The sequence below is a fragment of the Mycobacterium sp. NGS15 genome (genome assembly GCF_059813245.1).
In genome coordinates this window covers 114290-171150 of the sequence record NZ_JCALEF010000006.1, presented here as the reverse complement: position 1 = coordinate 171150, position 56861 = coordinate 114290, and the positions used below count along the sequence as shown (strand labels likewise).

Below are 56861 nucleotides of genomic sequence, written 5' to 3'. Positions count from 1 at the left end.
GGGCTATCGGGGGAGTAGCCAAAGCTGATGTTCTCGAATTCGACACCCGGGGACCCGGCGGGGACCGTGGTCGGCGCTAGTGGATCGGGCGATTCCTCGGACGCATCCAGCAGCTCGAAAACCCTTTCGGCACTGGCGAGTCCGGATTGCAGGGTGTTGTACATCGCGGCCACCTGCGTCAGCGGCTGATTGAACTGCCGCACGTACTGCGTGAATGCCTGGATGCTGCCAAGCGTCAGATCGCCGGAGGCCACCTTCAGGCCGCCCACCACCGCCACCGCCACATAGCTCAGATTTCCGATGAACGCCGTAGCGGGAGATACCAATCCGGAGAAGAACTGCGCACCAAAGGCGCTGCTGTACACCTGGGCGTTCCGATCGGCGAAGATCGCCTCTGCCTCAGCGCGGTGTCCGTACGTCTTGACGATGGTGAAACCGCTGTAGGTCTCCTCGATATGTGCGTTGAGCTTCCCGGTGTTAGACCACTGCGCCACGAAAAGCCGTTGCGAGCGGCGGGCGATCGCGCGCGTCACCCACAGCGACATAGGCACTGTCGCGAGTGTGATCACTGCCAGCAGCGGCGAAATGCTGAGCATCATCGAGAACACGGCGAGCAACGTCAATGCCGAGCTCAGCAGTTGATTGATGCTCATCTGCAGAGACGTCTGGATGTTGTCGACATCGTTGGTTACGCGGCTGAGGATTTCCCCGCGCTGTCGGGAATCGAAGTACGACAAGGGAAGTCGATGTATCTTGTCTTCCACATCGGCACGCAGTGCCACTACCGTGTGTTGCACGGTGACGTTGAGAAGCCGTGCCTGTACCCAGGCCAGTACCCCGGCGGCCAGATACATTCCCAAAGCCACGGCCAACGTCGTCCCCACCGCGTGAAAGTCGACGCCTACCCCGGGGGTGACGTTCATGCCGGAAAGCATCTGTGCGAACTGGCCATCCCCGCGGGCCCGGGCCGCCTCGATGGCCTGTTCCTTACTGAGTCCGGCGGGCAGCTGCCGTCCAATCACCCCGTTGAACAACAGATCGGTGGCATGCCCCAGGATTCGGGGCCCGACCACTCCGATCGCGATACCGGTCATGGACAGAGTGATGACCATGGCCGTCAGAAAACGGTGCGGAGCAAGACGCTTCACCATCCGCACCGCGGTGCCGCGAAAATCCCGGGAACGCTCTGCCGGGCCTTGCTGCACGCCCCTAAAACCAATCGCCCGAGTCATACCGGCAACACCGCCTGCGAATCGCAGATCTCCCGGTACATGGCACAACAGTCCGCTAGCTCGGCGTGGGTGCCCACCGCGGCCACGTGGCCGTCCTCCAGCACCACGATCTGGTCGGCATCGACCACCGTCGAGATCCGCTGCGCCACCACAATCACCGTGGCGTGCGTGGCGACCGCACGCAGCGCCTCCCGCAACCGTGCATCGGTATGCACATCCAGCGCCGAGAACGCGTCATCGAACAGGTAGACGCCCGGGCGGCGAATCACCGCGCGCGCGATCGCGATGCGCTGACGTTGCCCACCCGAAAAGTTGATGCCGCCCTGTGACACCGGCATCTGCAGCCCCGCAGCATGCGCGTGGACAAAATCCGCCGCCTGCGCGATCCGCAACGCTTCCCACATCTCGTCATCGGAGGCATCCGACTTGCCGTAGCGCAGGTTGCTTGCCACCGTTCCGGAGAACAAGTAGCCCCGCTGCGGAACCAAACCCATCACGGTCCAAAGGTTCTCAGGGTCGTATCGGCGAACATCGTTACCGCCCACACGTACCGAACCCGCGGTCACGTCGTGCAACCGGGGGATCAAAGACAGCAGCGTGCTCTTACCGCATCCCGTCGCGCCGACCACGGCTGTGACCGTCCCGGGTCGTGCCGTGAACGAAACCCCTTCCAGCACCGCACTCTCGGCACCGGGATAGCGAAACCCGGCACCGGTGAACTCGACAGTAGGATCCAATGCATCCACGCGCACCGGATCGGGTGGTGCCGTAATGGATCCCACGGTTTCGAACACCTCGGTGATCCGTTCGGCACATGCCGAGGCGCGCGGCACCATGACGGCCAACATGGTGAGCATCATCATCGACATGAGGATCTGCAAGAAGTAGGACAAGAAGGCCACCAGCGAGCCCACCTGCATCTGTCCCTGATCGATCCGCAGCCCACCAAACCAGATCAGCGCCACACTGGAGGTGTTGATGACCAATGAGGTGGTGGGCAGCATCAGGGCCTGCCATCGACCGGCGGCCAGCGCTGATTCGGACACCGCGGCAACCGCCACACCAAACCGTTTGCGCTCCACTGCTTCGCGCGTGAATGCGCGGATAACCCGAATGCCGGACAATTGCTCCCGCAACACCCGGTTGATGCCGTCGATGAGTCCTTGCATGCGGCGGAAGATCGGCAACATCGACCGCACGATGTACCAGTTGGTCACCGCGAGCGCAGGCATGCTCACGATGAGCAACCAGGACAGGCCCGCATCCTGATGGACCGCCATGGCGATTCCGCCGACGCACATGATCGGCGCTGTCACCAGCATCGTGCAGGTGATCTGGACCAGCAGCTGTAGTTGCTGAACATCGTTGGTGGTGCGCGTCAGCAAGGTCGGCGCCCCGAACCGCGCCGACTCTTCGGCGGAGAACCCGGTGATGTGATGGAACAGTGCCGACCGCATATCGCGGCCGAATCCCATGCCCGTTCTGGAACCGAAGTAGACCGCGCCGATTGAACAGGCGATCTGCACCAGCGTCACGGCGAGCATCACCATGCCGAGCCGCATGATCGCGCGGGTATCGCCTTGTGCCACCCCGTCGTCGATGATCGCCGCGTTGACAGTCGGCAGATACAGGGAAGCCAGTGTGCTGATGATCTGCAGCGTGACGACCACTGCGACCAGGCTGCGGTACGGGCGGACGTAACGTCCCAGAAGGGCCCGCAACTGACCCTGAGGCATGGGCACCACTGTCGCACACGGGGATATCCAGGCTTCGCGGATGCTGGGGCACCTCCCGCTTGCGGGGAACTCATCGCCGCCCGCAACAAACGCGCAGCTCAGTGGTTGACTCCGGTTTGTGCCGCTACAGTGCACATGTGAGGTTGGGCTTGGGTTCACGCAACGTGTGGGGCAAGTGTGCTGTCGCGCTGGCGATGGTCGCACTTGTGTTGGCTGGCTGTTCGGGCGGTGATAAGTCCGATGAGCCCAATGGTGGTGCACCGAATGCGACGGCGCCGGCACAGACCAAGTCCAAGGGTGTCGAAGGGCCGATGTTCACGGAGTGCGGTGGCGTCAGTGATCAGGCGATGATGCAGATGACCAAGGTCGTGGGCCTGGTGGGCACCGCCAAGAACTCCGTCGGTTGTGTCTGGCTTCGCGGTGGAAGCATCGTGGGGCCGCACTTCTCCTTCAACTGGTACCGCGGTAGCCCCATTGGCCGCGAGCGCGCGACGGAAGAGCGGACGCGCCCGAGTGTCGAGGATGTCGAGATCGCCGGGTACAAGGGATTCATCGCCACCAACGGCTACCCGGGCACCGTGACCACGCTGTGTGAGATCGGCATGGACTTCGGAAACGACTTCATCGAGTGGTCCATCAACTTCGAGCCCGGATCAGGCGCTCCCGACTCCTGTGACGTGGCCAAGCAGCTGACCGAGACGTCCATCAAGGCGGCCAAGAAATGACGCATCGGAAAACGAAGTCGCTGTTCGCGGCGGCCTGCATCGCACTCGTCGCATTCGGATCTGCCGGTTGCGGCGGGACGGTCGACGGCGAGGCGGTCATGCCCGGCAAGGGCGATCTGGGCGACGGTACTCCTGCCGAGCAGAAGTACCCCAACCTGCTCAAGGAGTGCGACGTCCTCACCACCGACGTACTCGCCAAGGCCGTCGATGCCGACCCGAGGGACATTCAGAGCACCTTTGTGGGCGCGCTATGCCGGTGGCAGGCGATGAGTAAGAGCGGTGGCCTTGTCGACATCACCCGGTTCTGGTTCGAGACCGGCAGCCTCGACGCCGAAAAGGCCACAGCGAACAGTCTGAAATACAACGTGCAGGAACGGGCGATCCAGGGTATTCCGTCGATCGTGATGAAGCCGCCGGACCAGCCGGGCGCCTGTGGAGTTGCCAGTGACGCCGCAGGTGTTGTTGGATGGTGGGTCAACCCGCAGGGCCAAGGCGGAGACTCATGCACGCAGGCAATCAAATTGATGGAGATGACGCTGTCAGTGAACATCTGACAGGTCGTGTTCGCTCGTCCCGTATCGCCGGGATCCTCCTGTGTCTTGTGCTGGCCTCGGCGATCCTGTTCAGCTCCGGATGTTCTGGCCACCACCGTGAACTCATGGGGCACGACGTACCGGCCGGGCATGACGTTCGAGTCGGCCCCGTGTACTCCGAATGCGGCAGCCTCACCACCCCCGATATCGCGGCCGTTGTGCACAGGGCTGACCTCAAGCTGATTGCAAAGACCCCGGCCGGATGCACGTGGTCGCCGAACGGGTCCTGGAGTGCGCTCCCGAACGTCACCCTCTCCTGGTACCGGGGTAGCCCGATCGGCCGCGAGCGGGAGGGAGAGGAACGGACGCGTGACGAGGTCAAGGACTTCTCGGCCGGCGGTAAGAGCGGTTTCATCAGTTCGACGTACGGGATGTGCGTCACCGCGCTGGAGTATGGGAACGACCAATTCTTCGAATTGGCGGTCACGCTGCTCGGCGCAGGGCACGGCACGTCGTCGGATGCGTGCCATTGCGCGATGAAGCTGTCCACCCAGGTGGCGGAGAAGGTCTAAGACAGCCCCCGGCGCTAGCGCGGCACGTGAAACTTGCTCAGCGATCCGCCGCCCAGCTCGAGCCGTGACCACGGCGATCGAGTCGTCAGCACCGCAATCGCCGAGGTGGGAAACTTGGTGGAGATCCGGTGCGCGGCCTCCGCGTTGCTGGTACCGGTGTTGGCGAGCGCCAGGGCCAGCTGCGATGTGGTGGGCTCATGTCCAACGACGAGCACGGTGATCGCGGAATCCGGTACCGCGTTGATCTCACCGAGGGTGATTCCCACGGTCGAGTCGTAGAGCTTGTCGCTGAATCTGACCAGTTGGCTGTGGACACCGGTCTGCGTCAGTGTCGCGCGGGTCCGGGTGGCGGTCGAACACAGCACCGCGTCGATCCGATTGAAGTTGTCTTGCAGCCAAGTGCCAGCCTGGGTGGCTTGTCGGGTACCGCGCAGGTTCAGCGGACGCTCGTGATCGTCGACTCCGGGCGGATACGCCGACTTTGCATGTCGCATCAGGATCAGGGTGCGCTTGGCGTCCTCCGACATGATTCGTACGGTAGCCGGGGTGCGCGATGAGCGCCGGGCAAATGCCAGACCTGTGGATAAGTGATCCGGCCGGGCCCACGGAATCGGGCGCGGCCTCCCGGAGGTTGTCGGTGGGCGGCCATAGACTTCGGCATGTGAAGTTCCTGCACACCGCTGATTGGCAGCTCGGCATGACGCGGCATTTCCTTGCCGGTGAGGCCCAGCCGCAATACTCAGCCGCGCGTCGGGAGGCCATCGCGTCTCTCGGCGAGGTTGCTGTGGCGCAGGGCTGCGACTTCATGGTGGTCTGCGGAGACGTCTTCGAGTCCAATCAGCTGGCTCCGCGTGTGATCAGTCAGGCGCTAGAGGTGATGCGGGGCGTCGGTGTGGACATCTATCTACTTCCTGGCAACCACGATCCTTTGGACGCCGCCTCGGTGTACACCAGCGAGCTGTTCTTGGCTGAAAAGCCCGCGAACGTCCACGTTCTCGATACCGCGGGCATTCATCAGGTGGCCGCCGGTGTGGAGCTGGTGGCGGTGCCGTGGCGATCGAAGGCGCCCACGCATGATCTGGTGGCCGAACAACTGGAGGGTCTGCCCGCCGACGGCACCCGGCGCATTGTGGTGGCCCACGGCGGTGTCGACGTTCTCGACCCGGACCCGACCAAGCCTGCGCTTATCGCGTTGAAGGCCGTCGAGGACGCCCTTGCCCGTGGTGCCGTCCATTACGTGGCGCTGGGGGACAAGCACTCCCGGACCCAAGTGGGTTCCAGCGAGCGGGTCTGGTACTCGGGGGCGCCTGAGGTCACTAACTATGACGATGTCGAATCCGATCCGGGACACGCCCTCGTGGTGAGTCTGGATGAATCGGGTGCGGTGCAAGTCGACGCCCATCACGTGGGCAGGTGGCGGTTCGTGACGCTGCGACGGTCGGTGGACAACGCGCGCGATATCGCCGATCTGGGACTCAACCTCGAACTGCTGCCCGATAAGGAGCGCACGGTGGTGCGCCTGGCTCTGACCGGCACGCTCAGCGTGACCGATAACGCCGTGCTGGAAGAGTGCCTGGACAAGTACACGCGACTTTTCGCGAGTGTGCGGACATGGCAGCGGCACACTGATATTGCGGTGGTACCTGCCGATGGAGAGTTCAGTGATCTCGGTGTCGGCGGTTTCGCCGAATCGGCGATTGCCGAGCTGAAGGAGATGGCGGCCGCCGGCGGGGCATCATCAGCGGATGCTCAGGGGGCGCTGTCGTTGTTGCTGCGCCTCACATCGAGTGCTGGGCGAGGTGCTCCGGCGAAAGGCACATTGACGCGAGGGTCGGCGGCGTGAAGCTGCACCGCCTCTCGGTTACCAACTATCGCGGAATTGCCCATCGCGATATCACTTTTCCCGATCGCGGTGTTGTGGTGGTCAGCGGAGCGAACGAGATTGGCAAGACGTCCATGATCGAGGCTCTTGACCTGCTGATTGAATCCAAAGACCGCTCCACTAAGAAGGATGTCAAGCAGGTCAAGCCCACCTTCGCCGATGTCGGCTCTGAGGTGGAGGCCGAAATCAGCTGTGGAGCTTTTCGGTTCGTGTACCGCAAGCGTTTCCACAAGCGCGCCGAGACACATCTGACGGTCATTGAGCCGCGCCGCGAGCAGCTCTCCGGGGATGAAGCACATCAGCGGGTGTTGGACATGCTGGATCAGTCCATCGATATGAACTTGTGGAAGGCGCAACGGGTTTTGCAGTCGGCGGGTGCGGGCGTGCTCGACCTGTCATCGAGCGATGCGCTCACACGTGCCCTCGATCTGGCCGCCGGGCAATCGGTTGCGCTCTCGGGCAGCGAGCCCGATCTGGTGGAGCGGATCGATGCTGAATACGCGCTGTACTTCACCGCGACTGGGCGCCCCACTGGCGAGTGGGCCAAGGCTGGTGTGCGGCTGACCGCCGCCGAGGACGCTGTTGCCCTCGCCAGCGCTGCCGTCGCGGAGGTTGATCAGCAGGTTCGCGAGCATGACGAGCTGACTCGGGAGCTGGCCGCCGTCATCGCCGATCGTGCCGAGGTGGGCCGTCGCCTGGCCCCGTTGGAGCAAGCCTCTCAAGCTGTTTCGACCCTGCTGCAGCAGCGCGATAACGCGATCGTGGTCGCGGAGGCGGCGCAGGCTGCGGCGGCGGCGGCGCAGGCGAAGCGCGACGAGCGGGCGCAACTGGTTGCCGACATCCAGGCCCGTCGGGCCTTGATCGCTGGGCTCGCGGAGCAGGCATTGGCCGCGAAGGAGGCGCACGACACGGCACAGCAGCTGTCCGAGGCCGCCGAGATCGCTGCGGCTCAGGCCACTCAAACAGTCGATGGCATCCGTGCCCAATTGGAGATGGCCCGAGATACTTTGGACCGTGCGCTCGCCCGGGATGAGGTGGACGGGCTGGCGGCCAGGGTGTCGCGTATCGATCTCACGAACCGGCAGTTGACATCGGTCGGCGCGGAGCTCTCGGCATTGACCATTACCGCACAGACCCTAGGGGCGATCGAGTCCGCCGCGCGCGCCGTCGGCATGGCAGAGGTGGCTCTGGACACAGCTTCCGCGCAGGTGGAGGTCCGGGCACTCGCCGATGTCGACATCACTGTCAACGGCGAGCAGCTGCGGGTCGAGGCAGGAGAGCAGTGGGCGAGCGCGGCCACCGACACCATCGAGATCACCGCTCCCGGTGTGGCAGTCGCTCGAATCATTCCGGGGGCGAACGCGTCTCAACTGCGCGGCAATCTCGACGCCGCCCGCGCATCGCTCGCCGCGGCATTGGCCACCGCCGGCGTCGCCGATGTTGGGCAGGCGCAGAAGCAGTATGAACGGCGTGCCGAACTCAATGCCGAACGCGACCGGTTGACGGCACTGCTCGACGGGTTAATGGGTTCGGAGAGCATTGACGCGTTGCGTGAGAAGCTGAGCCGGTTGCGCGAGCTCGCACCGGAGGCCAATGGCTTATGGGATGCAGTTGATCCGGCACAGGCCCGCACCGAGGTCGCCCGGTTGGTGGCCGAGGTGGAACGCGTGCAGGCCGAAGAGGTTACGCACCGACAGGCTGTTCAGCTGGCCGGTCAGCGGCTTACTGAGAAGTCTACCGAGGCAACGGTATTGCGGGAGAAGCAAGCCGCGCGTGCCGAAGAGCTGGCAGCCGCCGAGCAGCGTCTTGCTCAGGTGCGGGCGTCGGCTTCCGACGAGCTGCTGACTGAACGCCACGACCAGGCGGTCCACGCGGCCGACCTGACCGCACGCCGTGTGACCGATCTCGTAAGTCGGTTGGCCGCGCTGGAGGCCGACCGGGTGCGCACTGAACTTGCCGAAGTGTCCGCGCGGGCACAGGAGTTGGACCACCGGCACGAGTCGTTACGGCATCGGCTGCGCGACATCGCGGTGCGGCTGGAGGTGTTCGGCCGACAGGGGCGCAAGGATCAGTTGGATGCGGCTGCCTCCGAACGTGAATATGCGGCAACGGAATTCACTCGGATCGGCGCGAAGGCCCGTGCCGTCGACACGCTGCGATCGGTGATGTTGCGGCACCGGGACGGCATGAGATTGCGTTATGTCGACCCGTTCCGTGCGGAGCTGGAGCGGTTGGGCCGGATGGTCTTCGGTCCCACTTTCGAAGTGGATGTCGACAGCGATCTGAGCATCCGCAGCCGGACGTTGGAGGGCCGCACCGTTCCCTACGAGTCGCTATCGGGCGGTGCCAAGGAACAATTGGGCATCGTTGCACGGCTGGCCAGTGCCGCGTTGGTGGCGCCACAGGATGCGGTGCCCGTGATCATCGATGATGCGCTGGGTTTCACCGACAGCGACAGGCTGGAGCGCATGGGTGAGGTGTTCGGTGCCGTGGGCACCGAGGCACAAGTGATCGTGCTGACGTGCAGCCCTGACCGTTATGACGCGGTCGCCGGGGCGCAGCGAATCAGCCTGTCGGCCTGAGTGACTCGTCTGGGTTCCTGAGAAGTCCGGTGGGAACCCTCAAAAATAGGCGTTCGCGGGAAGCGGTGTGCCGTGCAGCAGGTTCTGGCCGATAACCCGGGCCTTGTAGTGCACCGGATTGTGCAGGCTGATGGTCCGGACGTTGCGCCAATGCCGGTCCAGGTTGCGGCTGCGGCTGGAGGCGCTGGCGCCACCCAGGTCCAGCAGCTTGGTCGCGGCATCGAGTGCGACGGCATCGATGTGCACCTTGGCCTTGGCGACCGCCAGCTGTGCTTCCTCGGCCAGCTGCGCATCGGGGACGCCGTCGCGCAAGGATGCGGTGGCGGCACCAATGGCATCGGCTGCGGCAAGAACCGTGGCCTCTGCGGCGTAGGCGGTCGCGCTCAGCTCGCCGAGGGTGCGCTGCAGCAGTGGATCGTCGACCGGACGTTCGGTGAGGGCGTGGCTGAAGTTGCGTTGACGGGAGCGCAGCAGCGCCGTGCCATCGTCCACAACAGACCGCAGCACACCGGCGATTATCGCCAGAATGTACAGCTGTAGCGACGCGTACTGCGTAGTGGGCACGGGCGCCGCGTCATACGGTGTTTCGGAAAGGATTTCATCCTCGGCCACGTCGACCTGAGTGAAGATCGTGGTACCCGTCCCGGTACGTCTCTGGCCGAATCCGTCCCAGTCATCGACCAGCCGCACTCCGTCACGGTCGCCGGGGACAATCACCGATGCCACCGAGTCGCGGTCGGTGGTCGCGGTGACGGTCAGGTAGTCCGCAAACAATGTCCCCGTGCTGTAGAACTTTTCGCCATTCAACCGATATCCATGACCGGCCGGCAGCAGCCGGGTGTTGAAGACCAGACTGCCGACGGACAACACGCCCTTCTCGCTGAACGCATTGGCGAAAAGGTTGCCCTCGTTCACCTTGGTCAGCCAGGCAGCCGACGTGGGATCCGACAGCGTGCGCAGTCGTTCCTCGACGAACCAGAAGTGGGTGCGGAAGATGTGCGCGACGATGGGGTCGGCTTGTGCGATATCGATGATCGAGGAAAAGAGTTGCCGCACAGAGAGTCCCGCGCCGCCGAGTTCGAGGGGGATGCGCAGCCGTCCGATCCCTGCTTCCTTGAGTAACCGAACCTGGTCGAAGGGATTCTCGTCGGCGAGGTCACGATCCCGCGCCCCGCTTGCCACCTGGGCAAGCAAATTCCGGTAGGTCTCGGTGCCGGGCAGCGCGCGGATGTCGAGGACTGACGGGGCGGAAGTCATGTCTTCGTTCTACGCAGCATGCCCCTCGGCGGCATCGCTTTGAATCAGCCAGAACCGAAGCGGCAATATGGGTCACGATGATTCGCATAGTTCAGTCCTGGTTGTGGTGCCTGCGCCGGCTTACGCTGCTGGGTGCCGTCGCGGTCGCGTGCCTGCTGTTGTTCACACCCGGTGGCACCGTCCCGTCGGGTCCGCCGCGAGCGGACAAGGTGGTGCACGTTCTGATCTTCGCGATGCTGGCCGTGTCTTCGCGTTTTGCGGGGATCGGCGAGAAAACCACGCTGGCTTGGGTTCTGACCTTCGCGGCGTGTTCGGAGGTGATTCAGGCCCTGTGGGTGCCGCACCGTGACGGGAGCCTGCCGGATCTGCTCGCCGATGCGGTCGGACTGCTCACGGGCCTGTGGTTGTGGCAGAAGATCCGTTTTGAGTCTCGGCGGCCGGTTTCGGAATGACGGTCGTGATAGTGCCGGTGTGCGCTAGCCCGCTGGTGACCAGGTCCAACTGGCGCAGCGCGCGATTCAGGGCGGCCTGCGCGTCAGCAGCGGTGGGGTGATCGGTGTCAATCAGCATGCCGATCGTGCTGAGGATCGAGCCGGCGATGAGGTCCGCCGCGATCTCGAGGTCCTCGGTCGTGTGATGGTTCGTCGCCGGATTGCGTGCGAGCTCCACCACCACGTCGTTGGTGAGCATGCGCATTTCGTTGTTGATGGCTCGCCGCACCAGAGGCGAGCCGCCATGACGTTCACGTACCAGAAACCGGAAATTGTTCGCGTGCTCGCTCACGCGGTCGACCATGAGGCCGAGAATTTTGGCAGGGTTGTCACTGCCCACCTCGCGTCGGGCCTGACGAAAGGTGTCACGAAGCGCGCGAACGCTCTCCTCGGCCAGGACGGTACCGAGGTCCTCCATCGATTCGAAGTGCCGATAGAACGCGGTGGGAACCAAACCTGCGGATCTGGCCACCTCGCGCAGACTCACGGTCGCGAAGCCACGCACCTTGAGTAGATCCAAAGTCCCGTCGAGCAATGCGCGGCGGGTGTGCAACTTCTTTTCAGCACGACTATGGCGCATACCTGTGAGTGTACGGGCGTACTCTTATCGCTTGACCTTTTTCGTTCGAAACCGCGTTGATGTCTGGTATTGACAGGTTCATCTACGTTACGCACACTGAGCTCAGTGCACGATTGTTCACTATTTGGCCACCGAATTCGAAGGGGCAGTGCAGCATGGTGGGACCTGTTGAGCGCAACGTCAACGTCGTCCAGGAAGTCGTGGATTCGGTCGGGTCGCGTGTCGGCCGGATCATCCGCATCATCACGCGGACGGTGGGGGAAGTCGGTCGCGAGGTGAGTGGTGTGGTGGCTGACGGGTTCGAGATCGCGGAGGCCAGTAAGCGAGCGCGTGCCGATCAAGAGCGGTGGGACGCCAAAGACCTGACCGAGGACGACGAGGATCTGGCGGTTGCCGACGACGCCGATGACGATGGAACCGCCGACGACGAGATCGACGCCGTGGTGGAAGAGGTGACTTCCGGGCCAGAGGTTGACGCGACGCGCGACGGCGCCTCTGAGCAGGAACGGGTCTAATCGTGTCGGCTCCAGCGTTGCAGCCAGACCCCCTTTCCACGCTGCCATCGGCGGCGGCCGGTGAATGTCCGCTCAACCACGACCTGTACCCGGGCGGCCCGACGTTCCTGCGGTGGCATGACACCAAGGTCGGCTATCTGAAGTCGTGGCGTATGGCCCTGGGTGCGGTCTGGTCCACGTACCGGCACACCATCTCCGAGTACATCGCGGACCTGCCAGGCCAAGATGATGTCATCGTCGCCCGCGCGCCGATGCGGAAGATGGTCATCGTCCGAAACCCCGAGTTGGCGCGTCACGTCTTGGTGGCGAATCAGGACAACTACATCAAGAGCGCTGAATATGACCTGCTGGCAGTCGGTTTCGGCCGCGGTCTGGTGACCGACCTCAATGAAGGGCTGTGGAACCGGAACCGGCGGTTGGTACAGCCGATCTTCGCCAAGCGCCAGGTTGACCTGTTCGCCCCCCAGATGGCCGAGGCGTCGGCGCGCACCCTCGCGCGTTGGGACGCGCTATACGAGCAGGGTAAGGCGGTTGATGTCACCGCCGAGATGAACTACCTCACCATGGATATCGTCGCGCAGACCATGTTCGGCATCGACCTCGCCGGTGATATGGCTGAGAAGATGCGGATTAGTTTTGCGCGACTGCTCAAGCTCTTCGGCGTGGGCTTCATCGTCGGGGCCTCACCTCCGCTGCGATGGCTGGTGGACAAACTGGCCACTCATGGCCCCGATGAATTATCGGCGCACACGCCGCGTCTGGCGATCCGGGCATTGCGTATCGGGGCATCGGTCGTCGCGCCAAAGACGATGCGGGGCCTGCGCTGGGTGGAGAACACCATCGACCAGCTGATCGCCGACCACCGCAGTGGGCGGACTACCCGACAGGACAACTTGCTTGCGCTGTTGATGGCAGCCGAAGATCCCGAGACAGGGGCGAAGTACACGGACCTGGAGATTCGTGACGAGCTAATGACCTTCCTGGGCGCAGGGTTCGAAACGACGGCTGCTGCGCTCGCATGGACCTGGTATCTGTTGTCCCGCAACCCTGATGCCCGCGCCAAGCTAGGCGAGGAAGTTGACAGGGTGCTCGAGGGCCGGCTGCCGACGGCCGCTGACGTGGAGAACTTGCCGTGGACCATGGCCGTGATCAACGAGGCTATGCGGGTGTACCCGCCGATCATCGGCCTGGCGCGGTCCGCGAAGGAGGACGATGTGTTGGGTACATACCCGATACCCGCTGGGACGACTGTCGCGGTTCTCATCGAGGGCATCCACCGCAACGAGCGCGTGTGGGAGAACGTGGAGAAATTCGATCCTTCACGTTTCCTCAAGGAGAACCTACAACCCGAACAGCGCAAGGCACACATGCCCTTTGGTGCGGGCAAGCGGATGTGCATCGCGTCGGGATTCGCGAACCTGGAGGCCGTCATCGGGGTGGCCTCGCTGGCGCAGCAGTACGAACTGGAGCTGGTGCCGGGGCAGAACCCACGCCGCGAGGTGACCTTCACCGGCGGTCCTGAAGGCGAGATTCTCATGCGGCTGCGCAAACGGCATACCTGACGCGTGATGACGGTACTCACCGATGAACTGCGTTCGGATCTGTTGCGTCGATGGTCTGAGCCGCACCGCCGTCACCACGATGTCGTGCACCTGCGTGAGGTGCTCGATGCGGTGGATATGCTCGCGCGGGACGGTGCGCTCTTCGATCGCGAAACCGTTGAGCTGGCAGCGTGGTTCCACGACGCGGTGTATGAAATAGGCCGGGCAGACAACGAGCGCCAATCGGCGGAACTGGCCCGTCGGCTGTTGCCTCCCAGCATCGGTGACGAAGTGGCGCGCTTGGTAGTACTCACCGAGACGCATCGCGCCGAGCCAGATGATGCGAACGGTGCCGTGCTCAGCGATGCCGATCTCTCGGTGCTCGGCGCGTCCGCGGATCGCTACTCGCGGTACGTCGATGCGGTGCGCGAGGAGTACGCGTCGATTCCCGACGAGGTATTCCGGCTCGAGCGTGCGCGGGTGCTACGAGCACTGTTGGACAAGGCCGAGCTCTTTCATACCGCGGCGGGAAAGGCGCGTTGGGAAGCGGCCGCGCGACGCAATGTCGAGGCGGAGCTGCGCAAGCTTGTCTGACGGTGTCAGCGCCGCCGCACCGTGACGATCCCGTTGTTTTTCGGGCATGAGGCCACCCCGCGCGAGTGCCACTTTTCGTTGGGCGCCGTCGTGGTTTCAATGATGAAGTGCCGCAACACTGTCCGCAGCACGATGTCCATTTCCATATTAGCGAAGGCCGCCCCGACGCAGCGCCGGGTACCGCCGCCGTAGGGAACCCACGAATTGCCGGGCTTGGCACTGGTGAAGCGTTCGGGGTCGAAGCGCTCCGGATGAGGGAAGGCGGCCGGGTCGTCGTGCATGAGGTTGATGCTCACCACGAGGGAGTGGCCCTGTGGGATGCGGTACGGCCCGATATCGACGTATGGCGCCAGCACGTGGCGGCCCGCGAAGTCGATGACCGGACGACTGCGTTGTACCTCAAGGATTGTCGCCTGGCGGTATTCGCCGCTCTTGGTCTGCGCCTCTTCGGCAAGGCGGGACAGCACCTGTGGGTGCCGGGTGATCCGTTCGAAGGCCCACGCCAAGGTGGTGGCGGTGGTCTCGTGGCCGGCTGCCAGCAGGGTCAGTAGCTCGTCGCAGACGTCGCTGTGCGACATCGTGGTGCCGTCGTCGTAGGTGGAGCGCAACAGCAGGGCCAGGATATCGGTGCGATCCTCAAAATCCTTTGCGGCGAGGGCTTTGTCGATGAGTAGCGCGATCACTTGGTCGTAGCGCGCACGGTAGGCCTTCAACCTGCCCCACGGACTGAAACGTCCATAGTCACGTCGCGGCTGCGGCACGCGAGTCGTCAGAGAGGCCAGTACCACCCACGGCGGGATCAGTTCGCGCAGCTCGTCCAGCTCGGCTCCGTCGGCACCGAAGACCGCACGCAGGATCGCGTTGAGCGTGATCCGCATCATCGGTTCCATGGTTTCGAACTGCCGGCCCTCGGGCCATGACGCGCACTCGCGCAACGTCTCTTCCTCGATGATCTGCTCGTACTGAACCATGGCCTTGCCGTGGAACTTCGGTGCGAGCAGCTTGCGGCGGTGCCGGTGTTCGTTGCGCTCCAACGCGAAGACCGATCCGGGCCCGAGCTGCTGGCTCAGGTTGGGCTGGATATTGCCCAGAATCTCGGTACTGGTGGTGAACACCTGCCGGGTGAGATCGGGGTCGGCCACCACCACCGTGTATCCGAACTTGGGGATGTTGATCGTGTAGACCTTGCCGTACTTCTTGGCCAACCGGGTCGTGGTCCAGCGCCGTGAGGCCACGAAGGCGATGCCCTGCGCCAGCTTGGGCAGTGTCACGAGCGGGGGAGCGATGGGCTCGGGTATATCGGCTTCTCGGTCGATGGTTGAGGCCTCGGTCACGTCACCCTCCACGGCGTTGTGGTGTTAGTAGACATGTGTCTGATAACACAGCGTACATCTGTTATGTCGGTCACACCAGGGGAAATCGCGAGAGATTTGACCGGCGGGTCGACTTGACAGGGGTAACTCTGGCACCATGTACCTCGTCCGTCTCAGAAGTCACTTGGGTCGTGGAGGGCACATTGATCACTCGATGGACGACCGCGATGGTCGTCAGCGCTGTCCTCACGCTGAGCACCCCGGGGACCACGAGCGCCGAGCCCATGGCGACAGGCAAGGACTTCTCGAAGCCGGCGGTCGTCATCCTCGGATATGGGCTCAAGCCCGACGGCTCCATGCGGGACAAGCTCTATCAGCGAGTCGTGACGGGCAGGGCGATCGCCAACATGTTCCCGAATTCATTCGTCATCGTCACGGGCGGTAATCCGCAGAACGGTGTCTCCGAGGCCGAGCAGATGCGCAATATGCTTGTCGGCCTGGGATATCCGTCCGACCGGATCATCGTGGAGCCCCGGGCCAACAGCACGGTGCAGAATGCGCAGTTCTCGGTTCCGCTGGCCAAGCAGGCCGGCGCTTCCGGAATCATCCTGGTGACCAACTCGACCCACCAGCAGCGCGCAGATCGGAACTTCGCCGATGCGGGCGGCAATGTGCTGGCCACCGCGAGCTTCCCCGATGGGGACGCGCCCACCAACATCGGTCAGCTGATGCGCGACATCATCAGCCCGTTCCGCTGACGACCGCCGACAACTGTGGGACGACCACAGTTCGCCTGAAGGGAATGAACCCGGCAGAATCGGTAGTTGACCGATCAGGGCGCTCATCGATGTGCGCATCTAGCCGCATACCGCACAGGAGCCCTATTCATGACTGCCGTTGTCGATTCACGCGTGCAGCCCGGGGCGCCCGTATCTCCACGCGCTCGCCGAGGCGCGATTCTCGCACTGGCCATAGGGGGATTCGGGATCGGGACAACCGAATTCGTGGCGATGGGGCTGCTGCCCAATATCGCGCACGGCTTCCACGTCACCGAGCCTGAGGCCGGGTACGTCATCAGCGCCTATGCGCTGGGCGTTGTCGTCGGTGCACCGGTCATCGCAGCGCTCACGGCCCGGGCCTCGCGTCGGACCCTGCTCATCGCGCTCATGATCGCGTTCACGATCGGCAATGCGGCCACCGTCTTCGCGCCGGGCTATGCGGCGCTGATCGCGTCCAGGTTCGTCGCCGGGCTGCCGCACGGTGCATATTTCGGCGTGGCTGCGCTGGTGGCCGCCCACTTGGCCGGCCCCGGGGAACGGGCCAAGGCCGTGGGGCAGACGATGCTGGGTCTGTCGGTGGCCAATGTCGTGGGGGTTCCCGTGGCCACCTGGCTGGGTAACACCGTGGGCTGGCGTTGGGCCTTCGCCGTCGTCGCGGTCATCGGACTGGTCACGATCGGGGCATTGCTCAAGTTCCTGCCGGGGCTCACGGATATGAAAATCACGAATCCACTGACCGAGCTCGGCGCCTTGCGCCGCGCGCAGGTGTGGTTCACCCTGCTCATCGGCATCGTGGGCTTCGGCGGGATGTTCGCCTTCTACACCTACATCAGCACCACGCTCACCAGCGTCTCCGCACTGCCCAAGGCCGCCGTCCCGCTGGCTTTGGCGCTCTACGGAATTGGCATGGTCACGGGAAACGTGCTGGGCGGGTGGATGGCGGACCGCAGTGTGGTGCGGGCCATCGCCATCAGCCTGGTGCTGGTCGCGGCGATGCTGGTGGTTTTCGTGGTGGTATCCGGAAACATTTGGGCCGCACTGGTGCTGGTGTTCGCGGTAGGAGTTTCGGGAACGTCACTGGTGCCCGCGCTGCAGACCCGGCTGATGGATGTGGCCGATGACGCACAGACGCTGGCCGCCGCGCTGAATCACTCGGCACTCAACATGGCCAACGCCGGCGGGGCGTGGCTCGGTGGCCTGGTCATCGCCGCCGGGTATGGCTACCGCGCGCCGTCTCTCGTCGGTGCGATGTTGGCGGTCGCGGGGCTCGTCGTGCTCGCGTTGTCGCTTGTGTACGCGCGGCGCCGGCCAGTCGCCTTGCCCGCGGGCTGAGTCGATCAGACGCCGTAAATCGGATCGGCGTACGCGATCGGTGCCTTCTGGCGCACGAAGTCAATTCTCTTGGCCTAGCCTTTCGGTATGGCTGGGAGCGGCGAGGTAGGGCCTGCGGGCAAGGAGTCATTCTGGGCGAGGTGGCGCGGGCGCGTGATAGGGCTCATCGCCTTGCTGCTGGCGCTGGTTGCCGTGTATTTCGCGCTGTCGGCGTTCATCCCGCGCTGGTGGGCGCAACGCATCGCCGATATGTCCGGCCACGGCAGTTTCACCAAGGGAATCGGTAGCGGGCTCACGCTCGGGCTGCTGTGCACCGGAATACCGCTGCTGCTCGCGCTGTGGGCGTTTCTGCTGCGGGGTCGCCGCGGCGGGAAGTTCTTCGCCGGGGTGTTGACGCTACTCGCCGTCATTGTCGCGGTGCCCAATCTGATGACGCTGACGATTGTGTTCGGCACCAGCAATTCCGCGCATGCCGGTGAGCGAGTGCTCGATGTCGAAGCTCCAGGATTCCGCGGAGCGACGGCCATTGGGGCGATCGTCGCGTTGTTGGTCGTGCTGGTTGCCGCGTACTTCGTCGTGCGCAACTGGCGACGGCGCGTGAAGCTTGAGAAGCAGCAGGTCCGTGACGCTGCCGCCGTGGCGGAAGGTCCTACGGCCGAATAGATCGTGTGGACCGAATAAATCGTGTGTGCCCTCGGCAGGAATCGAACCTGCGGCCTTCTGCTCCGGAGGCAGACGCTCTATCCCCTGAGCTACGAGGGCATCAGGGCTTCGTAAGACTAGCTGTGACAGCCTAGCGCATCCCAATCAGCACCCCGAACACTGTTTCGGTCGCGTGTAAAGGATTCGGGGCCTGGATACCCCAGCCCATAGGATGATCGCCGTGACTCCCGCGGACCTCGCCGACCTGCTACGTTCCACCGCTACCACGGTGCTGGACGAGCGAGGCCTGGACACGTCGGCGCTACCGGCCACGGTGACCGTCGAACGCCCCCGTAATCCGGAGCACGGCGACTATGCCACCAACGTAGCCCTGCAGGTTGCCAAGAAGGTCGGTGTCGCCCCGCGCGACCTGGCCACCTGGCTCGTCGATGCGCTCGTCGCCAACGAGGCGATTGCCGCTGCCGAAATCGCCGGGCCCGGGTTCGTGAACCTGAGGATCGCCGCCGATGCGCAGGGCACCATCGTCACGAACATCCTCCGCGCGGGTCAGAACTACGGCAATTCCGATGCGCAGGGCACGCACACGGTCAACCTGGAATTCGTATCGGCGAACCCGACGGGCCCGATCCACATCGGCGGTACCCGTTGGGCCGCGGTCGGCGATGCACTGGGCCGGCTGCTGACCCGCCAGGGCGCCAAGGTCACCCGCGAGTACTACTTCAACGACCATGGGGCGCAGATCGACCGGTTTGTCCGCTCGCTCATCGCCGCGGCCGAGGGCAAGGAAGCCCCGGAGGACGGGTACGCCGGCGATTACATCGCCGATATTGCCAAGCAAGTGCTCACCCAGCGCCCCGATGCGCTCTCGCTGCCCGACGACGAGAAGGCCGAGGCGTTCCGTGCGGTAGGTGTGGACTTGATGTTCACCCACATCAAGGAGTCATTGCACGAGTTCGGCACGGACTTCGACGTTTTCACCCACGAGGACTCGATGCACACCTCCGGCAGGGTGCAGGAGGCCATCGCGCAGCTGCGTAAGACTGGCAACATCTATGAGAAAGATGGCGCGTCCTGGCTGCGTTCGAGCAACTTCGGCGACGACAAGGACCGGGTTGTCATCAAGAGTGACGGCAACCCCGCCTACATCGCCGGCGACATCGCCTACTACCTCGATAAGCGTGAGCGGGGCTTCGACCTGTGCATCTACATGCTCGGTGCGGATCACCACGGGTACATCGCGCGCCTGAAAGCCGTTGCCGCAGCGCTGGGTTACGACGCCGATAGCGTCGAGGTGCTCATCGGCCAGATGGTCAACCTGGTACGCGACGGCCAGCCGGTCCGGATGTCCAAGCGCGCCGGCACCGTCATCACCCTCGATGACCTGGTTGACGCCATCGGCGTCGATGCCGCCCGCTACGCGTTGATCCGGTCTTCGGTGGATACCTCTATCGACATCGACCTACAGCTGTGGGCCTCAGCATCGAGCGAGAACCCGGTCTACTACGTCCAATACGCGCACGCACGGCTCTGCGCGCTGGCGCGCAATGCCGCCGATCTGGGCCTGCAGCACTCGACCGACCATCTCGAACTGCTCACCCACGAGAAGGAGGGTGCGCTCATCCGGGGGCTCGGCGAGTTCGGCCGCATCCTGCAGAATGCCGCAGTGTTGCGTGAACCACACCGTGTCGCACGCTATTTGGAAAACATCGCCGGCGATTACCACCGGTTCTACGACTCATGTCGGGTGCTCCCTCAGGGTGACGAAACACCTGGAGATCTGCACGCGGCGCGCCTGGCGCTATGCCTTGCCACCCGGCAGGTCATCGCCAACGGCCTGGACATTCTCGGCGTGAGCGCACCGGAGCGGATGTGAGCGCACACCCGGCAGGCCCCCGCCACGCAGAAGGGGAACAGCACACCGCCATGACCAGTGCACCACCGGCCAACCCGACTGAGTTGGCGCCGAACGTATGGCCCCGCAATGCTTCTCGCGGTACCGACGGTGAGGTTACCCTCGCGGGCCTGACCGTCTCCGGGCTCGCCGAAAAGTACGGCACGCCACTGTTCGTCATCGACGAAGACGATTTCCGTTCACGCTGCCGGGATATGGCGGCAGCGTTCGGCGGCGCAGCGCGTGTGCATTATGCCTCGAAGGCGTTCCTGTGCACCGAGATCGCACGCTGGATCAAAGATGAGGGATTGGGCCTCGATGTCTGCTCGGCGGGTGAGCTTGCCATCGCGTTGCGCGCCGAGTTCCCGCCGGAGCGAGTCGCGCTGCACGGCAATAACAAATCTGAGGCGGAGCTCGCGCAGGCGGTGCAGGCCGGCGTTGGGCACATCGTCGTTGATTCGATGATCGAGATCGAACGTTTGGATGCGATCGCGGGCAGTGCCGGTGTGGTGCAGGACGTTTTGGTGCGCGTCACCGTCGGTGTCGAGGCGCATACCCATGAGTTCATCTCCACCGCGCACGAGGATCAGAAGTTCGGGTTGTCTCTCGCGGGTGGTCAGGCGCTGGAGGCCGTGCGGCGTGTCTTCGCCACCGACAACCTCCGACTGGTCGGATTGCATAGCCATATCGGCTCGCAGATCTTCGATGTCGACGGGTTCGAGGTCGCCGCGCACCGGGTGATCGGCCTGCTGCGTGATGTGGTCGCCGAGTTCGGTACCGAGAAGACCGCGCAGCTCAACATCATCGACCTCGGTGGCGGCCTCGGCATCAGTTACGTGCCCTCCGACGATCCGCCCCCCATCGGGGACCTGGCGGCCAAGCTTGGCGTGATCGTGCGCACCGAATCGGCGCTGGCCGGTCTGCCCGAGCCGCGTTTGGTGATCGAGCCGGGCCGGGCCATCGCCGGTCCGGGCACCGTCACGTTGTACCGGGTGGGCACCACCAAGGACGTGATTCTCTCGAATGGTCAGCGCCGCTACGTGAGCGTCGACGGCGGGATGAGCGACAACATCCGCACCTCGCTCTATCAGGCCGAGTACCACCCACAGCTGGTTTCCCGTGATAGCGATGTCGCGCCGGTGCTGTCCCGGGTGGTCGGAAAGCACTGTGAAAGCGGCGATATCGTGGTCAGGGACGCGTGGCTGCCGGAGGATGTGGCCCCCGGCGATCTGCTGGCGGTCGCCGCGACCGGCGCATACTGCTACTCGATGTCCAGCCGATACAACCTGCTGACCCGTCCGGCGGTCATCGCCGTCAAGGATGGCGAGGCGCGACTGATCCTGCGGCGCGAGACCGTCGAGGATTTGGTGAGTTTGGAGGTAAGTGAATGAGTGACGCGATAGGCGTAGCGATCCTGGGCCTGGGCAATGTCGGCAGCGAGGTGGCGCGCATCATCGAAAGCAGCGCGAGCGATCTCGCTGCCCGCATCGGTGCTCCGCTGGAGATCCGCGGCATCGGCGTGCGCCGTGTCGCCGACGACCGCGGAGTTCCGGTGGATCTGCTCACCGACGATATCGACGCCCTGGTAGCACGCGACGATGTCGACATCGTCGTCGAGCTCATGGGCCCGATCGAACCCGCCCGTCGCGGCATTCTGGCCGCACTCAATGCGGGCAAGTCGGTAGTCACCGCCAACAAGGCCTTGCTGGCCCAATCGGCCGGAGAGCTCGCCGAGGCCGCCGAAAGGGCAAGGGTTGATCTCTATTTCGAGGCCGCCGTGGCCGGTGCCATTCCGGTCATCCGCCCGCTGACGCAGTCCCTGGCCGGAGACTCGGTGATCCGGGTGTCCGGAATCGTCAATGGCACCACCAACTACATCCTGTCCGCGATGGACAACACCGGGGCCGGTTATGCCACGGCACTCGCCGAGGCGGGCGAGCTCGGGTATGCCGAGGCCGACCCGACCGCTGATGTCGAGGGTTATGACGCTGCGGCCAAGGCGGCCATCCTCGCGTCCATCGCCTTTCACACCAGGGTCAGCGCAGAAGATGTGTATCGCGAGGGCATCACGAATATCGGCGCTGAAGACTTCGAGTCAGCGCGGGCTTTGCAGTGCACCATCAAGCTGCTGTCCATCTGTGAGCGACTCGCTGATGCCGAGGGCCGCCAATGGGTTTCGGCCCGTGTCTATCCGGCGCTGGTGCCGCTGACCCATCCGCTGGCAAGCGTCAACGGCGCGTTCAATGCAGTCTTCGTGGAGGCAGAGGCCGCCGGGGAACTGATGTTCTACGGCCAGGGTGCCGGCGGTGCGCCGACTGCGTCCGCCGTGCTCGGCGATTTGGTCATGGCAGCGCGCAACCGGGTACAAGGGGGGCGTGGTCCGCGGGCGTCCCGATATGCGCAGCTGCCCATCGCCCCGATCGGTCTTATCCCGACCCGGTACTACGTGCGGATGCGGGTTGCCGACAAGCCCGGCGTGCTGGCCACCGTGGCCGCCGAATTCTCCAAGCGTGAGGTCAGCATCGCCACCGTTCGGCAGGAGGGCGAGGTCGACGAGACGGGCGCCCGGTTGGTTGTGCTCACCCACAAGGCGACAGATGCTGCGCTCTCGGAAACCGTTGCCGCACTTGCCGATCTCGACGTGGTGCTGGGTGTCGCGAGTGTCATCCGGCTGGAAGGAACACAAGAGTGACTGTTCACACCCCTTGGCCCGGCCTCATCGCGGCGTACCGGGATCGTCTCCCGATCGGAGAAAACTGGCAGCCCGTGACCCTGCGTGAGGGCGGTACTCCGCTGCTACCTGCGGCGCGCCTGTCCGAGCTCACCGGTTGCACGGTGCATTTGAAGGTCGAAGGCCTCAACCCCACGGGTTCGTTCAAGGACCGCGGCATGACGATGGCGGTGACCGACGCGCTGGCCCGCGGCCAGCGTGCGGTGCTGTGCGCCTCGACCGGGAACACCTCGGCCTCTGCCGCCGCCTACGCCGCCAAGGCGGGCATAACCTGTGCGGTGTTGATCCCGCAGGGCAAGATCGCGATGGGCAAGCTGGCTCAGGCCGTCATCCACGGTGCGCGGATCATCCAGGTGGATGGCAACTTTGACGACTGTCTGGAGCTGGCGCGCAAGACTACTGCCGACTATCCGACCATCGCGCTGGTGAACTCCGTGAACCCGGTGCGCATCGAGGGGCAGAAGACCGCCGCCTTCGAGATCATGGATGCCCTCGGCACCGCCCCGGATATTCATGCACTGCCGGTCGGCAACGCAGGGAACATCACCGCATATTGGCGCGGGTACAACGAGTATTACCGCGATGGTCTCTCGGATCGGCTGCCCAAGATGCTCGGTGCGCAGGCTGCGGGTGCGGCGCCTCTGGTCAACGGGGCCCCCGTTGCGAATCCGGAGACCATTGCCACCGCGATTCGAATCGGATCGCCGGCGTCGTGGTCGGGTGCTGTTGCCGCACAACAGGAGTCGGGTGGCAAGTTCCTGGCCGTCACCGACGAGGAGATTCTCAACGCTTACCGGTTGGTCGCCTCCAGTGAGGGCGTGTTCGTGGAGCCCGCGTCGGCGGCCAGCATTGCAGGCCTGCTGAAATCGGTTGCCGACGGTTGGGTTCCGAAGGGCTCCACCGTGGTTTGCACCGTGACGGGTAACGGCCTGAAAGATCCCGATAATGCCCTGAGCGGAATGCCCGAGGTGACTCCCATTCCGGTGCAGGCGAGCGCGGTCGCCGAGGCGCTGGAACTCGCGTGAACGAACTCCTGCCCGCGGGGCTGTCCACCACCGTGGTGGTGCCGGCGTCGAGCGCGAACCTGGGCCCGGGCTTCGACAGTCTTGGTATCGCACTGTCGTTATATGACGAGATCGAAGTCAACACAACCGAATCCGGTCTCAAGGTGGCCGTCGAAGGTCAGGGCGCCGGTGAGGTTCCGCTTGATGGCAGCCACCTTGTCGTGCGCGCGATCGAGCGCGGACTCGCCGCCGGAGGAGCCGCCACGCCAGGCCTGATCGTCCAGTGCCACAACAAAATTCCGCACTCGCGTGGGTTGGGTTCGTCGGCCGCGGCAGCAGTGGCCGGTCTGGCGGTCGCGAACGGACTGCTCGCCAAGGCCGGGCGCCCGGTGCTTTCCGATGAAGTGCTGGTGCAGCTGGCCTCGGAATTCGAGGGGCATCCGGACAATGCGGCGGCCAGTGTTCTCGGGGGAGCCGTGGTTTCCTGGTCGGAGACCTCGGGCGCGGCTCCTGTCTATGCGGCCGCTCGTCTCGATGTGCACCCCGATATCAGGGTTGTCGCCGCCATCCCCGAGGAACAGTCCTCCACGGCGCACACTCGTGTATTGCTGCCCGAATTTGTTACCCATGTAGATGCAAGATTCAACATTAGCCGTGCGGCGTTGCTTGCCGTCGCGTTGACTACGCGGCCGGATCTGCTCATGACAGCCACCGAGGATCGCTTGCATCAGCCGCAGCGCGCCGTCGCGATGCCGGCATCGGCGGAGGTTCTGGGATACCTGCGCAGCCAGGGGGTCGCGGCGGTACTTTCGGGTGCGGGACCTGCGGTGTTGGCGCTGACCACGGGCGATCTCCCCGATTCCGCGGTGAAATACGCTGAAGATCAAGGTTTCTCACTCGTGGCGTTATCCGTATCGGCGGGTGTGTCGGCTCGATAGCTGGCGTTATGGCTGGTGAGCGGGGGACTCGCCGGGGGGTGCTGGTTGCTTGATGCTCACCAGGGGGTTATCCTCGGTATCAGTCCCAGCAATTGCAGCTTCTGCGCACCTGCGCCGAGAACGAGGACGATCACAAATTCTCCTAGTTCTTTCCGATGTCTCCGTCGTCCTAGACAGGCGGCGATATTGCGCAAGGTCGATGGTCAGCTGTTATTTCTCCGGACCTCGTGTGGCCCTATCTGCATGGGCCCGCAGCATGAACTTCGCGGCCAGCAACCTGACTGGCCGAAGTGAGACCCCTCGCCCCATGTTTGGCGGGGGAAGGAAAGGAAATCCGTGACCGATACGGACCTCATCGCGACCGAAGCCGCCCCGGAAACTCCGGAGGCGCCCACCGCAGCCTCTTCCGACCGTTCCACCAAGGAGCGCCGGGGTGATGGACTGGGTGCGCTGTCGACGATGGTGTTGCCGGAGTTGCGTGCGCTGGCCAGCCAAGTAGGCGTCAAGGGCACCTCCGGAATGCGTAAGGGCGATTTGATCGCCGCTATTCGTGAGCATCAAGGTGCGCTCGGCGGGCCGAAGAACAACAACCAGAACACCCAGGCGCAGCAGCCTCAGGGCGCTTCGGCACCCGCCGAGGCCGCCCAGCAGGACCAGAAGGACCAGAAGGGCGAGAAGGCGCCGGCTCAAGCCGAGCCGACCCAGACCGCCCTTGAGCTGCCTGCCGAGGCGTCGAAGTCCACCCCGGAGACTGGCTCTGCCGAGGTCGCTGAGGGCAAGGGCGCCGAGAACAACGGCGCACCCCGCGAAGGCCGTGGCGAGCGGCGTCGCAACCAGAACCAGAACGCCGACGGCGAGCGCAAGCAGCAGAACAGTGGCCGCGCGAATTCCGAGAATTCCGAGAATTCGGGTCGCGATGGCGGCTCGGGGAGCCAGAACTCGGACAACCAGAACCAAGACAACAACCAGGGCAACCGCGGCGATGACGGCGAGGGTCGTGGCCGTCGTGGCCGTCGTACTCGTGAACGCCGCCGCGGTCGTGACCGCAACACCAACGAGAGCGGCGGCGGCGAGACCGAGCTGCGCGACGACGATGTCGTCCAGCCGGTGGCCGGCATTCTCGACGTGCTCGACAACTACGCGTTCGTTCGGACATCCGGTTATCTGGCCGGGCCGAACGATGTGTACGTCTCGATGAACCTGGTGCGCAAGAACGGTCTGCGACGGGGCGATGCCATCACCGGCGCGGTGCGGGTGCCCCGCGATGCGGACGCCGGGAACCAGAATCAGCGGCAGAAGTTCAACCCGCTGGTGCGCCTCGATTCCGTGAATGGCGGCCCGGTCGAGGACGCCAGGCAGCGCCCCGACTTCACCAAGCTGACCCCGCTGTACCCGAATCAGCGGCTGCGGTTGGAGACCACCACCGAGAAGTTGACGACCCGCGTGATCGACCTGATCATGCCGATCGGCAAGGGGCAGCGCGCCCTGATCGTGTCTCCGCCGAAGGCCGGTAAGACCACGATCATGCAGAACATCGCCAATGCGATCTCTGCGAACAACCCCGAATGCCATCTGATGGTGGTGCTGGTCGACGAACGACCCGAAGAGGTCACCGACATGCAGCGCTCGGTCAAGGGTGAGGTCATCGCCTCCACCTTCGATCGCCCGCCGTCAGATCACACCCAGGCTGCCGAGCTCGCCATCGAACGTGCCAAGCGCCTCGTGGAGCAGGGCAAGGACGTCGTGGTGCTGCTCGACTCCATCACCCGTCTGGGACGTGCGTACAACAACGCCTCGCCCGCGTCCGGCCGCATCCTGTCCGGTGGTGTCGACTCGACCGCGCTCTACCCGCCCAAGCGCTTCCTGGGCGCGGCGCGCAACATCGAGCACGGTGGCTCGCTGACGATCATCGCCACGGCCATGGTTGAGACCGGCTCCACCGGTGACACCGTCATCTTCGAGGAGTTCAAGGGCACCGGCAACGCCGAGCTCAAGCTCGACCGCAAGATCGCCGAGCGCCGGGTGTTCCCGGCTGTCGACGTCAACCCGTCGGGCACTCGTAAGGACGAGCTGCTGATGAGCGGCGATGAGTTCGCGATCGTGCACAAGCTGCGCCGTGTGTTGTCGGGACTGGATTCACATCAGGCCATCGACCTGCTGATGAGCCAGCTGCGCAAGACCAAGAACAACTATGAGTTCCTGCTCCAGGTCTCCAAGACCGCACCGGGTGGGATGAACGCCGACGAGCCGCAGTACAGCTAGAGCGTGGCGAGAGATCACCGGTAAAGACCGGTGATCTCTCGCAGCTTTGACAGGGTGACGGTCAGACGCGGGGTCGCTCCCGTCCACGCGACAGATTGTGGATTCGTTGACGGAATGCGGTTGGGCGCCTAGCACCTTGCCAGGGTTTGGCCTGTCAGACCGCGGATCCTCCTCCGTCGACATGCAGAGTGGAACCGGTAACGAAGCTGGAACGTGGCGAGGCCAAAAACAGGATCGCCTGCGCGATTTCATCAGGACTGGCCGTGCGTCTCAACGGCAGTGCCCGCCCCAGCTCCTCATTGGTGTCGCCCCATTCGGCGACGACACCCTCGGTGTCGGTCGGGCCCGGTGCGACACTGTTCACGCGCACGCCGTGCGGACCGAACTCGGCAGCCCATGTCCGCGTGAGTGCTTCGATGGCGGCCTTTGACGCGCTGTACGTGGAGGCGCCCGGTACCCCTTTGACGGCGACCAGACTGGTCACGTTCACGATGCTGCCGCGTCCGCGTGCAAGCATCGCGGGAGCGAGTGCAGCGACCAGAAAATATGTGCCGCGTACGTTGGTGTCGAATGTTGTCTGGAATGACCCGGTCGATTGTTCAACAGTCATCGCTCCCGGAAATGTCGCCGCGTTGTTGACCAGAATGTCCACCTCACCAGACTCTTGCGCAAGGTATTTCACGGATTCAAGGTCGCTGAGGTCGGCGCGCACGAAACGTGCGCCGACCTCAGCGGCTGCGGCTTCCCCTCTTTCGCGGTCTCGTCCGGCGATGATCACCGAGGCGCCCTCGGCCCCCAGTAGACGCGCAGAGGCTAAGCCGATTCCGGCGGTCCCTCCCGTAACAAGTGCAGTGTGGTTAGTCAGATCCATACCAACTAGACCGGATAGCCATCCGATATGTGACAAGGATCGGCCGTGCATCGAGATTAGGATTGCGGGGTGGCTGACAATGGCCGGGTACCAGCCAATCTCGCGGGTGCCGCAGAGATCTTCGCGGGAGTGCGGCCACGACTCTTCGGTGTCGCGTATCGGATGCTCGGTAGCGTCACTGACGCCGAGGACATCGTCCAGGACGTCTGGCTGCGGTGGCAGTCTGCCGACCGCGCGTCGGTGCGGGACCCCACCGCGTTTCTGGTGACGGCCACGACTCGACTGTGCATCAACGCGTTGAATTCCGCGCGTAGTCGTCGCGAAACTTACGTCGGCCCTTGGCTTCCCGAACCGGTTGATACCAGCGCCGACCCCGCGCTGGGAGCCGAGAGAGGAGAAGCGCTGCGCCTTGCCACGCTGATGCTGCTGGAGAAGCTGCCAGCACCCGAGCGCGCCGCCTACATCTTGCGGGAGGCCTTCGATTACCCGTACGAGTCGATCGGCCGGGCAATCGAGGTTTCGGACGTCAACGCCCGCCAGCTTGTGAGCCGGGCGCGCAAACACCTCATCGCGGATCGCCGGGCCCCGGCCGATGCTGCCGAGCAGCAACGTCTCCTGGCCGCATTCGTCACCGCGGCGGAGTCCGGCGATCTCGCGGGGTTGGAGGCGCTGTTGGCCGCAGATGTGGTCAGCCACACGGACGGCAACGGCGTACGGAATGCATCGCGGGTCCTGGTCGGGGGAAGGGCAAGCGTGGCGATGTTCGTACGGTCGTTCCGCGATCACTTCTGGCGGAACACCACGCTCCAATGGATCACCGCGAATGATCGGCCCGCGGTGCTCATTGCTCGGGACGGCACCCCAACGGCACTTCTCACCCTCGATGTGTCCGAGCGCGGTATCGAGCGACTGATGTGGGTGATGAATCCCGACAAACTGGGGCGCATCTCGGATGCGCCCCAGACCTTCGCGCCGAACCGCTAGCCGATCGACGCGAGCGGGATCCAGATGCCGAAGAGCCAGAATCCCCAGGTCCGGAATCCGTCATCCCAGATTGGCTGGACCCGATATCCCCAGTAGTCGAAGGCCTGGGGAGGCGGGCCCCAGCGGTCGGGGAGCGGCCCGCGCCATTCGGCACGAGGCGGCGGCGCCCAGCCCCAGGGCGGACGCTGATCGTAATGCCACGGATTGTCACGCCATTCCCGGCGATCGTCTCGCCACCTGCGGTCATCCCGCCAGCCCTGGTCGCGATCGCGCCAATTGTCGTTTCCGCGCCAGTTCCCGTTGTCATGCCGACCGTCATGCCGACCGTCGTGGTCACCCCAGTCATCGTCGTCGTCGTGCGGGCGATTCGGATGATCTTGGACGTAACCGTGCTGACCAGCGGGCTGTGCGTATGCCGGAACCGCGCCCAGTCCCATCGTGCCCATCGCCAAGGCGCCAACGATGGCACCCTGACTCACAAGACTTTTCAGATTCATGTGCGACTCCTGTCCGATTATCTCGGCGGTTCGCCCCGACTCAACCGAAAGATATTGATATCCAACAGCAGCATGGCGGTAGTTATGCCGCGGCTGCTGTTGGGGATATCGACAGGATGTCAACGCCCGTTACATGCTCGAGATCAGGTGCGCATCACGGCTGCGGGATGGACGGAATCTGAGGAATCGGTGGTGCCTGGGGAATGGGCGGTGCCCCCGGTCCCTGTGGAATCGGTGGCGCCTGGGGAATGGGCGGCGGTGTCGGGGGAGTGATGGGGTCGGCATTGGCCAGGCCCTGTGCGCCCGCGAATGTGGCTAAGCCCATCGCCGCCGCGGTTGCGCTTGTCACGATCAATCTCTTGATGTTCATGCGTATCCCTTCCGAATCGGCGTTCCTTTCCCAACGTACGCCGGGTCCCGGAATCGGGAATAGCGCGCAGGTCGGCGCCGTTTAGGTTCTACGTAACTGAGCTGGCATAATGGCCTCTCAGCCTTTTGAAGGGTTCCGGTTCACGCCCATCAAGCGACCCGGCGGCCATAACAAGCAGAGGAAAAGCAATGAAATCGGGTATCCACCCCACTTACGTCGAGACCAGCGTGGTCTGCGGCTGCGGTAACACATTCACCACCCGCAGCACCAAGGACAGCGGCCACATTGTGGTCGAGGTCTGCTCGCAGTGCCACCCCTTTTACACCGGCAAGCAGAAGATCCTGGACAGCGGCGGTCGCGTCGCCCGGTTCGAGGCCCGGTACGGCAAGCGCAAGGCCGCAGCCGACAAATAGCTTTCTTGCCGACGCCCGGATTTGCCTTTGTGCAGTCCGGGCGTCGGTTTTTTTGTATGACGACTGAGCGTATGAACATTGGGAGGAGGGCGCATGAGCGAGACGCCGCTGATCGAATCGATGCTGGCCGAGCACGCTGAGCTGGAGAAGCAACTGGCCGACCCGGCGCTGCACGCGGATGCGGGCGCGGCGCGCAAGGCCGGCCGCCGGTTCGCGATGCTCTCGCCGATCGTCGCCACCCATCGCAAGCTGGCCGCCACTCGCGATGATCTGGACACCGCCCGTGAGTTGTCCGCGGACGATCCGTCATTTGCCGATGAGGTGACCGAGCTGGAATTGTCGGTCGCCGAGCTGGAAACGCAGCTGTCGGACATGCTGGCGCCCCGCGACCCCCATGACGGTGACGACATCCTCCTTGAAGTGAAATCTGGTGAGGGCGGCGAAGAGTCAGCACTGTTCGCTGCCGACCTGGCCCGCATGTACATCCGCTACGCCGAGCGGCATGGCTGGAAAGTCACGGTTCTCGATGAGACCGAATCCGACCTCGGCGGGTACAAGGACGCCACCTTGGCCATCGCCAGCAAGGGCGACAGCGCCGACGGTGTGTGGTCGCGGCTCAAATTCGAAGGCGGAGTGCACCGCGTCCAGCGTGTTCCCGTCACCGAATCCCAAGGACGCGTGCATACTTCGGCAGCTGGTGTCTTGGTGTATCCCGAACCCGAGGAGGTGCAGGAAGTCCAGATCGACGAGTCGGATCTTCGGATCGACGTCTACCGCTCCTCGGGCAAGGGCGGCCAGGGCGTGAACACCACCGACTCGGCGGTCCGCATCACCCACCTGCCCACCGGGATCGTGGTGACCTGCCAAAACGAGCGCTCTCAGCTGCAGAACAAGGCGCGCGCCATGCAGGTGCTGGCAGCGCGCTTGCAGGCTCTGGCCGAGGAGCAAGCGCAGGCCGACGCATCGGCCGGTCGTGCCAGCCAGATCCGCACCGTGGACCGCAGTGAGCGGATTCGCACCTATAACTTCCCGGAGAACCGGATCACCGATCACCGCGTCGGGTTCAAGGCGCATAATCTGGACCAGGTGCTCGACGGCGACCTCGACGCGCTGTTCGATGCGCTGGCCGTGGCCGATCGAAAGGCGCGCCTGCAGGAGGCGTGAGTTAGATGAGCGGGTTGTGTCAGCTGATCGCCGAGGCGATCGAATCGCTCTCTCGGGCAGAGGTTTCCAGCCCACAAGTGGACGCCGAAGAGCTCGCCTCACATCTGCTCGGCATCCCGCGGACACGGCTGCGCTTCGCTGACATCACGCCGGGTTTCCCCGAGAGATACCGTGATCTGGTGGCGGCGCGCGCTCGGCGGATTCCCTTGCAGCACTTGACCGGTAACGCCGCCTTCGGCCCTGTCGAGGTATTTGTGGGCCCCGGTGTGTTCATTCCGCGCCCGGAGACGGAGTCTCTATACGCCTGGGCGACAGAGGAATTGACAACTCGTGCGACGGTTGTCGAGTTGTGTGCCGGATCGGCAGCGCTCGCGGTCGCCTTGTCGCATGACGAGCCGGCCGCTCGTATCCTCGCGATCGAGCTGGATGAGCAGGCGTTGATCTACACGCGGCGCAACACCCAAGGAACTCCGGTCGAGGTGATCCAGGCCGACGTGACCGCGTCCACGCTGCTGGCGGAGCTGGACGGAACAGTCGATCTGATCGTCGCCAACCCGCCGTACATCCCTGAAGGTGCCGAGCTGGAGCCCGAAGTGGCGCAGCACGATCCGCCATTGGCATTGTTTGCGGGTGTCGATGGGCTGGCGATCATCGCGCCCATCGTGACGGCCGCCGGTCGTCTCCTGGGTGCTGGGGGCCGGATCGGGGTTGAGCACGATGACACCAATGGTGATGGAACACGCGAGTTGTTCACGGCAAGTGGCCTGTTCGACGAGGTTGTGCAGCGATACGACCTGGCGGGACGGCCGCGATTCGTCACCGCCCGCCGAAATTCCCGACCCCATAGACTGGGTGCGTGACCGTCGTCTATGACTGCCAGGACGCTGCGACCCGCCAGGACGGCGTCGACGCGGCGGTGAGCGCGCTCAAGGCGGGTGAGCTGGTAGTCATGCCCACTGACACCGTCTACGGATTAGGTTGTGACGCATTCGATTCCAATGCGGTGTCGGCGCTGCTGGCCGCCAAGGGGCGAGGCCGGGATATGCCCGTCGGTGTTCTCGTGGGGTCATGGCACACCATCGACGGACTGGTGTTCGCGGTTCCATCGGCCGCCCGTGAACTCATCGAGGCATTCTGGCCGGGACCGCTGAGCATCATCGTGAAGCACGCGCCGTCGCTGTCCTGGGATCTCGGGGATGCGCAGGGGAGCGTCATGCTTCGGATGCCTCTGCATCCGGTGGCCATCGATCTACTGCGCGCCGTCGGTCCGATGGCGGTCTCCAGCGCCAACGTCTCGGGGCAACCCGCGGCGCTCACGGCGGGGGCGGCCCGCGATCAGTTGGACGACAAGGTTGCGGTGTACCTGGACGGTGGCACGGCGGAGCTGGGCGCGGCATCGACCATCGTCGATCTCACCGGGCCGGTGCCGCTGATCGTGCGGGAAGGGCCGATCACCCGGGAACAGGTCGTCAGTGTCATTGGTACGGCGATCGGGGGCACTGCGATTGGGCCTTCCGGGAATCTCGGGCCCGGCGAGTCGGCGGATCCCACAGGATCTTGAAGTACGGTCGGATGCGTGAGTGAGCTGCTGGCCCTTGCCGATCGCGGCGCGGGTGTCCCTCTGCGTGAGCTTGCCCTGGTTGGGCTGACCGCGGCCATCACGACGTTCTTCTGCACCGGTGGAGTGCGGATGTTCGCGACCCGCGTGGGCGCCGTGGCCTATCCGCGCGAGCGTGACGTGCACCTGCAGCCGACCCCCCGGATGGGCGGTCTAGGGATGTACCTCGGTGTGTGCGCGGCGATCTTCCTGGCCTCGCAACTGCCCGCCCTGACACGGGGTTTCGTCTACTCCTCGGGCATGCCTGCCGTCGTCGTCGCGGGAGGCATCATCATGGTCGTCGGTCTCATCGACGATAAATGGGGCCTGGACGCGTTGACTAAATTCGCCGGCCAGGTCACGGCCGCCAGCGTCCTGGTCACCATGGGGGTGGCCTGGAGCATGATCTACATCCCGTTCGGCGGGGTGGGGACCATCGTGCTGGACCAGATGTCCTCGATCCTGGTCACGCTCGCGTTGACGGTGTCGATCGTCAACGCGATGAACTTCGTGGACGGCCTCGACGGGCTGGCCGCCGGCCTGGGGCTCATTACCGCCGCTGCCATCTGCATCTTCTCGATCGGGCTACTGCGCAGCCACGGGGGTGATGTCCTGTACTACCCGCCCGCGGTGATCTCGGTGGTGCTCGCCGGGGCGTGCCTTGGCTTCCTCCCGCATAACTTCCACCGGGCCCGCATCTTCATGGGGGACTCGGGGTCGATGCTGATCGGCCTGATGCTGGCGGCGGCATCCACGACGGCCGCGGGCCCCATCTCACAGAGCTCGTACGGCGCCAAGGACATGTTCGTCCTCCTGTCGCCGTTCTTGCTGGTGATTGCGGTGATGCTGGTGCCTGCGCTGGATGCTTTGTTGGCGATCATCCGGCGGACCCGCGCCGGCCGGAGCCCCTTCAGCCCAGACAAGATGCACCTACACCACCGACTGCTCCAGATCGGGCACTCGCATCGCAAGGCGGTGCTGATCATCTACCTATGGGTGGCGATCATCGCGTTCGGAGCCGCCAGCACCATCTTCTTCGAGCCCCGCTATGCGGGGGCGGTGGTGGTGGGTGCCGTCGGGATCGCCATCGTCGCAACGGTCGTTCCCTTGCTGCGTCGCGAAGAACCCGATCAGCTGCCGGGCGCCGAATCGGGGCCGAGTTCGGCGACGGTATCGATGGAATCGTCGGTGTACGACGAAAAGTAGTAGGGGTGCATTAACGGTCTCTACCATGTGATACGGTTCTGCCATACCCGAAAACTCACGGGTGCCGGCCACACCGGAACGACGGATTTTTTTGGAAAGTCTGGCTAGACATTCCAGGGCCCGCCGGACCGATCAACTGACCGACAGGGAGCTGCCCATTGAGGTGAGTTCAGCGAGCCCTCAGACCTCCTATAAGGTCTGGAACCGACGAACGCAGTTTTTGTTCCGCCACCCCGACAAAGATGTGAGGTGACACCCCAGGTGACCGCGCCCCAGGCAAACCCCGATGCCCCGCTGGTTCTTCCGGCATTGGCGTTTCGCCCGTTGCGTCTGGCGGCGTTGTGTGGCGTTCTCGGTGCCTTGGCTCTGCTGGCCTCCGCCCTGCTAGGGCATTGGCAGTTCGGCGTCTTCTTCGTTACTGGGCTTGGACTCGGCTTGGTGAACGCTCTCCTCGTTCGCCAATCTGCGGAAGTGATTACCGCGCAAGACAATCCAAGCAAGCAAAAGATGGCCATCAATTCCGCGGCGCGGTTGATGATCATCACTGTCCTCGCCCTGGTGATCGCATTCGTGTTCCGCCCCGCTGGTCTCGGGGTGTTCTTCGGAGTCGCGTTGTTCCAGGTGCTGCTGGTGTTGACCACCGCTGTGCCGGTGTGGAAAGGGATCCGTTCAGTGAGCAGTGAGCAGGGCGCAGCATGATTACGACATTCCAGGCTGAAGCCGCCATCGAGGTTGGCCATCACAAGCACGCACACTGGGGCTTTCTCGGTGAGGTGAACGTCGACACCATTGTCGCCACGGCCCTGGCCGGGGTGGTCGTGATCGCGCTGGCATTGTTCTTGCGAGCCAAGGTCACCTCGACCGGCGTGCCGAACGGTGTGCAGCTGTTCTTCGAGGCGGTGACGGTTCAGTTCCGCAACCAGGTTGAGTCGGCCATCGGCATGAAGGTGGCGCCGTTTGTGCTGCCGCTGGCCGTGACGATCTTCGTCTTCATTCTCGTGTCCAACTGGATTTCGGTGCTGCCCGTGCAGTACACGGACGACACGGGTAAGACAGCCGAACTGTTGGCCCCGCCGGCTTCGGATATCAACTACGTCTTGGCGTTGGCGCTGTTCGTGTTCGTCTGCTACCACATTGCTGGTTTTGCGCGCCGCGGCCTGATCGGGCACCCGATCAAGCTGCTCAAGGGTCACACCTGGGTTACCGCGTTCATCAACCCGATCGAGGAGCTGGCCAAGCCCATCTCGCTGTCGCTGCGGCTCTTCGGCAACATGTTCGCCGGCGGCATCATGGTGGCCCTTATTGCCATGTTCCCCGCGTACATCATGTGGGCGCCCAACGCCATCTGGAAGGCATTCGACCTGTTCGTCGGCCTGATCCAGGCCTTTATCTTCGCACTGCTGACGGTCCTGTACTTCAGCCAGTCGATGGAAACCGACGAACACCACTAATTACCCAGACCAACCTGAATAGACCCCGGTAGCACAGCTACCACATAATAAGGAGGAAGAAAATGGCGGACCCGACAATTGTTGCTGGTGCCCTCATCGGCGGTGGATTGATCATGGCCGGTGGCGCCATCGGTGCCGGTATCGGTGACGGTATCGCCGGTAACGCCCTGATCTCCGGTGTTGCCCGTCAGCCTGAGGCTCAGAGCCGGCTGTTCACGCCGTTCTTCATCACCGTTGGTCTGGTTGAGGCTGCATACTTCATCAACCTGGCCTTCATGGCGCTGTTCGTCTTCGCGACCCCCGGCGCCAGCTAATCGGCATGGGTGAATTGCACAGTGTCGCCACTGCCGTCACGGCAGTAGCGGCGGAAGCCGCCGAAGAGGGCGGGAAGCAGAACAACTTCCTGATCCCCAACGGCACCTTCTTTGTCGTCCTGGCGATCTTCCTGATCGTCCTGGCGGTCATCGGAACCTTCGTGGTGCCGCCGATCCAGCGGGTGCTTAAGGCACGCGAGGACATGGTCACCAAGACGACCGAGGACAACCGGAACGCCGCTGAGCAATTCACCGCCGCCGAGGCTGACTACAAGGATGAGCTGGCCAAGGCGCGCGGTGCCGCAACTGCGGTGCGTGACGAGGCCAGGGCCGAGGGACGCGGAATTCTCGAAGACATGCGTCAGCGGGCCAATGCCGAAGCGACTGCCGTGAATACAAAGGCCGCAGCGGAGTTGGCCCGCCAAGGCGAGGCAACCTCCGGCGAACTGGCGGCGAATGTCGACAGCTTGTCCCGGACCCTCGCCGAACGCGTTCTCGGAGTGAGCCTTTCGGAACCAGCGAGTGCAGGGCGAGGCTAAAAGATGTCGACATTTCTAGGACAGCTCTTTGGGTTCGCTGTCATCGTGTTTCTGGTGGTCAAGTACGTCGTGCCGCCAGTACGCACGTTGATGGCCAAGCAACAGGACACGGTGCGTCAGCAGCTCGCTGACAGCAAGACCGCGGCCGACAAGCTGGTCGAGGCCGAGGGCGCACACGCCAAGGCCATCGAAGATGCCAAGGCCGCCGCCGCCGAGATCGCCGAAGAAGCCAAGGCTGACGCCGTGCAGATCTCCAAGCAGCTGCGCGAGCAGGCCGACGCCGAGGTCGCGCGGATCAAGGTGCACGGCCAGGAGCAGATCCTGCTGCAGCGCCAGCAGCTGATCCGTCAGCTCCGTGGTGATCTCGGCACCGAATCCGTTAACCGCGCAGGCGATTTGGTCCGTTCACACGTCAGTGACCCCGCGGCGCAGTCCGCCACCGTCGACCGCTTCCTCGATGACCTGTCCCAGATGGCAGGCAGCATCAACACCGAACGCCGACCGTTGGCGGTCGGAGGAGCCGGCTTGCACGCCGCTAGCCGCGAATCGCTCGCGGAGCAGGTGTCGGCCTTCCAGGCCAACGCGGTCTCGCTGGACAGCCTGACGCTCAACGCGCTGGCCGATGATCTGACCGCGGTCGCCGAGCTCCTTATCAAGGAATTGGTGCTGCGTAAGCACCTGTCCGAGCCGGTCGATGCCAGCGAGCAGGCCGCCAAGGTCGCCCTGGTCGACTCGGTACTCGCGTCCAAGATCGGGCGCCCGGCGCTCGAGGTAGTGCGGGCGGCCGTGACGGCCCGTTGGTCAGCCTCCAGTGACCTGATCACCGCGATCGAACACATCGCCCGCCTCGCGCTGCTGGAGCGGGCCGAGCGTGACGGCCAGATCGATGACGTGGAGGATCAGCTGTTCCGTGTCAGCCGCATCCTCGACGGAGAGCCGCAGCTGGGCACGCTGCTGGGCGACGCCGCCGTGCCTGCCGCCGACCGCGTGACGCTGCTGAAGAACGTTCTGGCGGGTCGGTCCAACCTGATCGTGACCAGCCTGCTGGCCCAGACCGTGCGCCTGTTGCGTGGCAAGCGCGCTGATGTCGCCGTACTTGAGGTCGCCGAGTTGGCGGTCGCCCGCCGCGACGAGTCGGTCGCTCACGTGAAGGCGGCAGCTCCGGTCAGCGATGCGCAGATCACCCGGCTGGCTCAGGTACTCGGACAGATCTATGGCCGCACCATCGCGGTGCAGCTGGATGTGGATCCCGACCTGCTCGGTGGCCTCATCGTCAACATCGGTGACGAGGAGATCGACGGCAGCCTGTCTACCCGGCTCTCCGCCGCCGCCCTCCATCTGCCCAACTAAACCCATTAGACGCTTCACCTAAAGACGAGCAGGAAGACGAAAAGCCATGACAGAGTTGACGATCTCCTCGGCCGATATTTCCGGCGCGATCGAGCAGTACGTCGCGACGTTCTCCGCCGACCCCACCCGCGAAGAAATCGGCATCGTCTCCGACACCGGTGACGGCATCGCCCACGTCGAGGGGCTGCCTTCGGTCATGACCCAGGAGCTCCTCGAGTTCCCCGGTGGCGTGCTGGGCGTGGCGCTGAACCTCGATGAGCGCAGCGTCGGCACCGTTATCCTCGGTGACTTCCACGGCATCGAAGAGGGCCAGCAGGTCAAGCGGACCGGCGAGGTGCTGTCGGTGCCGGTCGGCGACGCCTTCCTGGGCCGTGTCATCAACCCGCTTGGCGAGCCGATCGACGGCCGCGGTGACATCGAGGCCGAGACGCGCCGTGCCCTCGAGCATCAGGCCGCCAGTGTGGTCGAGCGCCAGAGCGTTTCCGAGCCGCTCCAGACCGGCATCAAGGCCATCGACTCGCAGACCCCGATCGGCCGCGGCCAGCGTCAGCTGATCATCGGTGACCGCAAGACCGGCAAGACTGCCGTCTGCGTCGACACCATCCTGAACCAGAAGCAGGCTTGGGAGACCGGTGACCCGGCACAGCAGGTGCGCTGCATCTACGTCGCCATCGGCCAGAAGGGCTCGACCATCGCCGCGGTGCGCCGCACGCTGGACGAGGCCGGCGCGCTGGAGTACACGACCATCATTGCCGCCCCGGCCTCCGATGCTGCCGGCTTCAAATGGCTTGCGCCGTACACCGGTTCGGCTCTGGGCCAGCACTGGATGTACCAGGGCAAGCACGTCCTCATCGTGTTCGACGACCTCACCAAGCAGGCCGAGGCCTACCGCGCCATCTCGCTGCTGCTGCGCCGTCCGCCGGGCCGTGAGGCGTACCCGGGCGACGTCTTCTACCTGCACTCACGTCTGCTGGAGCGTTGCGCGAAGCTGTCTGACGCATTAGGTGCCGGTTCGCTGACTGGTCTGCCGATCATCGAGACCAAGGCCAACGACATCTCGGCCTACATCCCCACCAACGTCATCTCGATCACCGACGGACAGTGCTTCCTGCAGACCGACCTGTTCAACCAGGGTGTGCGCCCGGCCATCAACGTCGGTGTGTCGGTGTCGCGCGTCGGTGGTGCCGCTCAGATCAAGGCCATGAAAGAGGTTGCGGGAAGTCTCCGCTTGGAGCTCTCTCAGTACCGTGAGCTCGAGGCCTTCGCGGCCTTCGCCTCCGACCTGGATGCCACCTCGAAGGCCCAGCTGGAGCGCGGTGCGCGCTTGGTGGAGCTGCTCAAGCAGTCGCAGAACTCGCCGTACCCGGTCGAGGAGCAGGTCGTGGCGATCTACCTCGGCACCGGCGGACACCTTGACTCGGTACCGGTCGGCGACGTCATCCGGTTCGAGCGGGAATTCCTCGACCACGTGCGCGGCTCGCACGCCGACATTCTGGCCGATATCAAGGAGACTAAGAAGTTCTCCGAGGACACCGAAAGCAAGCTCACTGACGCGATCAACGCGTTCAAGAAGAGCTTCGCCGCTACAGACGGCAGCTCGGTGGAGGTCAAGGACGTCGCGGCCGAGGCACTCGACGAGTCCGAGGTCGGTCGGGAGACCGTCCAGGTCCGCAAGCCGGCTCCGGCAAAAAAGTAGAGCAGTAGGACCTCCAGAAAATGGCTGCACAAATCCGAGAACTGCGACGGCGGATCAAATCCGCCGGGTCGATCAAGAAGATCACCAAGGCGCAGGAGCTGATCGCGACTTCGCGTATCTCCAAGGCGCAGGCTCGCGTCGTGGCGGCTCGCCCGTACGCGACCGAGATCACGAACGTGCTCACCGCACTCGCCGACGATGCCGCACTGGACCATCCATTGCTGGTGGAGCGGGCCGAGCCGAAGCGCGCAGGTGTACTCATCGTGTCCTCGGACCGCGGGCTGTGTGGTGGCTATAACGCCAACGTGCTGCGTGTCGCCGAGGAGCTGTTCGCGCTGCTGCGTGAGCAGGGCAAGACCCCGGTGATCTACGTGATCGGCCGCAAGGCGCTGAACTTCTACAAGTTCCGCGGCCGGCCTGTCACGCAGTCCTGGACCGGGTTCTCCGAGCGCCCCGAGTACTCCCACGCCCAGGAGATCGCCGGTGTGCTGGTGGACGCCTTCTTGTCCGGTGCCGACGACGACGGCGACGATCCGGGTGCCGATGGCATCCTTGGAGTCGACGAGCTGCACATCGTGTACACCGAGTTCAAGTCGATGCTGACCCAGTCGGCTGTGGCCAAGCGGATCGCGCCGATGGAGGTCGAGTACGTCGGCGAAGCCGCCGGACCGACCACCCAGTACTCGTTCGAGCCTGACGCCACAACGCTTTTCGCGTCGCTGCTGCCTCGTTACCTGGCCACCCGGGTGTACGCGGCACTGCTGGAGGCGGCAGCCTCGGAGTCGGCATCCCGCCGGCGCGCCATGAAGGCGGCCACGGATAACGCCGATGAGCTCATCAAGGGGCTCACCCTGGAAGCCAACCGTGCTCGCCAGGCTCAGATCACCCAAGAAATCAGTGAAATCGTTGGCGGCGTTGACGCGCTTGCCTCGGCCGCCGCAAGCGAACATTAGGAAGAGACGAGTAGATGACCGCACCAACTGCTAACAAGACCGTCGGGCGAGTTGTTCGCGTTACCGGCCCGGTCGTCGACGTGGAGTTCCCACGCGGCGCCGTGCCGCCGCTCTTCTCCGCCCTCAATGCCGAGATCACCTATGAGTCGCTGGCCAAGACGCTGACTCTCGAGGTGGCACAGCACCTGGGTGACAACCTGGTGCGGACCGTATCCATGCAGCCGACTGACGGCTTGGTCCGTGGCGTGGACGTCACCAACACCGGTAACACCATCGCGGTGCCGGTTGGTGACGGCGTGAAGGGCCACGTCTTCAACGCGCTGGGTAACTGCCTCGACGAGCCCGGTTACGGCAGCGACTTCGAGAAGTGGTCCATCCACCGGAAGCCCCCGGCCTTCGATCAGCTCGAGCCGCGTACCGAGATGCTGGAGACCGGCCTCAAGGTCGTCGACCTGCTGACCCCGTACGTCCGCGGTGGCAAGATCGCCCTGTTCGGTGGTGCCGGCGTGGGCAAGACCGTTCTGATCCAGGAGATGATCAACCGCATCGCCCGCAACTTCGGTGGTACCTCGGTATTCGCCGGCGTGGGTGAGCGCACCCGTGAGGGCAACGACCTGTGGGTTGAGCTCGCCGATGCCAACGTGCTCAAGGACACCGCACTGGTGTTCGGCCAGATGGATGAGCCGCCCGGCACGCGTATGCGCGTCGCGCTGTCTGCTCTCACCATGGCGGAGTACTTCCGCGACGAGCAGAACCAGGACGTGCTGCTGTTCATCGACAACATCTTCCGGTTCACGCAGGCCGGTTCCGAGGTGTCGACCCTGCTCGGCCGCATGCCTTCGGCGGTGGGTTACCAGCCGACGCTGGCCGACGAGATGGGTGAGTTGCAGGAACGCATCACCTCGACTCGTGGTCGCTCCATCACCTCGATGCAGGCCGTGTACGTGCCCGCCGACGATTACACCGACCCGGCGCCGGCCACCACGTTCGCGCACCTGGATGCCACCACCGAGCTTTCTCGCGCGGTGTTCTCCAAGGGCATCTTCCCGGCCGTGGACCCGCTGGCGTCGTCGTCAACGATTCTGCTGCCGTCCGTGGTGGGCGAGGAGCACTACCGCGTCGCGCAGGAAGTCATCCGCGTCCTGCAGCGCTACCAGGACCTGCAGGACATCATCGCCATCCTCGGTATCGACGAGCTGTCGGAAGAGGACAAGCAGCTGGTGGGCCGCGCCCGTCGTATCGAGCGCTTCCTGAGCCAGAACATGATGGCGGCAGAACAGTTCACCGGTCAGCCGGGTTCGACCGTGCCGCTCAAGGAGACCATCGAGGCGTTCGACAAGCTCACCAAGGGCGAGTTCGATCACCTGCCCGAGCAGGCGTTCTTCCTTATCGGTGGCCTGGACGACTTGGCGAAGAAGGCCGAAAGCCTCGGCGCCAAGCTGTAACTCGTCGCTAGCCATTTGAAGGAGGTGCATTGAATGTCCGAGATTGACGTCGAGATCGTCGCCGTCGAGCGCGAGATCTGGTCGGGTAAGGCCACATTCGTCTTCACCCGCACGACCTCCGGCGAAATCGGCATCCTGCCGCACCACATTCCGTTGGTGGCGCAGCTGGTTGACGATGCGGCGGTAAAGATCGAGCGTGAGGGTAATGACGATCTTTGGTGGGCGATCGATGGAGGATTCCTGTCGATCACCGATACCAAGGTGAGCATCCTGGTCGAGTCCGCGCAGGCACGTGCGGATATTGACGAGTCCAAAGCCAAGGCCGATTCCGGCTCTGAGGATCCACGAGTAGCCGCGCAAGGACGCGCGCGGCTGCGTGCTCTCGGCCAGACGGTTTAGCACTACCCACACGGCCAACATCCCTGATTAAGCACTAAGGAAGCCGCTTTTGAGCGTGACGGCGATGATCGAGATATCGATCATCGCCGTCCTTGCTTTGGCGGTGGCCGCGTTGAGCTTTCGTCTGCTCAAGCTACGACACGGTGGTACCGCGGCTCTGCTGCGCGATGTGCCGGAGGTGGGGGAGGTGCGCTGGCGGCATGGCGTCATGCGGTACCGCGAATCTCAAGCGGAGTTCTATCGGCTTTCCAGCGTGCGGCTCTGGCCCGATCGACGCCTGTCGCGGCGTGAACTCGAAATCATCGACAGGCGGATTCCGCGCGGCGATGAGTACGACATCATGACCGCCGAGATTGTGGTGCTGCAGCTGCGTGACGGTGCACGCGACTACGAAATGGCGCTGGACCGCGGCGCATTGACTGCCTTCATGTCCTGGGTCGAGTCGCGGCCCTCGCGGCGGGCGGAACGCCGCAGCCGCTAGTCGGTCCTGCTCAGGGGCGTAAAGCGGGTTGTGCCGGTCCGCCTGGCTTCCAGAGTGTGTCCTTACCGTCGTTGGCGACTCGCGACAGGATGAACAACAGATCCGAGAGCCGATTCAGATATTTCGCGGTCAACACGTTGGTGCTGTCGGGATAGGCGTCGATGGCGGCCCAGGCCGAACGTTCTGCCCGGCGCGCCACGGTCCGAGCCACGTGCAAAAGCCCGGATAGGGCGGTACCACCCGGCAGTACAAAGGAATTCAGCTTGGGCAGATCCGCGTTGTACTCGTCACACCAGCCCTCGAGGCGGTCGATGTAGGGCTGGCTGATCCGCAGCGGCGGGTATTCGGGATCTGATACCACGGGAGTGGAAAGGTCTGCGCCGGCGTCGAACAGATCGTTCTGGATCTGCAGCAGCACGGCGCCGATGGACCGGCTCGGATTCCCGAGTACCACCGCGACACCAATGGCGGCGTTGGCTTCGTCGCAATCGGCGTAGGCGGCGAGCCGTGGATCGTTCTTCGGCACACGCGAGAAGTCACTCAGACCCGTAGTTCCGTCATCTCCGGTCCGCGTATAGATGCGAGTGAGATGCACGCCACTCGACGTTCCCCGCTCGCGTTGCGGATCGTTCCCGCCTGCGGCGGCGTCATCGTTTCCCTTGTCTGTTCGCCCGAGTGGCTCATCGGTCATGCGTCGAAACGTTACCCGGCTACGCTGTCGGGCGTGAGCGAGCATTTCTTGGTGACCGGCGGCGCCCGGCTTACAGGCCACGTGGCGGTAACCGGCGCCAAGAACAGTGTGCTCAAGCTGATGGCGGCCACTCTCCTTGCGGAGGGAACCAGCACCATCACCAACTGCCCGGACATCCTCGACGTGCCGTTGATGGCCGAGGTGCTGCGGGGACTGGGTGCGACGGTGGAGCTGGAAGGCGATGTCGTCAGGATCACCTCGCCGGACGAACCCAAATACGATGCCGACTTCGCGGCGGTACGGCAGTTTCGCGCGTCGGTATGTGTCCTGGGCCCCCTGGTGGGCAGGTGTCGACGGGCCAAGGTGGCGTTACCGGGTGGAGATGCCATCGGGTCCCGTCCGCTCGACATGCATCAGGCGGGCCTACGGCAGCTGGGAGCCGAGTGCACCATCGAGCATGGGTGCGTGGTCGCCGAGGCAAAGTCATTGCACGGAGCGGATATTCAGCTAGATTTTCCGTCAGTGGGTGCCACGGAGAACATCTTGATGGCGGCAGTGCTTGCCGATGGTGTCACCACCATCCACAACGCCGCGCGCGAGCCGGATGTAGTGGATCTGTGCACCATGTTGGTGCAGATGGGCGCCCAGATAGAAGGTGCCGGAACCTCGACATTGACGGTGATCGGCGTCCCCAAGCTTCATCCCACCGAACATCGCGTCATCGGAGACCGAATTGTCGCTGCCACTTGGGGTCTCGCTGCCGCGATGACGCGTGGCGATGTGACTGTCACGGGAGTCGATCCGGAGCATCTGCAACTGGTGCTACACAAGCTGCATGATGCCGGGGCCACAGTTACTCAGAACGACAACGGATTTCGCGTCGTTCAGTACGAGCGCGCCAAAGCGATAAACGTGGCGACCCTGCCGTTCCCGGGATTTCCAACCGACTTGCAGCCCATGGCAATTGGGCTCGCCGCGATAGCTGACGGCACCTCCATGATCACGGAGAATGTTTTCGAGGCCCGATTCCGCTTCGTCGAGGAGATGATGCGGTTGGGGGCAGACGCGCGGACCGACGGGCACCACGCGGTGGTCCGGGGCATTCGTCAACTGTCCAGTGCGCCGGTGTGGTCATCGGATATCCGGGCGGGCGCGGGGCTGGTGCTGGCGGGTCTGGTGGCGGATGGCGTCACCGAGGTATACGATGTGTTCCATATCGACCGCGGTTACCCGTTGTTCGTGGAGAATCTCCAGAGCCTGGGTGCCGAAGTCGAGCGGGTCAGCTAGCGCTGACCACCCCCAGAGCCCGAAGTTGACTCAAGTTCACTGGACTTGGTACAGTGGTCGGGTTGCCCTGAAAGAGCGAGGCCGGGACACGGAAGCGATTCCGAAATTCCGGTCTTAGGTTTGGTGCATAAGTGACCAGCCAAAACCGGGAGTTTGACTCAAGTTCACCGAACTTGATACGGTTCCCGGGCCGCTTGGAAAGGGCGAAAGCCGAAATAGAAGAAGAAATTCAGATATCTCGGCGATCGGATGGTGCGCAAGTGACCAGCCAAAACCGGGAATTTGACTCAAGTTCACCGAACTTGATACGGTTTCCCAGCCGCCCGAAAGGACGGAGGCGAGAATATTTAGGGGAGTAATTCCCTAATTCATCGCCACAATAAATTGAATGTGTTGTTTGAGAACTCAATAGTGTGTCAGTGTTTATATAGACATTTTATGTCGATAACAATTCTTTTGACAGTTGTTTTGTCGGGATTAAATTTTTGTTTGGAGAGTTTGATCCTGGCTCAGGACGAACGCTGGCGGCGTGCTTAACACATGCAAGTCGAACGGAAAGGCCCTTCGGGGTACTCGAGTGGCGAACGGGTGAGTAACACGTGGGTGATCTGCCCTGCACTCTGGGATAAGCCTGGGAAACTGGGTCTAATACCGGATAGGACCACACACTTCATGGTGAGTGGTGCAAAGCTTTTGCGGTGTGGGATGAGCCCGCGGCCTATCAGCTTGTTGGTGGGGTAATGGCCCACCAAGGCGACGACGGGTAGCCGGCCTGAGAGGGTGACCGGCCACACTGGGACTGAGATACGGCCCAGACTCCTACGGGAGGCAGCAGTGGGGAATATTGCACAATGGGCGCAAGCCTGATGCAGCGACGCCGCGTGAGGGATGACGGCCTTCGGGTTGTAAACCTCTTTCAGTAGGGACGAAGCGAAAGTGACGGTACCTACAGAAGAAGGACCGGCCAACTACGTGCCAGCAGCCGCGGTAATACGTAGGGTCCGAGCGTTGTCCGGAATTACTGGGCGTAAAGAGCTCGTAGGTGGTTTGTCACGTTGTTCGTGAAAACCCACAGCTTAACTGTGGGCGTGCGGGCGATACGGGCAGACTAGAGTACTGCAGGGGAGACTGGAATTCCTGGTGTAGCGGTGGAATGCGCAGATATCAGGAGGAACACCGGTGGCGAAGGCGGGTCTCTGGGCAGTAACTGACGCTGAGGAGCGAAAGCGTGGGTAGCGAACAGGATTAGATACCCTGGTAGTCCACGCCGTAAACGGTGGGTACTAGGTGTGGGTTTCCTTCCTTGGGATCCGTGCCGTAGCTAACGCATTAAGTACCCCGCCTGGGGAGTACGGTCGCAAGACTAAAACTCAAAGGAATTGACGGGGGCCCGCACAAGCGGCGGAGCATGTGGATTAATTCGATGCAACGCGAAGAACCTTACCTGGGTTTGACATGCGCAGGACGTATCTAGAGATAGGTATTCCCTTGTGGCCTGCGTGCAGGTGGTGCATGGCTGTCGTCAGCTCGTGTCGTGAGATGTTGGGTTAAGTCCCGCAACGAGCGCAACCCTTGTCCTATGTTGCCAGCGGGTAATGCCGGGGACTCGTAGGAGACTGCCGGGGTCAACTCGGAGGAAGGTGGGGATGACGTCAAGTCATCATGCCCCTTATGTCCAGGGCTTCACACATGCTACAATGGCCAGTACAGAGGGCTGCGAAGCCGCAAGGTGGAGCGAATCCCTTAAAGCTGGTCTCAGTTCGGATTGGGGTCTGCAACTCGACCCCATGAAGTCGGAGTCGCTAGTAATCGCAGATCAGCAACGCTGCGGTGAATACGTTCCCGGGCCTTGTACACACCGCCCGTCACGTCATGAAAGTCGGTAACACCCGAAGCCAGTGGCCTAACCTTTTGGAGGGAGCTGTCGAAGGTGGGATCGGCGATTGGGACGAAGTCGTAACAAGGTAGCCGTACCGGAAGGTGCGGCTGGATCACCTCCTTTCTAAGGAGCACCATTTCCCAGTCGAATGAATTGGGAACATAAAGTTAGTATCTGTAGTGGATACCTACTTGGTGAATATGTTTTGTAAATCCTATCCACCCCGTGGATAGGTAGTCGGCAAAACGTCGAACTGTCATTAGAATTGAAACGCTGGCACACTGTTGGGTCCTGAGGCAACACATTGTGTTGTCACCCTGCTTGGTGGTGGGGTGTGGTCTTTGACTTATGGATAGTGGTTGCGAGCATCTAAACAAGCCTCGCTCGTTTACGAGTGAGGCTGGTTTTTGCAATTTATTAGCTAAGTTCTTAAGGGCGCATGGTGAATGCCTTGGCACTAGAAGCCGATGAAGGACGTAGGAGGCTGCGATAAGCCTCGGGGAGCTGCCAACCGAGCTTTGATCCGAGGATGTCCGAATGGGGAAACCCAGCACGAGTGATGTCGTGTTACCCACTGCTGAATATATAGGCTTTGGGAGGAAACGCGGGGAAGTGAAACATCTCAGTACCCGTAGGAAGAGAAAACAACCGTGATTCCGTGAGTAGTGGCGAGCGAAAGCGGAAGATGGCTAAACCGCATGCATGTGATACCTGGTAGGGGTTGTGTGTGCGGGGTTGTGGGAGTTGTACTTGTCGGTTCTACCAGGCCGGCGGACAGTAAAAAAGTGTCGTGATTAGCGGAAGTGGTCTGGGACGGCCCGCCGCAGACGGTGAGAGTCCGGTACGCGAAAATCCGACACCTGTCTCGTACTTCATCCCGAGTAGCAGCGGGCTCGTGGAATCTGCTGTGAATCCGCCGGGACCACCCGGTAAGCCTAAATACTCTCTAGTGACCGATAGCGGATTAGTACCGTGAGGGAATGGTGAAAAGTACCCCGGGAGGGGAGTGAAATAGTACCTGAAACCATGTGCCTACAATCCGTCAAAGCCCTCATTGTGGGGTGATGGCGTGCCTTTTGAAGAATGAGCCTGCGAGTCAGGGACACGTCGCGAGGTTAACCCGTGAGGGGTAGCCGTAGCGAAAGCGAGTCTGAATAGGGCGCCCATAGTGGCGTGTTCTGGACCCGAAGCGGAGTGATCTACCCATGGCCAGGGTGAAGCGGCGGTAAGACGCCGTGGAGGCCCGAACCCACTTAGGTTGAAGACTGAGGGGATGAGTTGTGGGTAGGGGTGAAAGGCCAATCAAACTCCGTGATAGCTGGTTCTCCCCGAAATGCATTTAGGTGCAGCGTCGCGTGTTTCTTATTGGAGGTAGAGCTACTGGATGGCCGATGGGCCCTACTAGGTTACTGACGTCAGCCAAACTCCGAATGCCAATAAGTTAGAGCGCGGCAGTGAGACGGCGGGGGAGAAGCTCCGTACGTCGAGAGGGAAACAGCCCAGATCGCCGGCTAAGGCCCCTAAGCGTGTACTAAGTGGAAAAGGATGTGCAGTCGCGAAGACAACCAGGAGGTTGGCTTAGAAGCAGCCACCCTTGAAAGAGTGCGTAATAGCTCACTGGTCAAGTGATTGTGCGCCGACAATGTAGCGGGGCTCAAGTACACCGCCGAAGCCGCGGCATTCATGCAATACATTCCCTTCGGGGCAGTGGCATGGATGGGTAGGGGAGCGTCCTGCACCCAGCGAAGCTGCGAAGTAATTCAGCAGTGGAGGGTGCGGGAGTGAGAATGCAGGCATGAGTAGCGACAGGCAAGTGAGAAACTTGCCCGCCGAATGACCAAGGGTTCCTGGGCCAGGCTAGTCCTCCCAGGGTAAGTCGGGACCTAAGGCGAGGCCGACAGGCGTAGTCGATGGACAACGGGTTGATATTCCCGTACCCGTGTGTGCGCGCCCATGATGAATCATCGGTACTAACCACCCAAAAGGTTCTAGATCAATCTCTTCGGAGTGCGACATGAATCCGCTGCGTGGGACCTTCGGTGGTAGTAGTCAAGCGATGGGGTGACGCAGGAAGGTAGCTGTACCGGTTAGTGGTTATACCGGAGCAAGCCTGTAGGGCGACATCTAGGTAAATCCGGATGTCATTAAGCCTGAGAGGTGACGCATAGCCGATTGAGGCGAATTCAGTGATCCTATGCTGCCAAGAAAAGCCTCTAGTGAGTTCACACACGGCCCGTACCCCAAACCAACACAGGTGGTCAGGTAGAGAATACTAAGGCGTACGAGATAACTATGGTTAAGGAACTCGGCAAAATACCCCCGTAACTTCGGGAGAAGGGGGACCTCGCTTGGTGACCGGACTTGCTCCGTGAGCTGAACGAGGTCGCAGAGACCAGTGAGAAGCGACTGTTTACTAAAAACACAGGTCCGTGCGAAGTCGCAAGACGATGTATACGGACTGACGCCTGCCCGGTGCTGGAAGGTTAAGAGGACCCGTTAACCCTTGGGTGAAGCGGAGAATTTAAGCCCCAGTAAACGGCGGTGGTAACTATAACCATCCTAAGGTAGCGAAATTCCTTGTCGGGTAAGTTCCGACCTGCACGAATGGCGTAACGACTTCTCAACTGTCTCAACCATAGACTCGGCGAAATTGCACTACGAGTAAAGATGCTCGTTACGCGCGGCAGGACGAAAAGACCCCGGGACCTTCACTATAGCTTGGTATTGGCGTTTGGTTCGGTTTGTGTAGGATAGGTGGGAGACTTTGAAGCAGGCACGCCAGTGTTTGTGGAGTCAACGTTGAAATACCACTCTGATCGTATTGAACCTCTAACCTCGGACCGTATATCCGGTCCAGGGACAGTGCCTGGTGGGTAGTTTAACTGGGGCGGTTGCCTCCTAAAATGTAACGGAGGCGCCCAAAGGTTCCCTCAACCTGGACGGCAATCAGGTGTTGAGTGCAAGTGCACAAGGGAGCTTGACTGCGAGACCTACAAGTCAAGCAGGGACGAAAGTCGGGACTAGTGATCCGGCACCTCTGAGTGGAAGGGGTGTCGCTCAACGGATAAAAGGTACCCCGGGGATAACAGGCTGATCTTCCCCAAGAGTCCATATCGACGGGATGGTTTGGCACCTCGATGTCGGCTCGTCGCATCCTGGGGCTGGAGCAGGTCCCAAGGGTTGGGCTGTTCGCCCATTAAAGCGGCACGCGAGCTGGGTTTAGAACGTCGTGAGACAGTTCGGTCTCTATCCGCCGCGCGCGTCAGAAACTTGAGGAAACCTGTCCCTAGTACGAGAGGACCGGGACGGACGAACCTCTGGTGTACCAGTTGTTCCACCAGGAGCACGGCTGGATAGCTACGTTCGGACAGGATAACCGCTGAAAGCATCTAAGCGGGAAACCTATTCCAAGACCAGGTTTCTTACCCTTTTAGAGGGATAAGGTCACCCACAGACTATGGGTTCAATAGGCCAGACCTGTAAGCGTAGTAATACGTTCAGGGAACTGGCACTAATCGACCGAAAACTTACTAATAAATCGCAACCACTATTCGTCGTCATTTGACGACCACACTCCACCACCAGATAACTTGTGTGTTTATCACACGAAAGAGTTACGGCGGCCACAGCGAGAGGGAAACGCCCGGTCCCATCCCGAACCCGGAAGCTAAGCCTCTCAGCGCCGATGGTACTGTTCTTAACACGGAACGGAAGAGTAGGACACCGCCGAACATAAATTGGAAATACCCCCCAGGAAACTGGGGGGTATTTTCATATTCTGGCTGCTAGATTTCTGGAATAGCGGGACGGTAGAGATGGGAATCTTGTGCAGGCATTCAAGAGGCGTTTCAAGCTGAAACCAGCCGCCACGACCGTGGGTGCAGTGATACTAGTGCTGGTCATCTACGTCGGATTTCTTCTCATCTATCGGATGCTGGATCATCACTCGGGCCCGCCATCTGCCGATCTGGATCTGTCGCGGGATAACGAGACGGTGGTGGTCATTGACCTCCAGGACCTGCGGACGGTGAACAACCGGCTGGACGCCGAGGTTGTGGTGCTGCCGGCGAAGACGACACTCGATGCCTTCGGGCTGCTGAACGCGGATATGTCCGTGCGATTGGTGTCCTCCCTGGATTACGGAGAGCGGCATTTTCCGCGGGGCACCGTCCCTGCAGCCATGGACGACACTCTGATCGCAACGGGTGATGCCCAGTCATGGCCATTCGACGAGTACTCCACTGGGAATTTGCGCGCAGAAGTGATGGTGGGTAACGGCGAGGGGCGGCGATCGGTGCCGGCGCGTATCGAGGTGATCGGCAGCTTGGGCGGATGGCGCGTGTCGACGGAGACGTCGCCAGCGCCCGCCGGCAAGGGCGATCAGACCACGGTCACGCTGGTACGGGCTCGCGGCACGCTGGCATTCGATGTGGGCATCTGCCTGGTATTGATCACGCTGCCCACGATGGCGCTGATTGTCGCGATCGAGACAGTCAAGGGGAGGAAGAAGTTCCACCCGCCGCTGATGACCTGGTTCGGAACGATGTTGTTCGCGATCGTGCCGTTGCGGAACATCCTGCCCGGGGCGCCACCGCCGGGAGCGTGGATAGATCAGGCATTGGTGCTGTGGGTGCTCATCGCACTGGTCGTGGCGATGGTGCTGTATGTCGAAGCCTGGTGGAAGCAGTCCGACTAGGTTTTCCGAATAGGTCAGGACGCCGCTGCGTCAGGTCACAGGCACGGCAAGTTCGGTGGGCTCGGTGCGGCCACGCAGCGTCACGGTGTCGCCCGAGCGCCAGTGCAGAGCTTCGCGGTGGTGTGCGCGCAAGACGGTGTCTAGCGAGGCGACTAGGCGCCCCGGCACTGTTTTGGACAGCTCGCAAAGCCGGGCTGCTTCGTTGACCGGATCGCCGATCACGGTGTATTCGAAACGGTCATGGGCCCCGACGTTTCCGGCGACCGCCTGTCCCGATGCGACGCCGATGCCTGCCTGGCATTCGGGCATCTCGGTCCGCAGCCGACGGGCAATGGCGCGCGCGGCGGCGAGCGCCTGGCTCTCGGGACGATCCTGCCGAACCGGTGCGCCGAACACCGCGAGGGTGGCGTCGCCTTCGAACTTGTTGACCATGCCCTCGTATCGGTCGATTTCTTCGACGACCACGGTGAAGAAGCGGTTCAGCAGTGCGACCACCTCGATGGCCGGCCGGGTGGCCGCCAGCTGGGTTGACCCGACGATATCGGCGAAAAGCACTGCGACGTGGCGTTCCTCGCCGCCTAGCGCGGGCTGTTGCAATTCGGCGGCGGCGGCGACCTCGCGGCCGACATGCTTGCCGAAGAGGTCACGTACCCGCTCGCGTTCGCGTAGGCCCTCCGCCATGGTGTTGAAACCTGCCTGCAGCTCGCCCAGCTCGGTGCCGTCGTAGACGACGAGGTTGACGTCCAGATCGTTTTGTTCGACGCGCTTGAGCGCGGCCTGTACCTCTTTGACGGGTGCGGCAGTCATCCAGGATGCGATCCAGATGAGGATCAGCCCAAACACCACCGGGAATGACGCCAGGATGATGACCGCCACAGCGAGCTGGTTGACCGTGAAGTTGCCGAAGATCAGCGCTCCGACACCAGCGAGCATGATGCCGAGCGCCGGCACCCCGGATCCCAGCAGCCAGGCCAGCATCGTGCGCACCATGATTCCGGAGGCAAGCCGCCTTCGGCGGTACCCCGCTTCGAGTGCTCGTGCGGCGACGGGGCGCATCGCGAACTCGGTGAATAGGTAGTTTGCCGCGCAAACCACCACACCGCTGAACCCCACCGCGAAGAAGATCTTGGGGATGTAGAGCGGATCTTGCAGCCCGTACAGCGTGGTGAACAAGATAGTCCCGCCCGCCCACAGAATCGCCTCGACGACCGTCAACCGCCGGGGGACCGCAAACGCGTTGCGCTGGTCCTCCTTGGTGGGCTCCCGTTCCTCGATGGCCCACCGCACCACCTTGAAGACTCGGCGGGTGCCCCAGACAGCACCGATGAGCACTGCGAGCGTCACGTACACCGGAACGACCACGAATTGGATCCACCAGGGCGCATCGAAGACGTTGGGATCGGGCACCGCGACGAGCACCAGCAGGATGACGACGGCGACACCAATCAGGTTGGCGGCCACCACGAATACGGTCAGTATCAACTGGATGCGGATGCGCTGGACGAGCGTGCTTTCGTCATATCGGCCCAGCAGCCACGATCCGTACCCGTCGCCGGCCTCGAGTCGGCCGGTCTGCCCGGTGATCGCGGCCAGGGCACGGCCCACTCGTCGCGACACCGCGCGAATCGACTCGTTTGCCATAGTTGTGGTCAGCCTAACGCCCTATACAGTGAGCCGGTGCGTCTCGTCGTAGCTCAATGCACGGTTGATTATGTCGGCCGGTTGACCGCCCACCTGCCATCTGCCAAGCGGCTCCTGCTCATCAAGGCCGATGGCTCTGTCAGTGTCCATGCCGATGATCGAGCCTATAAGCCGCTCAACTGGATGAGCCCGCCGTGCTGGCTCACCGAAATCGAGGGTGAGGGCTCGGCGGAGGGCGGACCGTCGACGGTGTGGGTGGTGGAGAACAAGGCCGCCGAACAGCTGCGGATCACCATCGAGAACATCGAGCATGACTCGGCACATGAGCTCGGTATCGACCCCGGGCTGGTCAAGGATGGTGTGGAGGCGCACCTGCAGGAGTTGCTCGCCGAGCATGTTGCGCTACTCGGCGACGGTTACACCCTGGTGCGTCGCGAATACATGACTCCGATCGGGCCGGTGGACCTGCTGTGTCGTGATGCCGACGGTGCGACGGTCGCGGTGGAGATCAAGCGCCGCGGCGAGATCGATGGTGTCGAGCAACTCACCCGCTACCTCGAACTGCTCAACCGCGACACCACCCTGGCGCCTGTTGCCGGCGTCTTCGCGGCACAACAGATCAAGCCACAGGCCCGCACCCTTGCCGAGGATCGCGGAATCCGTTGTCTCACACTGAACTACGATGCGATGCGGGGAATGGACTCAGACGAATTCCGTTTATTCTGAAATCGCGCCGCGACTCATAGAATCACCGTATGGGCCGCCGACATCCGCCGCGCCGCGCCGCCGCTGATCGTCCCGGTGCGATACACCCCGGTGGGCATCAGGTGGAGCAGGGGGCCGACGGTCTGGATTACCAGGTGCGACGCATCTCCGCAGCGCGAGCGATCAAGGTCTATCGCTGTCCCGGATGCGATCACGAGATCGCGATCGGGGTAGCGCATGTGGTGGCGTGGCCTGTCTCTGAGGGGCAAGACAGGGGAGCGGATGACCGTCGCCATTGGCATACGCCGTGCTGGAGCAACCGCGCGAATCGGAGCCCGACTCGGCGTTGGAGCTAGTGCGACTGCGTCGGCTGGACGAGCTCGATGAGCACGCCGCCGGTGTCCTTGGGGTGCAAGAAGTTGATGCGTGAGTTCGCGGTGCCGACGCGCGGCGCCTCGTAGAGCGCACGGACTCCTGCGGCACGCAGCTGATCGGTGAGCGCGTCGATATCGGTGACGCGGTAGGCCAGCTGCTGCAGGCCGGGGCCCTTCTTGTCCAGAAACTTGGCGATGGGCGAGGACTCGTCGAGCGGGGCCATCAGCTGAATCTGTGCGCTGCCGGGCTCAGCTCCGGGGAACGACAGCATCGCCTCGCGGACACCCTGGCTCTTGTTGATCTCCTCGTGCACCAGGATCATGCCCAGGTGCTCGTGGTACCACTCGATCGCGACGTCCAGGTCAGCCACCGCGATACCGACGTGGTCGATCGCGGTCACCAGACCGGTCGATAGGATCGAGGGAACATCAAGAGGAGACGATGTCGTCATAACGCAACGGTAACGCGTTCCAGAAAACGGCGTCCAATCGAGAAATTATGGAAGGACTCCCATGGCCCCGATAACTAGGTCCGTGATTGTTGCTGGAGCGCGTACGCCGGTTGGCCGGTTCCAAGGATCCCTGAAGGACTTCTCGGGCGCTCAGCTGGGTGGAATCGCCATCAAGGGCGCCCTGGAGAAGGCCAAGGTGGCGCCCTCCGCGGTCGACTACGTGATCATGGGCCAGGTGCTCACCGCGGGCGCCGGCCAGATTCCTGCACGCCAGGCCGCGGTTGCCGGCGGAATCGGCTTGGATGTCCCGGCGCTCACCATCAACAAGGTGTGCCTTTCCGGTATCGATGCCATTGCCTTGGCTGACCAGCTGATTCGGGCCGGTGAGTTCGAGGTCGTCGTTGCCGGTGGTCAGGAATCCATGACCAATGCCCCGCACCTGTTGCCCAAGAGCCGGTTCGGGTTCAAATACGGCGATGTGACGCTCGTTGACCACATGGCCTTCGACGGCCTGCATGACGCGTTCACCGACCAGGCCATGGGCTTGCTCACCGAACAGCGCAATGTCTCCGACAAGTTCACCCGTGAGCAGCAGGACGAGTTCGCGGCACGCTCACACCAGAATGCCGCCCGTGCCTGGAAGGACGGCGTCTTCGCCGACGAGGTGGTCGCAGTACAGATCCCGCAGCGCAAGGGCGATCCGATCGAGTTCGCCGAGGACGAAGGCATCCGTGCTGACACCACTGCCGCGTCACTGGCTGGGCTGCGCCCGGCGTTCAGCAAGGACGGCACCATCACGGCGGGGTCGTCCTCGCCGATCTCCGATGGCGCTTGTGCCGTGGTGGTGATGAGCAAGGACAGAGCGGTGCGCGACGGCATCTCTTGGATCGCAGAGATCGGTGCACATGGTGTCGTCGCCGGCCCCGATTCCAGCCTGCAGCTGCAGCCGGCCAATGCCATTCGGAAGGCCTGTGAGCGAGAGGGGATTTCCCCTGAGCAGCTCGACCTGGTCGAGATCAATGAGGCCTTCGCGCTGGTGGGCTTGGCCTCGATCAAGGACCTGGGTATCGATCCGGGCAAGGTCAACGTCAACGGCGGTGCGATCGCCATCGGCCACCCCATTGGGATGTCGGGTGCCCGGATCACGCTGCACCTGGCGCAGGAGCTCACGCGCCGCGGTGGCGGAATTGGTGTGGCCGCACTGTGCGGCGGCGGCGGTCAGGGTGACGCCCTGATCGTGCGGGTGTGATTTACGACGTGTTGTAGTAGGTCCGATGAGGTGTCGGGCACCCCATCGGGCAGACTGAGGGCATGACACAGCTTTTCGACCTGCGCAGCACCGCCAGCAGGTTCCGCGCCATCGCGTTGCTGGAGGCCGTCAGCTGGGCGGGTCTGCTCACCGGGATGTTCTTCAAGTACGTGCCAGATCCGGGTAATGAGATCGGCGTGAAGGTCTTCGGTTGGGTCCACGGCGTGGTCTTCATCGCGTACTTGGTAGTGGGATTCCTGGCGGGTCGTGAATACCGCTGGAGCCCGCTCACCTGGTTGCTCGCACTATTAGCTGGGATTGCCCCATTGTGCAGTGTGATCTTTGTCATATGGGCCGATAAGGCGGGTAAGTTGCCCGTCGCGAGGGCAGCGTCGGCCGGCGACACGGCGCCGTAGTGCAGAGGCCGCGCGCCGTGACAGACTGGAGAGCGTGACCCGACCACGTCCCGCGATGGCTGCGGCCATGTCCGGAGCCGTCGACCTCTCCGCTCTCAAGCAGCGCGCACAGGAGTCCGCAGCACCCCGCGAGCCTTCGGCTGGGGGTGAATGGACCGTCGAGGTAACCGAGGCGAATCTCGAAGCCGAGGTGCTGGCGCAGTCCAATCGCGTCCCCGTCATCGTGCTTCTAGGTTCGCCGCGTAGCGAGGCCTCGGCGGCGCTCGCTACCACACTGGGCGACCTGGTCGCAGAGGACGGCGGCAAGTGGGTCCTGGCCACTGTCAACGTGGACACCAGCCCGCAGATCGCACAGGTCTTCGGCGTGCAGGCTGTGCCCACCGTGGTGGCAGTGGCGGCAGGGCGGCCCCTCACCAGCTTCGCGGGACCGCAGCCGGCCGATCAGCTGCGCCGCTGGCTCGACTCGATTCTCGATGCGGTCGCCGGCAAGCTGCCCGATGCCGCCACGCCGGAGGGTGAGGACGTCGACGAGTCCGAAAACAACACAGACCCGGCGCTCGCCGCGGCGCGTGATGCTCTCGACTCCGG

At 63.2% G+C, this 56861-nt stretch carries 53 protein-coding genes, 1 tRNA gene and 3 rRNA genes (2 of these 57 running past the window's edge); 44 read left to right on the top strand and 13 right to left on the bottom strand.

Annotated features, from left to right (window positions below):
• Nucleotides 1-1232, bottom strand: the 5' portion of a protein-coding gene (locus tag AC5Y5C_RS18425; RefSeq protein ID WP_499975029.1) for an ABC transporter ATP-binding protein. The gene continues 664 nt to the left of window position 1, outside the view; 1232 of the gene's 1896 nt are visible here — the first part of the coding sequence; the start codon lies at nt 1230-1232; its stop codon lies off the left edge, out of view.
• Nucleotides 1229-2953: an ABC transporter ATP-binding protein gene (locus AC5Y5C_RS18420; RefSeq protein WP_499976035.1), complete on the bottom strand. Its 1725-nt coding sequence runs from the start codon at nt 2951-2953 to the stop codon at nt 1229-1231. The genes AC5Y5C_RS18425 and AC5Y5C_RS18420 overlap by 4 nt, the downstream gene beginning before the upstream one ends.
• 209 nt (nt 2954-3162) lie before the next feature.
• Here AC5Y5C_RS18420 and AC5Y5C_RS18415 point away from each other — a divergent pair, with 209 nt between their 5' ends.
• From AC5Y5C_RS18415 to AC5Y5C_RS18405, 3 genes are read left to right on the top strand one after another with little or no spacing between them, the layout of a single operon-like run.
• The gene (locus AC5Y5C_RS18415; protein ID WP_499976034.1) at nt 3163-3693 is read left to right on the top strand and encodes a DUF3558 domain-containing protein; all 531 of its coding nucleotides are present in this window, start codon (nt 3163-3165) and stop codon (nt 3691-3693) included.
• Nucleotides 3690-4247, top strand: coding sequence for a DUF3558 domain-containing protein (locus AC5Y5C_RS18410; protein ID WP_499975026.1), 558 nt, complete (start codon nt 3690-3692; stop codon nt 4245-4247). The genes AC5Y5C_RS18415 and AC5Y5C_RS18410 overlap by 4 nt, the downstream gene beginning before the upstream one ends.
• Nucleotides 4248-4279: 32 nt before the next feature.
• Nucleotides 4280-4798, top strand: coding sequence for a DUF3558 family protein (locus AC5Y5C_RS18405; protein WP_499976033.1), 519 nt, complete (start codon nt 4280-4282; stop codon nt 4796-4798).
• A 14-nt stretch (nt 4799-4812) separates the two neighbouring features.
• Here the strand turns inward: AC5Y5C_RS18405 and AC5Y5C_RS18400 are convergent, their stop codons facing one another.
• Entirely contained in the window at nt 4813-5325 is a 513-nt protein-coding gene (locus AC5Y5C_RS18400) for a SixA phosphatase family protein (RefSeq protein ID WP_499975023.1), read from the bottom strand.
• Nucleotides 5326-5459: 134 nt separating this feature from the next.
• Here AC5Y5C_RS18400 and AC5Y5C_RS18395 point away from each other — a divergent pair, with 134 nt between their 5' ends.
• Both AC5Y5C_RS18395 and AC5Y5C_RS18390 read left to right on the top strand, forming a co-directional pair.
• Nucleotides 5460-6641 carry a metallophosphoesterase family protein gene (locus AC5Y5C_RS18395; protein WP_499975020.1) on the top strand — a complete coding sequence of 394 codons (1182 nt, stop codon included), beginning with the start codon at nt 5460-5462 and terminating at the stop codon, nt 6639-6641.
• Nucleotides 6638-9262, top strand: a complete 2625-nt coding sequence (locus AC5Y5C_RS18390) for an AAA family ATPase (RefSeq protein ID WP_499975018.1) — start codon at nt 6638-6640, stop codon at nt 9260-9262. Before AC5Y5C_RS18395 ends, AC5Y5C_RS18390 begins: the two co-directional genes overlap by 4 nt.
• Nucleotides 9263-9301: 39 nt before the next feature.
• On the opposite strand, the gene AC5Y5C_RS18385 is transcribed toward AC5Y5C_RS18390, so the two are convergent.
• On the bottom strand, nt 9302-10519 hold the full coding sequence (locus AC5Y5C_RS18385) for an acyl-CoA dehydrogenase family protein (protein ID WP_499975016.1): 1218 nt from the start codon (nt 10517-10519) through the stop codon (nt 9302-9304).
• A gap of 77 nt (nt 10520-10596) precedes the next feature.
• Between AC5Y5C_RS18385 and AC5Y5C_RS18380 the strand changes: the two genes are divergently transcribed.
• Complete coding sequence (locus AC5Y5C_RS18380) at nt 10597-10971, top strand: VanZ family protein (protein ID WP_499975014.1); 375 nt, start codon at nt 10597-10599, stop codon at nt 10969-10971.
• Here AC5Y5C_RS18380 and AC5Y5C_RS18375 read toward each other — a convergent pair.
• Entirely contained in the window at nt 10910-11590 is a 681-nt protein-coding gene (locus tag AC5Y5C_RS18375) for a TetR family transcriptional regulator (RefSeq protein ID WP_499975011.1), read from the bottom strand. The two genes, AC5Y5C_RS18380 and AC5Y5C_RS18375, sit on opposite strands and share 62 nt — an antisense overlap.
• A gap of 155 nt (nt 11591-11745) precedes the next feature.
• On the opposite strand from AC5Y5C_RS18375, the gene AC5Y5C_RS18370 reads away from it, so the two are divergent.
• From AC5Y5C_RS18370 to AC5Y5C_RS18360, 3 genes are read left to right on the top strand one after another with little or no spacing between them, the layout of a single operon-like run.
• A complete protein-coding gene (locus AC5Y5C_RS18370) occupies nt 11746-12105 on the top strand; it encodes a hypothetical protein (RefSeq protein WP_499975007.1) in 360 nt (119 codons plus the stop codon).
• 2 nt (nt 12106-12107) lie between these two features.
• Entirely contained in the window at nt 12108-13667 is a 1560-nt protein-coding gene (locus AC5Y5C_RS18365) for a cytochrome P450 (RefSeq protein ID WP_499975004.1), read from the top strand.
• A 6-nt stretch (nt 13668-13673) separates the two neighbouring features.
• The gene (locus AC5Y5C_RS18360) at nt 13674-14240 is read left to right on the top strand and encodes an HD domain-containing protein (RefSeq protein ID WP_499975003.1); all 567 of its coding nucleotides are present in this window, start codon (nt 13674-13676) and stop codon (nt 14238-14240) included.
• Nucleotides 14241-14245: 5 nt separating this feature from the next.
• Here the strand turns inward: AC5Y5C_RS18360 and AC5Y5C_RS18355 are convergent, their stop codons facing one another.
• Nucleotides 14246-15586, bottom strand: coding sequence for a cytochrome P450 (locus tag AC5Y5C_RS18355; RefSeq protein ID WP_499975002.1), 1341 nt, complete (start codon nt 15584-15586; stop codon nt 14246-14248).
• Between the two features lie 158 nt (nt 15587-15744).
• Between AC5Y5C_RS18355 and AC5Y5C_RS18350 the strand changes: the two genes are divergently transcribed.
• The 3 genes from AC5Y5C_RS18350 (at nt 15745) to AC5Y5C_RS18340 (ending at nt 18327) form a co-directional block, all read left to right on the top strand.
• On the top strand, nt 15745-16311 hold the full coding sequence (locus tag AC5Y5C_RS18350; RefSeq protein ID WP_499974998.1) for a YdcF family protein: 567 nt from the start codon (nt 15745-15747) through the stop codon (nt 16309-16311).
• Between the two features lie 129 nt (nt 16312-16440).
• Nucleotides 16441-17664 carry an MFS transporter gene (locus AC5Y5C_RS18345; RefSeq protein ID WP_499974995.1) on the top strand — a complete coding sequence of 408 codons (1224 nt, stop codon included), beginning with the start codon at nt 16441-16443 and terminating at the stop codon, nt 17662-17664.
• Nucleotides 17665-17751: 87 nt separating this feature from the next.
• A complete protein-coding gene (locus tag AC5Y5C_RS18340) occupies nt 17752-18327 on the top strand; it encodes a permease (protein WP_499974992.1) in 576 nt (191 codons plus the stop codon).
• 26 nt (nt 18328-18353) lie between these two features.
• Here the strand turns inward: AC5Y5C_RS18340 and AC5Y5C_RS18335 are convergent.
• A tRNA-Arg gene (locus tag AC5Y5C_RS18335) sits at nt 18354-18426 on the bottom strand.
• A gap of 121 nt (nt 18427-18547) precedes the next feature.
• On the opposite strand from AC5Y5C_RS18335, the gene argS reads away from it, so the two are divergent.
• From argS to rho, 6 genes are all read left to right on the top strand, one after another.
• Nucleotides 18548-20200, top strand: a complete 1653-nt coding sequence (argS, locus tag AC5Y5C_RS18330; RefSeq protein ID WP_499974991.1) for an arginine--tRNA ligase — start codon at nt 18548-18550, stop codon at nt 20198-20200.
• 50 nt (nt 20201-20250) lie between these two features.
• Nucleotides 20251-21609, top strand: coding sequence for a diaminopimelate decarboxylase (gene lysA / locus AC5Y5C_RS18325; RefSeq protein ID WP_499974989.1), 1359 nt, complete (start codon nt 20251-20253; stop codon nt 21607-21609).
• Complete coding sequence (locus AC5Y5C_RS18320) at nt 21606-22910, top strand: homoserine dehydrogenase (protein ID WP_499974987.1); 1305 nt, start codon at nt 21606-21608, stop codon at nt 22908-22910. The genes lysA and AC5Y5C_RS18320 overlap by 4 nt, the downstream gene beginning before the upstream one ends.
• Entirely contained in the window at nt 22907-23974 is a 1068-nt protein-coding gene (gene thrC, locus AC5Y5C_RS18315) for a threonine synthase (protein WP_043077152.1), read from the top strand. Before AC5Y5C_RS18320 ends, thrC begins: the two co-directional genes overlap by 4 nt.
• Nucleotides 23971-24891, top strand: coding sequence for a homoserine kinase (thrB, locus tag AC5Y5C_RS18310; protein WP_499974985.1), 921 nt, complete (start codon nt 23971-23973; stop codon nt 24889-24891). The genes thrC and thrB overlap by 4 nt, the downstream gene beginning before the upstream one ends.
• Before the next feature lie 459 nt (nt 24892-25350).
• The gene (gene rho, locus AC5Y5C_RS18305; RefSeq protein WP_499976031.1) at nt 25351-27153 is read left to right on the top strand and encodes a transcription termination factor Rho; all 1803 of its coding nucleotides are present in this window, start codon (nt 25351-25353) and stop codon (nt 27151-27153) included.
• Nucleotides 27154-27307: 154 nt separating this feature from the next.
• Here the strand turns inward: rho and AC5Y5C_RS18300 are convergent, their stop codons facing one another.
• Nucleotides 27308-28024 carry an SDR family NAD(P)-dependent oxidoreductase gene (locus AC5Y5C_RS18300; protein WP_499974983.1) on the bottom strand — a complete coding sequence of 239 codons (717 nt, stop codon included), beginning with the start codon at nt 28022-28024 and terminating at the stop codon, nt 27308-27310.
• Nucleotides 28025-28093: 69 nt separating this feature from the next.
• Here AC5Y5C_RS18300 and AC5Y5C_RS18295 point away from each other — a divergent pair, with 69 nt between their 5' ends.
• Nucleotides 28094-29008, top strand: a complete 915-nt coding sequence (locus AC5Y5C_RS18295) for an RNA polymerase sigma-70 factor (protein ID WP_499974980.1) — start codon at nt 28094-28096, stop codon at nt 29006-29008.
• Here AC5Y5C_RS18295 and AC5Y5C_RS18290 read toward each other — a convergent pair.
• Together AC5Y5C_RS18290 and AC5Y5C_RS18285 are read right to left on the bottom strand one after the other, a co-directional pair.
• Nucleotides 29005-29505, bottom strand: a complete 501-nt coding sequence (locus tag AC5Y5C_RS18290) for a hypothetical protein (RefSeq protein WP_499974978.1) — start codon at nt 29503-29505, stop codon at nt 29005-29007. The genes AC5Y5C_RS18295 and AC5Y5C_RS18290 overlap by 4 nt on opposite strands.
• A 154-nt stretch (nt 29506-29659) precedes the next feature.
• Nucleotides 29660-29875: a hypothetical protein gene (locus AC5Y5C_RS18285; protein ID WP_499974976.1), complete on the bottom strand. Its 216-nt coding sequence runs from the start codon at nt 29873-29875 to the stop codon at nt 29660-29662.
• A gap of 188 nt (nt 29876-30063) precedes the next feature.
• On the opposite strand from AC5Y5C_RS18285, the gene rpmE reads away from it, so the two are divergent.
• From rpmE to AC5Y5C_RS18210, 15 genes are all read left to right on the top strand, one after another.
• Nucleotides 30064-30288 carry a 50S ribosomal protein L31 gene (rpmE, locus tag AC5Y5C_RS18280; RefSeq protein WP_078289136.1) on the top strand — a complete coding sequence of 75 codons (225 nt, stop codon included), beginning with the start codon at nt 30064-30066 and terminating at the stop codon, nt 30286-30288.
• Between the two features lie 93 nt (nt 30289-30381).
• Nucleotides 30382-31452 (top strand): peptide chain release factor 1, encoded by a 1071-nt coding sequence (gene prfA, locus AC5Y5C_RS18275; protein ID WP_499974974.1) that lies wholly within the window; start codon nt 30382-30384, stop codon nt 31450-31452.
• A 5-nt stretch (nt 31453-31457) separates the two neighbouring features.
• Nucleotides 31458-32312, top strand: coding sequence for a peptide chain release factor N(5)-glutamine methyltransferase (gene prmC, locus AC5Y5C_RS18270; protein ID WP_499974971.1), 855 nt, complete (start codon nt 31458-31460; stop codon nt 32310-32312).
• Nucleotides 32309-33013: an L-threonylcarbamoyladenylate synthase gene (locus AC5Y5C_RS18265; RefSeq protein WP_499974969.1), complete on the top strand. Its 705-nt coding sequence runs from the start codon at nt 32309-32311 to the stop codon at nt 33011-33013. The genes prmC and AC5Y5C_RS18265 overlap by 4 nt, the downstream gene beginning before the upstream one ends.
• Before the next feature lie 15 nt (nt 33014-33028).
• Entirely contained in the window at nt 33029-34255 is a 1227-nt protein-coding gene (locus tag AC5Y5C_RS18260) for a glycosyltransferase family 4 protein (protein ID WP_499974965.1), read from the top strand.
• Between the two features lie 261 nt (nt 34256-34516).
• Nucleotides 34517-34954, top strand: coding sequence for an ATP synthase subunit I (locus AC5Y5C_RS18255; RefSeq protein ID WP_499974962.1), 438 nt, complete (start codon nt 34517-34519; stop codon nt 34952-34954).
• Nucleotides 34951-35706: a F0F1 ATP synthase subunit A gene (atpB, locus tag AC5Y5C_RS18250; RefSeq protein WP_078325316.1), complete on the top strand. Its 756-nt coding sequence runs from the start codon at nt 34951-34953 to the stop codon at nt 35704-35706. Before AC5Y5C_RS18255 ends, atpB begins: the two co-directional genes overlap by 4 nt.
• Nucleotides 35707-35768: 62 nt before the next feature.
• Complete coding sequence (locus AC5Y5C_RS18245) at nt 35769-36020, top strand: F0F1 ATP synthase subunit C (protein WP_030094898.1); 252 nt, start codon at nt 35769-35771, stop codon at nt 36018-36020.
• Between the two features lie 5 nt (nt 36021-36025).
• Nucleotides 36026-36559, top strand: coding sequence for a F0F1 ATP synthase subunit B (locus tag AC5Y5C_RS18240; RefSeq protein WP_499974959.1), 534 nt, complete (start codon nt 36026-36028; stop codon nt 36557-36559).
• Between the two features lie 3 nt (nt 36560-36562).
• The gene (locus AC5Y5C_RS18235) at nt 36563-37909 is read left to right on the top strand and encodes a F0F1 ATP synthase subunit B/delta (protein WP_499974956.1); all 1347 of its coding nucleotides are present in this window, start codon (nt 36563-36565) and stop codon (nt 37907-37909) included.
• A 46-nt stretch (nt 37910-37955) separates the two neighbouring features.
• Nucleotides 37956-39605, top strand: coding sequence for a F0F1 ATP synthase subunit alpha (gene atpA / locus AC5Y5C_RS18230; protein ID WP_499974952.1), 1650 nt, complete (start codon nt 37956-37958; stop codon nt 39603-39605).
• A 20-nt stretch (nt 39606-39625) separates the two neighbouring features.
• Nucleotides 39626-40558, top strand: coding sequence for a F0F1 ATP synthase subunit gamma (locus tag AC5Y5C_RS18225; protein ID WP_499974950.1), 933 nt, complete (start codon nt 39626-39628; stop codon nt 40556-40558).
• Nucleotides 40559-40572: 14 nt separating this feature from the next.
• Complete coding sequence (atpD, locus tag AC5Y5C_RS18220; RefSeq protein ID WP_499974948.1) at nt 40573-42003, top strand: F0F1 ATP synthase subunit beta; 1431 nt, start codon at nt 40573-40575, stop codon at nt 42001-42003.
• A 33-nt stretch (nt 42004-42036) separates the two neighbouring features.
• Nucleotides 42037-42402 carry a F0F1 ATP synthase subunit epsilon gene (locus AC5Y5C_RS18215; protein WP_499974946.1) on the top strand — a complete coding sequence of 122 codons (366 nt, stop codon included), beginning with the start codon at nt 42037-42039 and terminating at the stop codon, nt 42400-42402.
• 64 nt (nt 42403-42466) lie between these two features.
• Nucleotides 42467-42883 (top strand): DUF2550 domain-containing protein, encoded by a 417-nt coding sequence (locus AC5Y5C_RS18210; protein ID WP_499976030.1) that lies wholly within the window; start codon nt 42467-42469, stop codon nt 42881-42883.
• 10 nt (nt 42884-42893) lie between these two features.
• Here AC5Y5C_RS18210 and AC5Y5C_RS18205 read toward each other — a convergent pair whose 3' ends face one another.
• On the bottom strand, nt 42894-43478 hold the full coding sequence (locus AC5Y5C_RS18205; protein WP_499976028.1) for a cob(I)yrinic acid a,c-diamide adenosyltransferase: 585 nt from the start codon (nt 43476-43478) through the stop codon (nt 42894-42896).
• Nucleotides 43479-43607: 129 nt separating this feature from the next.
• On the opposite strand from AC5Y5C_RS18205, the gene murA reads away from it, so the two are divergent.
• The 5 genes from murA (at nt 43608) to AC5Y5C_RS18180 (ending at nt 51436) form a co-directional block, all read left to right on the top strand.
• Nucleotides 43608-44861 (top strand): UDP-N-acetylglucosamine 1-carboxyvinyltransferase, encoded by a 1254-nt coding sequence (murA, locus tag AC5Y5C_RS18200; RefSeq protein WP_499974944.1) that lies wholly within the window; start codon nt 43608-43610, stop codon nt 44859-44861.
• A gap of 486 nt (nt 44862-45347) precedes the next feature.
• A 16S ribosomal RNA gene (locus AC5Y5C_RS18195) occupies nt 45348-46863 on the top strand.
• Between the two features lie 296 nt (nt 46864-47159).
• Nucleotides 47160-50275, top strand: a 23S ribosomal RNA gene (locus AC5Y5C_RS18190).
• Nucleotides 50276-50355: 80 nt separating this feature from the next.
• Nucleotides 50356-50472, top strand: a 5S ribosomal RNA gene (gene rrf / locus AC5Y5C_RS18185).
• The 16S, 23S and 5S rRNA genes sit together here, the layout of an rRNA operon.
• Nucleotides 50473-50566: 94 nt before the next feature.
• Nucleotides 50567-51436, top strand: coding sequence for a DUF4436 domain-containing protein (locus tag AC5Y5C_RS18180; protein WP_499974940.1), 870 nt, complete (start codon nt 50567-50569; stop codon nt 51434-51436).
• A 30-nt stretch (nt 51437-51466) separates the two neighbouring features.
• On the opposite strand, the gene AC5Y5C_RS18175 is transcribed toward AC5Y5C_RS18180, so the two are convergent.
• Complete coding sequence (locus AC5Y5C_RS18175) at nt 51467-53077, bottom strand: adenylate/guanylate cyclase domain-containing protein (RefSeq protein WP_499974938.1); 1611 nt, start codon at nt 53075-53077, stop codon at nt 51467-51469.
• A gap of 36 nt (nt 53078-53113) precedes the next feature.
• On the opposite strand from AC5Y5C_RS18175, the gene nucS reads away from it, so the two are divergent.
• Nucleotides 53114-53803, top strand: coding sequence for an endonuclease NucS (nucS, locus tag AC5Y5C_RS18170; RefSeq protein ID WP_499974936.1), 690 nt, complete (start codon nt 53114-53116; stop codon nt 53801-53803).
• A 29-nt stretch (nt 53804-53832) separates the two neighbouring features.
• The gene (locus AC5Y5C_RS18165) at nt 53833-54138 is read left to right on the top strand and encodes an Rv1322 family protein (protein ID WP_499974930.1); all 306 of its coding nucleotides are present in this window, start codon (nt 53833-53835) and stop codon (nt 54136-54138) included.
• On the opposite strand, the gene mce is transcribed toward AC5Y5C_RS18165, so the two are convergent.
• A complete protein-coding gene (mce, locus tag AC5Y5C_RS18160; RefSeq protein ID WP_499974928.1) occupies nt 54135-54608 on the bottom strand; it encodes a methylmalonyl-CoA epimerase in 474 nt (157 codons plus the stop codon). The genes AC5Y5C_RS18165 and mce overlap by 4 nt on opposite strands.
• A 61-nt stretch (nt 54609-54669) precedes the next feature.
• On the opposite strand from mce, the gene AC5Y5C_RS18155 reads away from it, so the two are divergent.
• From AC5Y5C_RS18155 to AC5Y5C_RS18145, 3 genes are all read left to right on the top strand, one after another.
• Nucleotides 54670-55857, top strand: a complete 1188-nt coding sequence (locus tag AC5Y5C_RS18155) for an acetyl-CoA C-acetyltransferase (RefSeq protein WP_499974924.1) — start codon at nt 54670-54672, stop codon at nt 55855-55857.
• Nucleotides 55858-55919: 62 nt separating this feature from the next.
• The gene (locus AC5Y5C_RS18150; RefSeq protein ID WP_499974920.1) at nt 55920-56273 is read left to right on the top strand and encodes a DUF3817 domain-containing protein; all 354 of its coding nucleotides are present in this window, start codon (nt 55920-55922) and stop codon (nt 56271-56273) included.
• Nucleotides 56274-56307: 34 nt separating this feature from the next.
• A protein-coding gene (locus AC5Y5C_RS18145; protein WP_499974916.1) for a co-chaperone YbbN crosses the window boundary here: on the top strand, nt 56308-56861 show its 5' portion. The gene runs 376 nt beyond the window's last position; the window shows 554 of its 930 coding nt (coding positions 1-554); its start codon is at nt 56308-56310; its stop codon lies beyond the right edge, outside the window.

What these genes read in the sequence shown, in the direction of transcription:
- AC5Y5C_RS18380 (WP_499975014.1), top strand. Translation starts at nt 10,597, where the DNA reads ATGATTCGCATAGTTCAGTCCTGGTTGTGGTGCCTGCGCCGGCTTACG.
- prfA (WP_499974974.1), top strand. Translation starts at nt 30,382, where the DNA reads ATGAGCGAGACGCCGCTGATCGAATCGATGCTGGCCGAGCACGCTGAG.
- AC5Y5C_RS18290 (WP_499974978.1), bottom strand. Translation starts at nt 29,505, where the DNA reads ATGAATCTGAAAAGTCTTGTGAGTCAGGGTGCCATCGTTGGCGCCTTG.
- AC5Y5C_RS18175 (WP_499974938.1), bottom strand. Translation starts at nt 53,077, where the DNA reads ATGGCAAACGAGTCGATTCGCGCGGTGTCGCGACGAGTGGGCCGTGCC.
- AC5Y5C_RS18210 (WP_499976030.1), top strand. Translation starts at nt 42,467, where the DNA reads ATGATCGAGATATCGATCATCGCCGTCCTTGCTTTGGCGGTGGCCGCG.
- atpA (WP_499974952.1), top strand. Translation starts at nt 37,956, where the DNA reads ATGACAGAGTTGACGATCTCCTCGGCCGATATTTCCGGCGCGATCGAG.
- AC5Y5C_RS18225 (WP_499974950.1), top strand. Translation starts at nt 39,626, where the DNA reads ATGGCTGCACAAATCCGAGAACTGCGACGGCGGATCAAATCCGCCGGG.
- AC5Y5C_RS18245 (WP_030094898.1), top strand. Translation starts at nt 35,769, where the DNA reads ATGGCGGACCCGACAATTGTTGCTGGTGCCCTCATCGGCGGTGGATTG.
- AC5Y5C_RS18320 (WP_499974987.1), top strand. Translation starts at nt 21,606, where the DNA reads ATGAGTGACGCGATAGGCGTAGCGATCCTGGGCCTGGGCAATGTCGGC.
- AC5Y5C_RS18410 (WP_499975026.1), top strand. Translation starts at nt 3,690, where the DNA reads ATGACGCATCGGAAAACGAAGTCGCTGTTCGCGGCGGCCTGCATCGCA.
- AC5Y5C_RS18415 (WP_499976034.1), top strand. Translation starts at nt 3,163, where the DNA reads ATGGTCGCACTTGTGTTGGCTGGCTGTTCGGGCGGTGATAAGTCCGAT.
- prmC (WP_499974971.1), top strand. Translation starts at nt 31,458, where the DNA reads ATGAGCGGGTTGTGTCAGCTGATCGCCGAGGCGATCGAATCGCTCTCT.
- rho (WP_499976031.1), top strand. Translation starts at nt 25,351, where the DNA reads ATGGTGTTGCCGGAGTTGCGTGCGCTGGCCAGCCAAGTAGGCGTCAAG.
- AC5Y5C_RS18285 (WP_499974976.1), bottom strand. Translation starts at nt 29,875, where the DNA reads ATGAACATCAAGAGATTGATCGTGACAAGCGCAACCGCGGCGGCGATG.
- AC5Y5C_RS18235 (WP_499974956.1), top strand. Translation starts at nt 36,563, where the DNA reads ATGTCGACATTTCTAGGACAGCTCTTTGGGTTCGCTGTCATCGTGTTT.
- mce (WP_499974928.1), bottom strand. Translation starts at nt 54,608, where the DNA reads ATGACGACATCGTCTCCTCTTGATGTTCCCTCGATCCTATCGACCGGT.
- AC5Y5C_RS18370 (WP_499975007.1), top strand. Translation starts at nt 11,746, where the DNA reads ATGGTGGGACCTGTTGAGCGCAACGTCAACGTCGTCCAGGAAGTCGTG.
- AC5Y5C_RS18375 (WP_499975011.1), bottom strand. Translation starts at nt 11,590, where the DNA reads ATGCGCCATAGTCGTGCTGAAAAGAAGTTGCACACCCGCCGCGCATTG.
- AC5Y5C_RS18400 (WP_499975023.1), bottom strand. Translation starts at nt 5,325, where the DNA reads ATGTCGGAGGACGCCAAGCGCACCCTGATCCTGATGCGACATGCAAAG.
- AC5Y5C_RS18300 (WP_499974983.1), bottom strand. Translation starts at nt 28,024, where the DNA reads ATGGATCTGACTAACCACACTGCACTTGTTACGGGAGGGACCGCCGGA.
- lysA (WP_499974989.1), top strand. Translation starts at nt 20,251, where the DNA reads ATGACCAGTGCACCACCGGCCAACCCGACTGAGTTGGCGCCGAACGTA.
- AC5Y5C_RS18150 (WP_499974920.1), top strand. Translation starts at nt 55,920, where the DNA reads ATGACACAGCTTTTCGACCTGCGCAGCACCGCCAGCAGGTTCCGCGCC.
- AC5Y5C_RS18345 (WP_499974995.1), top strand. Translation starts at nt 16,441, where the DNA reads ATGACTGCCGTTGTCGATTCACGCGTGCAGCCCGGGGCGCCCGTATCT.
- AC5Y5C_RS18165 (WP_499974930.1), top strand. Translation starts at nt 53,833, where the DNA reads ATGGGCCGCCGACATCCGCCGCGCCGCGCCGCCGCTGATCGTCCCGGT.
- rpmE (WP_078289136.1), top strand. Translation starts at nt 30,064, where the DNA reads ATGAAATCGGGTATCCACCCCACTTACGTCGAGACCAGCGTGGTCTGC.
- atpB (WP_078325316.1), top strand. Translation starts at nt 34,951, where the DNA reads ATGATTACGACATTCCAGGCTGAAGCCGCCATCGAGGTTGGCCATCAC.
- atpD (WP_499974948.1), top strand. Translation starts at nt 40,573, where the DNA reads ATGACCGCACCAACTGCTAACAAGACCGTCGGGCGAGTTGTTCGCGTT.
- AC5Y5C_RS18340 (WP_499974992.1), top strand. Translation starts at nt 17,752, where the DNA reads ATGGCTGGGAGCGGCGAGGTAGGGCCTGCGGGCAAGGAGTCATTCTGG.
- AC5Y5C_RS18240 (WP_499974959.1), top strand. Translation starts at nt 36,026, where the DNA reads ATGGGTGAATTGCACAGTGTCGCCACTGCCGTCACGGCAGTAGCGGCG.
- AC5Y5C_RS18215 (WP_499974946.1), top strand. Translation starts at nt 42,037, where the DNA reads ATGTCCGAGATTGACGTCGAGATCGTCGCCGTCGAGCGCGAGATCTGG.
- AC5Y5C_RS18385 (WP_499975016.1), bottom strand. Translation starts at nt 10,519, where the DNA reads ATGACTTCCGCCCCGTCAGTCCTCGACATCCGCGCGCTGCCCGGCACC.
- AC5Y5C_RS18155 (WP_499974924.1), top strand. Translation starts at nt 54,670, where the DNA reads ATGGCCCCGATAACTAGGTCCGTGATTGTTGCTGGAGCGCGTACGCCG.
- AC5Y5C_RS18360 (WP_499975003.1), top strand. Translation starts at nt 13,674, where the DNA reads ATGACGGTACTCACCGATGAACTGCGTTCGGATCTGTTGCGTCGATGG.